Here is a 47,255-nt window from a genome sequence, read left to right as displayed (position 1 = left end):
CCTCGGCCGGGTCGGCGAGCTTCGCAGCGACCTGCGCTGCGATCTTGTCGGACACGCCAGCCTCGTCGAAGTTACGGAGGTTGCGGAGCAACCCCATGTACCCCATCGACGGAATCATGGCCTCCCAGCGGTCGGCATTCCATGCGCCGAAGCTGCCGAGCTGTTCCCAGGTGATGCCCGCCTTTGCGACGGCGTCGGCGAGGTCGCCGCGCGCAGCCGCTCCGTCGATCGCGGCAGAGGTGACCTGTTTGAATGCTGCGTTTGCGTGCAGCATGGTCAGCGACTCGGGGATTGCGTTGTCACGGTTGTGGCGGCGGTCGATCGCGTGCTGGAACAGGTCGCCCTGTTTCGGGGTGAACTTGGGCGGGTGGCACAGTTCGAGGACGTCAGCGAACCGGAACCCGTGCGAGGCGGTGTCGTACTTGAGCAGCGAACGCTCGTTGTACAGGCGCGTAGCCGCGTCGCCAACTCCGCGCATGACCGACATCGGGAGCTTGCGGCCGAACCGCGACATCCAGTAGGCGAGGAACTCGCCGGGCTCGTCGGCGCGCTGCAGGACCGAGTTGATGGCCTGTCGGTTGCCGCCGTGGATGCCGGCGTCGAGGCGGGCCTTGACGAACTCGGCGGCGCCGACCAGGGACGCGGAGCGCATGTTGCCTTCGGGGCCGCGCATCCAGGCGAGCAGTTCCGCGGTCCAGTCGCCGTCTTTGACGGCCCGGTTCGCGATCAGGTCGCGGAAGCGGGTGTCGCGGGTGTCAGCCGACTCGTAGAAGGTGTTCTCGCCGACGAAGTTCGCGACGGCGAGGAGGAACAGCTCCGAGCGCTTGTCGCGGATGTGCGCCTCTGCGCCCTCGTGGGTGACGGTGGTCTTGCGCGCTTTGGTCTTGATCGGACCGACAGCGGTTGCCGCAGCGCGGACTTTGGTCTGGTTGAATTTGGACACGACGAATGCCTCCCAACAGGATTACTGGATTGTGTTGGGAGGCATCACATTGAGGGTGCTGGCATCAGGGCGGTTCAGGTGTCTTTTTGACGGCTGCTCTACCAATTGAGCTACAGGCGCGGACGCCCGGCGGGACTCGAACCCGCAACCCGCTGTTTTGAGGAAGTAACCCGTACCTTCGGAACAGCACCCATGTGAAGTTTTCTCCCAACCCGAAACGTGCATCCGGGGAGGCAATCACGGAGGGTGCTGACATCAAATCGAGGTAGGAGAACGTAAGCGCTCTAGGCCGCTGAGCTACACAACCCTCGCGGGCTGTGGCGGGATTTGAACCCGCGTCTCTCCTTTAGCAGAGGAAGTAACCCACCTCTACGGAACAGCACCCCTGTGAAGTTGTCTCCCCGAGATCAAGGCGCTCACGGTGTCGTTTCAGCAGAAGAAGTAACCGTGAGCTTCGCAACGGGAAGTTGTTACGTCTCAACATAATGGCTGCGCTACGTCGTGTCAACCCGTTATTCGAGCACCCCTGGCGGGAGCGGTGCCCCGATCAATGCACCGAGGGCCCGGTACTGCTCCGGAGCCCAGTCCATGCCGCACGAAATACACTGTGCCGCACTGAGGTTCGCGCGCAACACGTACTGGCGGACGGTTTCGCCGGCACTGTCCTGGCTCGACATCGTGGTCTCTCCGCAGGACGGGCAGGGGGCGCGCAACTCCCATTCGTGCTCGGCGTTGAGGAGGTTGTGGGCGCGGACAACCCACCCGTTGATGTCGCGGGCGAGCTTGTGCACGTGCGCGACTTCCTCGGGCGCCCAGGTGGCGTCAGCGAGCGCGTACAGGCGTCGCACGGTGAGCGTGCGGCCGGGGACCGCGGCGGCACCGATCGACCACTCCCCCACTTTGCGGTCGATCAGCTCGACAAGCGACATCGCATCCGACCATCCAGGCGCCCGCGATCCAGGCTCTGGGCGGCGCGCGCCACCGGTGTCGGCCCGTTCGCCATATCGGGCTTCGCACAGTTGGTCGTAGAGCGAGTCGACCGGCACGGAGACCGGGTGCCCGTCGCGTTCGATGCGTTCGACCTGCATGCCGACGAGGTCGTGTACTGCGTCGGCGAGTGCGTTGCGGGCGCCGGCGACTAGCTCGTCATTCACGCTGTGCGTTGTCTCCTTCGATGTACGGCAGGATGCGGATCACCCCGTCGGCAGACAGCACGAGCGGATGGAATCCGGGCGTGGAGTAGTCGCCCGGGGTGGCGTCTTCGGTGGGCGCTTCGATCGGTTGGCCGTGGTCGGCTGGACTGGTCATTTCACGCTCCGTTGGTCGTGTTCGGTGTTCGCGGGGTCGGCGCCGCGGGTTCAGCATTCGCAGTCGGCCCAATGGAGCCCGCAGCGTATGCAGTCCTCGCCGTCGAGCCAGTCGAAGTCGTCACCGACCTCGTCACCGGTCATCAGCCGCGGTACCGCAGGTTGCTCCGCTGAGATTCGCGAAGGACGGCGGCGATTCGGTCGGTTGCGTTGCCGTTGATCGTGATCGTGTGGTTCACCGGCGGCGTTGCGGCACGGCCTGCCTCGTACTTCGCATGCAAATGCCTGGCCGCGGCCCTCCAGGACACGGCGATCAGGAACAGCCACATGAAGCCCAGTTGCCCGATCCCTTCGCCGATCTCCCCGGTCGCGAAATCGACGACAGCGATGACTCCGAGGAACACGAAGACCGCCTTCTCAAGCCAGTTGACTCCTGCCCAACCGCGGCGGTAGCTAAATTCGGGGGTGTTGCTCATTCGTTTTCTCCGGTGGTGTCGCCAAATAGATCGGCGGGCGTGATTGGACGGTTGTGGTGCTGCAGGGCGTGGGCCACGGACAGTGCGCGGGCTTCGTCATTGCTGAGGTATCGGCCCCGCCAGATTTCGCAGCCATGGGAAATGCAGAAGAGTTCGATCACGCCTTTGTCAATCGGTGTCATTGATACCTGCCGACGCCGCGATGATCGCTCCAAGAAATCGGGGCACCACGAACCACCAGGTCAACACCGTCAACACGGCTGTGACGAGGCTAATTGCAGTCCTGCTCATAATCGTCTTCGTCCTCGTATCCGAGCCACGGAAATTCAGCGTCGTCACCCACGGGTTCGGTGTATTCCGGGTCCATTCACGGCCTCCTGTTCGACCTATTCACAGGATAGGTACCGAGTCAAACCGTCTTACACACGAAAATGCCCGCCACAGAAAATGTGACGGGCATTCTTCGAATCGGTCAGGCAGCGTCGCGCAAAATCCGCTCCGCGACAAACCGCACCTGGTCCCACCCCTGCGGCGGCGGCCCATCGGGGTACAGGGCGTACAGGATGTGATCGGTGCGGACGAACGCGTTCACGATTCCCGCCCGACGCTGCTCCGCTTCACACAACGCACCAACCAGGTCAATCGTCTTGGCATCAGCAATCGCCCGCGCCTGCCAGAAACGACGCGACTTCCACACACGCCGCAGCAACGATGCAAGTTCGTTGGTCGCGTGCCGACGACCGTGCCGTTCCCCGAAGATGACCGCGTTGTACAGCCGCGCCTGATACGGGGAAATGACATCGTCCATATCAGACATGACGGCCACCGATCAGACCGTGCTGCTCCCACCAGGACACGTAGGTGTGAGTGAGCCAGCGGCCGATCTCGGCGCGGTCCGGCTGCGGCGGTAGGTCGGCGGATTCGCCGAGCCGGTTGAGCTGGTCGAGGAGGTCGGCGGCCAGATCCAGCGCCTCCTCCTTGGTGTGTTCGCCGCGGCGAAGCTCCTGCAACCATGCGCGCTGCAGCGGCGGCATCGGGAGCGTGACACGGCCGGTGGTCAGCAATTCCACGCCCTGCCATCCCAAACGCACCATGTGGTAGGCGAATTTGGTGTCGAAGCCGAACACGTCGACCAGTTCGGGCCGGTTCGTGTGCTTCTTTGCTTTGACGCCGAGGAGCTGATCACGCTGGCTGACCAGGTACCCGCTGAATCGTTTGGCGACCTCGCGCGACAGCCACCGTTCTGGGTGTGCCTGGATGTCGCGGCCGACGTCGGACTGGATGACGAGCTCCTGCTCAGGAATGAAGGCGAGCAGCAGCACGGTCGGATTGCCCTGCGCGGCAAGCGCGGACCACTTTCGCAGCGAATACACCAGCAAGTCGAGGTCGCCGGCGCCGGACCGGACGCCTTCGGGCTGGGTGCGGTAGATGTACTGTTCGAACAGCGCCTGGCCCTGGGTGGTGACCGGAACCGCGGCTGTCGGCGGCTCGATGCAGACGCCCATTTCGTCGCGGTCATCATCACCGGTGGTGACCCCGTGGAGGCCGGAGCCGACCTGGCCGAGGAGCACTGTGTTGCGCATGGCGATGTCGGCGTGGAGCTGGCGGCCGTGCGGGTTGGTGGTGACCGGGTTGATCGGCCACAGGTAGCTGGTGGTCATCGTGGTTGCCTCGTCTTGGTGCGTCGGTTGCGTTTTGGCTGGTTTCGGCCTCGGATCGGGCCGGAGATTCTGGCGATGTCGCCGTAGGTGTTGAACAGCGGGAAGCTGGGGCTTCCAGGAACGGAGAGTGTTTGGCCGGTGGCGGGCCAGCGGATTCTGTGGTGGTTGCGGCCGGTGACGCCGAGGTAGATCCATCCGGCGCGGCGGGCGTGCTGTAGTAGCTCTCGGACTTCTTTCTGGCTGGTCATCGCTCACCACCACACGTGGAGGCCGTACGAGCCAGCTTCGATCAGCCCGCGGGCGTGCAGGTCATCGATGACGGCTTCGAACGGTGGGTAGAAGTCGCGCTCCCAGTGCAGTTTGGCCCGCCACGGGTAGTCGTATTCGCCGATGGGTGTGTTCGCCCACTCTTCGAGGGTGGGAACGCCTTCGGCGAAGCAGGACCGGAATTCCTCGAGAGTCTCCCAGCCGCCTTCGGGGTGCGGCACGTCGAACAGGTGCACGGTGTCTTGCCCCCACCGGCAGTCCTGCTGCTGCTGGAATCGGTATGGGCGGCCGTAGGTTTCGGCGACGAGTTTGCTGAACTCGGATTCGTGGATCAGCGTGACGACCTGACCCACAAGCGGGGCGGTCATGCTGCTTCCTCCACGATTTCCCAGGCGCCGATGGTGACGTGCCGGCGGGCGACCGCAACCTGATATCCGGCATCGATCAGCTGTTTGCGCTGGTTCCATACCGAGACGGAGTCGGTGCCGATGGTGTGTTCTTCGCCGGTGTGCGGGTTGCGGTAGTGGATCTGGTACTCCGGTCTCGATGACGCGGCCTGCCGCACTTCGGGGAGGTACGGTTCGTACCCCAACTCGTCGTCCATGGGTCCTCCTAGCAGCCGTGCGAGTCGGCTGATGATCGTGGTCATGCTGCGGTTTCCTCTGTGTCGTAGGCGATTTCAGTCGGCGGGCTTGGCGCGGTCCGTCGTGCTTTGCTCGAGGCTGCGCGGCAAGTTCGGCACTCACGGGCGCCTCCGCTTGGGCGCCGGTAGACGTTCTCGGGCGTGAACTCGTGGCCGTGCTTGCAGTGAGTGAGGTTCTGGTCTTGGCATGTCCGTGAGCACCACGATGCGTCCGTCTTCACCCACGACTGCGGTCGGCGGAAGCTCGTTCCGCATCCCACACAGACCAGAAGTTTCGTCGTCGCGTCGGTCCTGCATTTGCGGGAGCATCGTGTGCTCTCGTCGCTGGGGTTCGCTTCGAAAGTTTCGCCGCAGTTAGTGCACGTCCGCACCCGGTTAGCTTTCCTGGCATCCGAACGGCATTGGGCTGAGCAGTACTTTTGTCGAGAGGTGCTGTTGTAGATCAGGAAGGGCTGTTTGCACTGAAGGCACGCCTTTTCGGGCCGTTGTATCTTGCCGATTCGGTAGATCAAGATGTCTGTGCGAGCGTTCCCGATGAGGTCGCGTCCACGCCTGCCTGCGATCTCCTCAACCTGGACGTCGTCGTGCCAGGCCACCCCGTTCAGGCCGTCGCAGATCAGCTTCAGCATGTTGTCGACATCGCGACGTTGGCGAGTGTCGCTGAAGAACACGGCCATGACGCCGTACGTGAATTCGTTGTCCGGTTCATGCCACGGGGCGACCTCACGGAAACTCCACGCAACTCGCTCCTCGGCGACACGCGTCTTCTCCGGGGTGTACACACGCGTTTTCGAACCACGGTTCGTGAAGCGCGCCCGCGCCTTCGAAACGGGCTCGCCATCTACGGTGAACCTCGCGATCACCTCGACGTCGATGTACTCGCGCTTGAGCGCGAACAGTGTCTGCTCATCACCGAAATGGATTCGCGGATCGAGAGATTCCACCCCATGGAAATCCGCAGCTGCGGTCACAGTTCCTCCCAGGTGAGGTAGTCGTCGACGGTGGCGAACGAGTCGCCGCATTCGGGGCATTTGATCGGTGAATGTTTCGCGAACCCTTCGCCGAGGAGGCCGAGGCAACCGGCGCACATGAACACGTCGCAGCAGTTGTGCACGTTCGCCCACAACGTCGATGTGGGCGCTGGGGCGAACGGCCCAAATGCGTGGATAGTGGACTCGCACGGGGGTTTCGGGAACAGGTCGGGCCATGGTGCGGCGGTCACAGCAGGCTCACAGTGGCGAGGCCGAGGAGCGAGTCCGATTCGCGTCCGCAGTAGTCGCACTTGATGGTCGGTAGCCCCGCCGCCCATTCAAGGTCGTTGTCGAGGCACTGCTTGCACAGCAGGGCGTTCGCGCAACCGTGCAGGTGGACAACGTATTTAGCGGGCCGTTGACATGTTCCCTTGGCGCCGTCGCAGGTGAGGGCGAAGTCGAGGTGCCGGATCGGGTCACGGTGGCGACGGGTGAGGATCCTCATGCTGCTACTCCGTGGTCGGGTCGCGCGGGCGATTTGGTGGTGTGCCATTTCCGGCACTGGCACAGGTAGATGCGGGTCGGGCGTGCGCCGGGCCGTTGACGACGCAGGAACCGTCCGAGGGCCGCTTCGGCTTCTTCGGCGGTGCCGTGACCCTTCTTGTGCGGGGTCGGGCACGACGTGTCGCGGGCGGCGTCGATGGTGTGCTTGTAAAGCATTGCGACGCAGGACGGTCGGTCGCGTCGCACCGTAGTGAACCCGCATCGGCAGTGGGCGACCCAGTCGGCACCGCGCCGGTAGTCGTCGCGGAGGACGTGTTCAGGTGCGGTCATTGTCAGCTCCTCTGCGGAGGGTGGCGACAAGGGTGTCGAGCGGCAGTTTCGCGCGGGCGGCCAGCAGGATCACGAGGTCGGCGAGCGACAAGACGATGCCGAGGGTGTCGCCGTAGTCGAGAACGGTCGCGATACCGTCGTCGTCACCGTTGTGGCGGGCCGCGACGACCGCGGCCGTGTCGTACATCGCTTCGACCATGTCCGTCATGCCGCCTCCGCCTCCGCCTCGAAAGGCAGGGTCGGGATAGAAGCGAGGTTGACCCGGTTGGGGCTGTCGACTTTGTCGCGGTAGATCTCTCCGGCCCACACGCCGGGGACGGTGTATCCGGTGTGGTCGACGAGTTCGGCGTGGAGGGCGGCGCAGTTCTTGCGCGCAGTCAGGGGGCACGACGTGCAGATCGCGGCGGATGCGGCGCGGCGGCGGTTGGCGGAGTGCTTGTCTTCGCCGGCGAGGAGCCAGTCCCAGCGTGATCCGCGGTGTTTGCGCATCCATTCGGTGTGTTCGTCGGTGGCGCAGGGGGCTCCAGCGAACTTGTTGGGGAGCTTTTCGGTCATTGCTTCACCACGGCGATCACTGGGGCGATGATGCATGCCGCGAGGACGAGGAGAATGGATGCGGCGGCCCCCACCAGCCGGAGCAGGATGTGTTTGCTCATTGGAACCTCCTGGTAGGGGGCCGACGGCCCGTTCAAGATCGTGTTACGTGGTAAATACTACGTCCCATTGTGTCGTGATTCAACAGGTGGAGGTGTGCCCGCGCGGATAGTTCGAGGGCGCCGATCGAGCCGGGATGGTTACCGGCCAGTAAACGCGTGGGTGGTTACGCAGCCTGGTCCATGCGGTCGGGTTCTTCCTCGACGCCATCTGCTTCGTCGGTCGCATCGTCGACTGCTTCGGGGCGCCAGTCTTCGAGGGTCCGCTGCGCGCAAATCGAGTGGAGCGCACGAACATAGTCGTCGACCGCGGCGTCATGCCGAGGCCCGCGCGGGGTGTAGTCGGCGATTTCGGCGAGGTCCTCGACGCGGCGGTAGAGCTTGCTGCTGTACCCGCTGTAGCTGGAGGTCGGGTCGACCTTCTTGGTGGTCATGTGAGGTGTCCGTTCGTGTCGATGGTGAGAGGGTTGGTCAGTTGGTCGAATATGCGGGCTTCGCGTGCGACGACTTGGTCTTCGAGCCACGCGCGGGCTGTCTTGTCGTCGGCGGCGCCGATGACGAAGATCGACTCGTCGGGTTCGAGGCCGAGGAGTTCGGTCGCGACCGTGTCGGCGAACCGGATTCGGCCGGTGGCGAGGTCCTCGACTTGGATCTGCCCGAACTGCGCGCAGTCGTTCCCGATCCACCGGTACCGGTGCGAGAGGGTGATAGCCCATCCTCCGATGCACTGTTCGATGTGGCCGGCGGCGTTGCGGTGCCGAAAGAACGACTGGTTGTGCGTGGTCCGGTGGCGGGTGATCTGGTCGAGGACCGCGCGCAGCAGGGGCAGGGTTTCCATGAGGCTCACCAGGTTTCGTGCGTGGTTAGAGGTGGGTGTAGAGCTGGGCGCAGCCACCGTCACGGGTGGCTTTCAGGAACGTGCCCGCGTGGCGTTCGCCTTCGCTGGCGACAGCGAGGGCTTCGTCGAACAAGGCGCGGGCGTCGTCTATGTCGACAGCGGCGATGTACACGCTGATACCGGTGTCGCTCATCGGCTGCGCTTCTCGGCGAGGGCGGCGAGTTCGGCCAGGTCCGAGATCGGAAACTTGATCCGCTGATGCTGATCGTTCGCAAAGAACTTCAGGAGAACGTGGCGCTGTTCGATCTCCACTTCGATCTCCCCGTCGAGCCACATGTCGTGGCCACCGGTGATTTCGTCGTCGGTGATCCAAACCTCGCCTGAGATCGTGATTTCGTTGATACGCATTTCGTTCCTGTCGGTAGGTGTTGGTAGGGGCGACGCCGGGGAGGCTCTGGGGTCGATCCCCGGCGCCGCGCTCCTCCTCCCCCATACGCGGCCGTCACGCGCTGGCGTCTGTGGGGCGCCGCGGTCGCGGGGGGAAGGTTCTCGGGGGCAGGTCAGTCTCTGACGGGTTGGGTGCCGATGCCGTGGACTACGCGGGCGAAGTCACCAGCGGACTGCTCCCCCGGCAACACCCCGGCCGAGGTCGCGATCATTGACGGCACCCAGCCCGCGTCGACGAGCCCTTCGGCTTCGTCCCGGGTCAACGGGTTTCGGTACGCGGACGAGGACAGGTGTTCGACGAGTCCTTCGCGTGTCGCGAAAACCGGGGTGACCGGGGAGCCTTCGGACACGGTCTCCCACAGCTGCCAACCGTCACCGGTCGGCGGTTCGGTCGGTTCCCACAGTTCCGCGCGGATGCGTTGGCACTTCCACTTTTCGAGGCTGCCGTGGCCGCCGCAGGTGCCGCACAGGAGTGGTTGGCCGTCGCGTTTGCAGCGTGCCTTGATCACGATGGACGCGTTGATCGAGTCGTGCCCAAAGCCGCTCAGCGACCACGCGTTGACTTCGGCGGCGGTCGGATGGACAGGCGGGTCCTTGGGCTGCCAGCGGTCTTCCTCTGCCCAGGTGCTGGTGAAGTCCCACAACCGGTCGCCGGCGACGAGGGCGTCCACATCGTCTTGGGTGAGGTGGTGGCACCACTGGCCGTTCCAGATGTTCGCGAGCCGCAACGCTTCACAGAAGATCGCGGTCTCGCCGGTGCCGTAGTAGTCCGGTGACCTGGTGACGTTCCGCTCTGCGAATGCCCAGACGCCAGGGGTACGGGGTTGGAGGGGTTCGGATCCGGTGTCGGCGGGTGTGAACGGCTCGTACCCGTACCAGAGGTTGAACAGGTGCTCGGCGTGGCGGGAGTACCCGTTTTTGCAGTCCGGGCAGGGGGTTTCGTCGAACCGGTCGGGCATCAGGTACCCGTCCCAGACCTTGTCGAGCGGCCAGTCGAAATTGACGGGGACGCGGCGTACTTCGCGGCTCACTGGTTCTCCTCGCAGGTGTGTCCGAAAACGATCTGGCGGGCAGCGTTTTCGCCGAATGGGCCACTCCCCAAGAGGTCGTAGGCCATGCCGGTGCGCATTCCGCACGGTTCGTGGATCAGGTGGTGGACCTCCCACCAGCCGGAGCTGCGTTCGGCGGTCCAGTCGTCAGGCAGCCGCATCGAACACTCCGTACTTGTTGGCGATGGCTTCGGCGCGGGCGGCTTCGGCGGTGTGGCCGAACCAGCGGAGGTCGTGGGCGAAGGCCAGCAGCTCTTCGCGCAACTGGGCAGCGACGACAGCGGGATCGGCGGTGCGCGCGCTCACGGGGTTCACTTCTGGCCGCCTTCGGGGAGCAGGTACACGGCCGCGATGCGCTCCCCGAAGTCGATGTGGCTCTCGATGTCGGCAAGGCCCTTGAGGGTCGGCGGATACTCGACTGCGTGCTGCGTGCGCGAGATTTTCCATTCCGGCGGGTTGAAGGGGCCCGGATGCAGGACCTGGTAGTGGATCAGCTCGCCGAGTTCGGGGTCGGTGGTGATGCGCAGGCCGTGAGCTGCGGCCATGGTCTCCAGCGTCGAGATGAGCTGTCCGACATCGGGAGTGACGCCACGCGAGATCCACCTCCGCAGTTCGATGCCGAACTGAATCAGCGGCGACGCCAGCTCTGGAACTCGGGACAGTCGGGTGTCGTCGGCGACGCCGGGCACCCGGCGCAGGGTGTCCAGGGCGGTAGTGATCTCGTCGGGCCTGGGCGCGCTCATGCGTTCGCCCCGACCGGTGCCGCAACGATGGTGTATCCCGCGCCAGCCAAAGCTTCGGCGTGGTTGCGGTTGTTGCCTGAGCCGTGGAGTTCGTCCCAGTCCGACACCATGCCTTCCTCGTCGGACACGAACAGGTTGGTGTCGTAGAGGCGTCGTTGCCCGTAGCTGGTCGGGATCCACTCGTCGATAGTCGACGCGACCACATAATCGGCGATGCCGTCACGGATCATCAGCGGCGGATCCAACCGGTACACGGCGGTGTCGGTGCGGAACGGTTCACCGAGCTCGTTGTGAGCAACTTCGTCGGCGAGCAGGGTTGCGGTCTTCATCAGAGGTTCTCCTGGTGGTCGTTGAGGAAGGCGTCGCACCGTGCGCGGAGGTCGCGGACTTGGTGCGGGAGGAGGTCGGCGCGCAACTTGACGCCGCCGGCGGGCTCGGTGGAGACCCGCAAATGCATGTGTTGGTCGCCGGGTTCGGCGATAACTTCGACCGCGTAACCGTCGCGATCAACGAGCGGGGCGTCGCCGTAAAGGGTTTCGCCCCGCTCGTCGTGCCGGGTGTTCACGCCGCGACCTGGGACGGCATGGCGTACCGCAGGTACCAGCCGTTGACCACGACCTTGATGAACACGTCGTTGTCGTGTGCGAACGGCGCGGTTTCGTTGAGGGCGTCGGCGATCTCGGCGCGGGCGTGGTCGATGCAGAACGCGAGCTCCTGCAAGTGCAGCGAGTTCGGGGCGTCGGTGTCTTCGTCGAAACCGGGCTTGGTCCAGTCGATGTGGACCGAGGCGGGGGTGCCGTCGCCGTGGCGGCACGCGCCCTCATGGCATTCGCTGCCGTTGAAGTCGCTGCCATCCCAGTCGGTTTCGTATTTGACGCGGTTGTCGGCCGGGATGCCGAGGAGGTCGCGAACCTGGGTTTCGTTGAGCATGAGTCGGTCCTTCCGGTCAGGCCGCGAGGGCGGTGGGGGCGACGGGTTCGGGGGCGTAGACGTCGATGGCGAATTCCTCGTCGCGGGCGTCCAATACCGCGATGAGTTCGACGGCGTGTTCGCGGCAGTAGTGGCCGTCTTCGGTGATCGAGCCGCGCAGGAGGGTGGCGGTGGCTTCGATGTAGACGGTGGCGGGCAGGTCGCAGTCCAGGCAGTTGGTGGCGATGACGCCGTGGTGTCCGGTGATGCCGAGGGGGCTGATGCCGAGGGTGGCGGCGATGGTGTGGGTGTTCATGCCGCCACCTCCAGGGGGCCCGCGGTGAACAGGCAGTAGGTGACGTAGGTGCCGTCGCCGGCGAGCCAGGCTTCGCAGTCTTCGTGTCCGCAGGTGGGGTGGGGGTCGGTGGTGTTCATCGGGGCCTTTCGTTGGGGTGGTACCGAGTGCCAGTCGGTGTGTTACCTCACAACGTACGCGTCACGTCGTGACGCGAGCAACGTGTCACGACGCAATGTTACCCATTCGTGACAATAGTTTTAGCGCAGCCGCCTGGGCTATTTCTGCTGGCGACGTGCACATTTGCGGACTGTCCTGTCGCGAAATGGTGACCCAGATTACGTTACGCTGGACTTGTTACGTCGTAACACGTATCGTGGTGACAGAAACCACACCCCCCTTGGAAGCGACACCGGAAGGCCCACCCCATGAACCTCACCGCCACCACCTACAGCAGGGCCCGCGCCGTCCGGCTCGCTACCGCCCGCATCATCCGCGAGCGCCTCGTCGCCGCCAAGACCGTCGCCCTGGTCCGCGCCCTCCGCTCCCTCAACGGGTTCTGGATGACCGGGCTGCTCAACAAGGGCGAGTTCGTCACCGTCACCCAGGCGATGACCGCCCTCGGCGCCGACGCCGACCTGATCCGCCGCTACGCCTCACAGGCGGGCAAGGCCATCAAGCGCGCCTACCGCGCCGCTTACGAAGGCCGTGAACCCGTGCAGGTCTGGAAGGTCGTCAACGGCCGCCCCCGCCAGGTCCTCGCCTACACCAACGACGAACCGGTCATCCGCGACGGCTTGGCCGCCTACGCCCGCACCGCCCACCTCGTCGCAGCCTGACCACACAAACCACGTTTCACCACTCGAAAGGTCCGATCATGACCACCGCCAACCTTCTGACCGAACTCGAAGCGCTCCTCGCCCTCGATGCACTCGACGCTCACAGCTGGCCGCGCTACCACGCCGTCATCGACGAGCTCTGCCAGAGCCATCCCGCGATCGAGACTGCCTGGGAAGCGTGGACGAACGCCAACCAGCACCTGGACGGCACGAAGCGGATGCTCGCAGGGGCGGCCATCCTCCCGGTGGTAAAGCGCATCGCAGCCGAAGAGCAGGCGATGCAGCGCGATCAGAACGAGCGACCGCTGGAAACCTTCCGGCAGCAGGTCAACCGGATCATGTTCGCGGCCTCCAACCGCCGCAGGGAGCCGGGTGCCGACGACAGCCAGATTCTCGGCGACGTCCTCACCGCCCTGGATCTGGCGCTGATCACCTGCACCAAAGACAGCACTTCCGCCCGCCTCGCCTTGGCCTGAACCGCCACAAAACTTCGAAAGGCCCACCGTGAGCACCGAATTCGCCCCCAAACTCCTCACCTGGACCCGCAGCCCTGTGCCGGGAACCGCTGATCGGGAGGTCTACTTCACCGACCTCTTCGCCGACGACCGACTCCTGATCGGGGTGGTGTTCTACCGGGATGGTGAGCAGTGGGCAACAGTCATCGGCTACAGCCCCACTGATGGCACCGAAACCAATGTCGCGCTCGCCCACGGGACCTTCGGCCGCGACGCCGCGAAGGACTGGGTGACCGACACGATCCTGCTGCTCAACCTCCCCTGAACCAGTTGGCGGGGTCACCGCACAACGGCGTGCGGCACGGGATCAACGACGCTCCCCCACCGACCCCGCCAACACCCCACCACCTGAAAGAGAGAGTCATCATGCGAATCAGGATCGAAACCAGTGCCGACGTTCGTCGCTACGACACCTACGAGCTCGAAGTGCCCGACGACTTCGACATCAACGGAGAAGGCGCCGCCGAGGAATACCTCCAGAAGCGTCTCGACGAGGACGACGCGGTCGACCATGTCCAGCGCAGATTCGAGGACGCCGGCGACAAGTACCCGGTCGACAACCAGAACATCGATTCCTGGCAGGGGGCCTGACATGCCTCGCACCGTTGACCGCATTGTTGCCACGCACCAGCTCGCGCAGGAACGAAGACGGACCGGCCGCCCGGTGTGGGCCGAGAAGATCGACCTCAGTGACGTCTTCCGCGACCCCGCCATGACGTTCATCGAGCGGCGGGACGCGATCGTGGCACGTCTCAAGCAGTCTCGCTGGTTCAAGGATGCTGACCCGCATGAGTTCGACGGTGTCCACGACATCGTCGACGAACACCTCGCCGAGGCCGAGAACACGGACGAGTGGGACGCCTGGTGGGACGAGCTGTACGACCTGGCCGACTACGCGCGCGTCTGGATCGGGACTCGGTGACCGACATGCCCCGCATCTACCGCGTACTCGGGACCGACAAACACGGCGTTCCTGTCGAGATCGCGAAGGCGAGCGAGGACAGCGCCCGCCGCTCGGTCAAGGAAGCCAACCGGAACGCTGCGGAATTCGGTCGCCCGCAGGATTGGCGGGCCGAGTTCGCCGATATCGAGCGGAAGGCGCTGCCGTGATCGTCTCGACGTGCACCGTGTGCGCTGCCGCGATCGCGTGGTGGGAGTGCCCGACCGGGGGTTGGTGGTCGCATGACGAGCATCCCGCCGACCACCATGACGCGACCAGCTCGTTCGACCCCGTGGAAGACATGGATGCCCAGGGTGTTTGGCACACCATCGACCCGAAAGCGCAGGCATGAAGCACATTTGGATCGTCTCAAAGGTCGCTACCCGTGATGGCGACTCCGATCTGCCTTTCCTGGCTGTGCCGACGAAGAAGGCGGCCGAGGAGTGGGTGAAGTTCGTTGCCCCGCAGGCCGTGTTCCATCGCGATCCTGGTGTCGCCGACTTCGTAGCGTGCAGCACTCGCGGATCGGACCCGCTCTGCCTGTACACGATCGCGAAGATCCCGTTCGGGAGCACGACGTGAGCTTCGACCTGACCGTCCTCAACGAGGACTCCGAGTTCCCCTGCCATGACGGTGACCACCACGACTACCGGCTGGACGACAACCGGGTCGTCTGCCGACGTGGGTGTGGCGCAGAGCTGTTGGCCGCTGAGCTCTTGGTCGACCTCGATGAGTGATCAGCCCGCCGAGCGCCCCGACCTCGCGGCATGGCGTCGCCGGCAAGAGCTTCGGAGGTCGAGTGCCGCGCAACCCATCCCGTCTGGCACCGAGTACAAACGCAAGCGAAACACCCCGAACAGCAAGAGAAACGAGATAACGCATGAGTCCCGTGTACGCCCGACCCTTTGACCCCGAGGCAAGCGCCCAGCAACTGCGGCAGGAACTGCGCGCCTTCGCCCGCGCCCTGCGTCGGGACGGGCACACCGATCACGCCGAACACGCCGAAGCCCTCGACCGCAAGTACGGACCGAAATACGACTTCAGCACCGCCGAGGAGGTCGACCGTGGCTGATCGTCTGACCGATGCCGAGTTGCGCGAGATCGTCGACACCGAGGACTGGACGCTGCCCGATCCCCGCGCACTCGTTGTCGAAGTGGTGGCTTCGCGAGCTCGTATCGCCGAGTTGGAGGCAGCGTCGACGCTGCAAGCCATATATGACACGTACCTGAAGCACGCGCACGGCATCGACGCTGACAGTGATTGGACCGATTTCCTGGCGTGGAAAGCCGAAATGGATGAGTCGGAGGGGGTCGAGCGTGGCGCATGAGATGAGCACACCGTCCCCGAATGGTTGCTGCTTTTGCGGTGTTGACCGTGACGAGCACCTGCAGCGGTGGGCGCCCGCCGTGAACTGGCACGTATGGACTGAACCGACCGACGCCCAACGGAAGGCGCGGATGCGCGCAAAGAGGGGTGCGTGATGTCGAAACCGTTGCTGTACCTCGATGTCGACGGGCCAATCCAGTGAGTGATCGAACGCCTGAACAAAAGGCTCGATATGCCGCTGCGGCGCGAGCACGTCGCGCCGCTGATCCGGAAAAGTACCGGCAGCGAGACCGGGATCGTCGTCTGAGTCCAGCGCGCAAGGCGCAGCGCGCAGCATCGGACGATCGCTGCCGCGCAGCCATCAACGCTCGCAACCGGGCAAACTACGAAGCCCAGCCCGAGAAGTTCCGGGCGCTGGTTGACGCTTGGCGGGAGGCCCACCCCGAGAGAGTGGCCGCCCATCGCATCGTGGAAAGCGCTGTCCGCAACGGGACGCTCGTGCGCCCTAGCGCCTGCTCCGAGTGCGGAAAGTCATGCAAGCCAGACGGCGCCCATGTCGACTACAGCAGGCCGCTGGACGTGATCTGGCTGTGTCGCAAGTGCCACATGATCATGGACAAGTCGAGGAGCGACGAGAATGTGTAGACCCCTGCTGTATCTGGATGTTGATGGGGTACTCAACCCGTTCGCGGCGAAGCCGGAGAAGCGGCCGGCCGGGTATGCCACCCATCGGCTGATGCCTGCGGCGTGGCTGGAACGGCACCCGAACACCCCGCCGTCACGGGTGAAGCCGCTACGGGTGTGGTTGAACCCGGCGCACGGTCCCGCGCTGCTCGCCTTGGCCGATGTGTTCGACCTGGTCTGGGCGACCACGTGGGAGCACGAAGCGAACACGATGATCGGGCCGCTGATCGGGTTGCCGGAACTACCCGTCGTCGAATGGAAGTCGCCTGGCAGGTTCGGGCCGGATGGCACGTTCTGGAAGACCGCCGAACTGATCCAGCACGCCGCGAGACGGTCGTTCGCGTGGGTCGACGACGACATCAGCACACGGGACCGCCGATTCACCGAGCACTACCACGACGGCGCCGCGCTCCTGCACTACGTGAACCCCGCGCGCGGCCTGGTCGACACGGACTTCGCTGTTCTCAGGGAATGGGCGATCTGTCAGACCGACGTGGCAGGCTCAGCAGCATGAGGTTCGAGGTTGGTGCGCGTGTTCGTGTGCACGCGAATGGTGAGACGGTGTTTCAGGTGTTAGAAGTCGACTACATGGGCGACCCGGAGCGAGTGTTGATCCAGGCGGTCGAGAACACGCCTGGCACGTACCCGTGGCCGGCGAGGACGACGTTCATGGCCCCTGCCGAGTGACCCTGGTACGACGGACGCCCCCGCTCCATGTTTGGAGTGGGGGCGTTCGCGATTTGGGTAATCGGCCGTTCGCAGGCTTGATACAAGCTTTTGGTTGGCGGATCTGATCTTACGGGGTGGGTGGGGTTTGGGTTTGGGTGAGGTGCCAGCGTTTGCGGAGGATGGCTAGCCCGCGGTCGACATCGGCGAGGCGTTGCAGCACTGAGGGATCGTCGGGGTCGTGGCCGGACTCGATGAGCGCGTCTCGCAGTTCGGGGTCCATGCCTGGTTGGACGCGCGCGAAGGCATTCCGGCTCCCGGCATATCGGACGACTTCACGCACAGTTTCCCCCGACCAAATCCGGGCAGCCCTCTAGACTCCGATCCGTGGACGACGTCGACCCGATCTCGCCCGAAGAGGCAGCCGTCATGGCTGTCGTGATCGACATGGTCGAGCCCGATACCGCGATCACGGCCGACAACCTGCACCGGCAGTTGGTGGCCGAGATGTCGGACCCGCCGAGCCTGCATGATGTGCGATCCGCGCTGGAAATCTTGCGGCTGCCTGATCTCAATTTCCGGCCTGGTGAGTCGTCGGCCGCGGTGCTGGATCGGATGCGTGCCATGCTCGAACGTGCAGAAAACCCGCCGCCGGTTGATTTGCAGCAGTACCTGGGCAACCAACCGTACTGAGCGGTACAATTTCGAACATGTGTTCGATCGTGTGGAGGTTGCGCGATGGCAGCGTGGTCGAACCCGGGCGCCTCTACCAGATACGGACCGGGTACTGGGTCGAACCCGAACCCTGGCTATGCCCCAACGGCCACAGGCTCGGACCCGGCCGAGTACTCGTCGGCAGCATGGCCTGCCCAGTCGCCGGCGGACACCACCGCACACACCGCTGCCGAACCTGCGACACAGTGATCATGTGGCCACCACCCACCACAGCCTGCGAACACACCGTGTTCGACGAACGCCGAGCCCTCTGAGTCAGTCCCGAACGCCGGCGAAGTTCGCCAGGCTCCGCAGACTGGTCGATGCCCTACGCTCCTGCGCCGCAGCCGTTTTGATCACGTTCTTTGCCTGTGAGCTCCGCTGGAAATGCTCCGGGGCAGCAATCCGCGACTCGTACAGCGCGTTGATCGCGTCGTCGACCTGACCAGCCGCCAAGTAGGCGCGCGCAGTATCCAACCAGAAGTACCCGCGGCGTTCCTTCGGGTAGTTGACTGGAAACTGGGTGCCTTTCGCGACCGCGATAGCTTTGCCCGGTTCACCGAGATCGACTTCCGCGCACACCTTGTACAGGTCGATCGCCGTCGGCCCGACAGGGGTGTCGTAGACGATCCGGTCGCCACCGAAGTGGCGTGCCAGGATCTCAGCTTCGCGCAGGTGCGAGCGGGAAGCGTCCGCGTCGCCGGTTGCCGCGGCGATGGTCCCGGCCCGCATGTGCAGGATCGAGTAGACGGCGGCGGCGGTGCCGTCCTCGTCAACCATGTATTCGATCTCCGACATGGCCCGGTTCAACAGTCGCAGAGCGTGTTTCGTCGCGCCCATACGAGACAGAGTGGCGGCTTTGACGTAGTAAACGGTTGCCAGGAGAAGGGGATCGCCGGCGCGGGTCGCAGCCCATTCCATTCGCTCGGTCGCCGTCATGCTGAGGTCGGTGAATCCCATCTTGTGGGAGACGGTATTGGCGGCCCTATATGCCTCGGTGAGGAGCGCGAAAGCAGGCTCTCCGTCCTCGCTTCCGCTGACCAGCAGACTGTCGACCAGGTCCGGGAGGACGGCGACGACCTTCGCGTACTGGGAGTCCTTGCGCCACCGTGCGACTTTCGCTATCTGGTCGGCAAGGTCGGCGATAGGCTGCGGTTCGAGGTTGGGGTCGATAAGGTCGGTCGCGGCGAGTGCGCGGCGCAGGATCGGCAGCATGTCGTGCGCTTGTTGGGGTTCGTTGTCGCCGTACAGGATTGATGCGTCGACCCCTAGGGCTTCGGCGATAGACCCGATCCACACGGTCGACGCTGCAGCCCCGTTCTCCACGGTTGACAGTTGTGATCGCCCGACGTTGGCTTTGCGGGCAAGGACACCTTGGGTCAGTCCTTGCTGCTTGCGGATTCGCGCGATGGTCGCGCCTACGGAGTCTCCCTCTTGCATGGCTCCTACGGTACTCGTGTTCGTTCCGAACATTTGTCGAACATTCAAGTCTCCATACGGTCTTAACGTCGTAGTCACTCCCAAAAGCGGGAACGACAGGGGATGCCATGACCACACTTGAATCCGATGTTCTGAATACGCTGAGACCGTACGGGCGACCGTTGAACACCATGACGATCGCCGCGATTCTGCGGCGCCCGCGGTCCGAGATCGATCAGGCAGTGAGGTCGCTTCGGGCGAAGCGGCTCGCGATGCGTAACGCTTCTGGCCAGTGGAGCGCGTACCGGACTCGGCAGGCGTCGTGAACAAGGTCGAAGCGCGCACCCTGGCCTCCCTCACCGTCGATGTTCTCGACTTCCTCAAGCCTGCCGGACTGCACACCGCGGCAGCGATCGCAGAGGAATTGGGTGCGCCGGTGGAGCAGGTCGATGAGGCGTTGCGGATGTTGGTGCGCAGCGGCTGCGTCAGCCGGTACGCCGGGGATGACTGGGATGTCGTGCCTGTTCTGCGTCGGAATCGGGGTGGGGACCAGTGAGCGTGTTGTTGCTGTTCTGCCAGCGGGATCCTGGTGTGCTGACCACGAAGAAGGCGCACAGCATGATGCAACTCCACTTGGAATGCAGTGTCGAGACTTGCCGGGTTCGGCGCCGGGCTCGCACTACGTTGGTTGAGGCGAAGCTGATGGTCCTCGACGAACGCGCGGAAAAGGCGCCGGTTCGGTGAGCGAGGATCGCCTGACACCGTGCCAGGACTGGGTGTTGACCAGTTTGTGCCGTTTCTCCCCGACATCACCGATTACCACGACCGATTTTGCCACCAGGTTAAGCCATTCCGTTCATCGCACCGAGGTCTACCTGGATCAGTTGGTGGCGATGGGTTTGGTTCGCGTACACCATGTTTCGGGTGAGCCCGCTTGGCGGCCCTCGTCCGATGGTCTCGCGATCGGCACCGTCGTATAAACCCTGGCCCGCCAGCGCGGGTCGACCAGCAGTAACCCCCGAACTCCCCCAGGTCTTCCGTCACAAGTCGCCTGGGGTGATGGTGACCCCCGGACCTGCGAGCAGCGGTTCCGGGGGTTGCCTGTTTCACCGAAGGAACACAGATATGCTGGCAACCTGCACGGATCGACACCACACCAACCTTGCCGGGAGGGCATCGTGGGCGAAGACCGACTGTATTCAGAGATCGAACTCCGCAGACTCGCGAAGCAGCAACGCAGCCCTGAGTTCCAGGCGTGGCAGGCCGCCGAGTCCGAAGACCTCGCCCGCCTCATCAGCATCACCCCCGGTCTCGCTGAACTCGACGATCCGTGGACCGTCGAGGGGTTGGCGGCCATCGAGCGCGCCGCGATGGAACGTATGCCCATCCCGTCCGCGACCGCCACAGACGACGAGATGGCATATCTGGCGCTGTGTGCTCGCGGCATCGGACACACCTACCTGCGCACCATCGGCGCCGGGAAGTGGGTGTGGGTGCAAATCCTGGAAGGCAACCCGGTCGGGCCCGCGCTGGAACTGCCCGGCCATATATTCTACATCGACCCGGCCGAGTCGATCCGTGACGTCATCTTCGATCGACGACCGGGATGGCTCGCCGAACAACTGCACCGCCTCGCCGAGTGGACCCGCACACACACCGTGCACGCGAGCTAACCGCTCTGACAGTGGGGGCCTGGGATGACCGGCCCTCAGCCCGACGACCACGACTACGTCCCGCGCACTGACCGAGGACTGACCGAAGCCGGAGACGACGGGCACCGTCTCTACGTCATGGCGAAGATCGCCGAGGCCGCTACTCAGCTCGACAAGATCAGGGCACCCCTGGACTGGCAACGCCAAGTCGACATGTTCGGCGACCAGAAACTGTTGCACGACATGCTCATGCACGGGCACCAGACGCTCCAGGGGCGCACACCCGAGACTGGTTGGCACAACGAGCACCAGCAGCAGACGACGGCCGGACTGCGACGCCACGACGCAGCGCTCGTTGTCGAGCGCTTCGGGCAGAAAGTCGTGCAGATAACCGCCGAGTTCAAGGCCGGTTCGGTCAGCGAGACCGATGGGCTCAAACAGCTCGAAAAGGAACGCCTGCTTCTGGAGTCCGGGCGAACGAAGGAGCGCAGCGAATACATCGTCCGGGCGGAACGGCCGCCGCATCCCGCGGTGATGCGTGAAGCCCAACAGCTCGCGAAGGATTACCCCGGCAAGTTCGTGGTTGTCGAGCTGTCAGAGCCGCAGTTCGAGCGCGCGGTCGAGGCCGGCCGACCGATCGTGCGGGCGAAGACGATCGAGAAGCTGGGTCACCTGATCGAGAAGGTGCGGGATGCCCCGGAGTTGCGCACCGCGCCGCGCGCGCTGGAGCTGTTCACGCGCGAGATCGAGCGCGCGAAGGAACAAGGTCGGCCCATGCGGCTGGAGGTGTTGGTCGGGGCGCGCGCGGATCTGGCCAATCTGATCACGGTGGACGCGGAGATCACCCAGCGCCAAGACAAGATTGCCCGCGACGCCGCCCGGTTGCGGTTGAAGGAAGCACAGATTGTCGAGCAGGTCCAGGCCCAGCAACGGGAGGTCCGCCACCAAGCCCTGGTGGCGCAGCTGGAGCGTGTGGATCGTGAGGTTGTGCTGTCTGCGGTGACTGCTGTGCGTGCGCAGGTGCCCGCCAAGACCGTGGTGAAGCAGTTGGAGTTGCCGGGTGTAGATCCGGAGATCGCTCGTGCGATGGCGGGAATGGTGCACTTGGGGCAGCACCGTGAGGGCAAGGCCCAGGCCGTGTTGGAGCGGGAGGTGTTGGCCGGGTTGGCACTACCGACGGCGATGCATCGCGAGGTCGCCGAACTCGTGCTTGCCCAGCAACGCGACGACCCAGGCGCAGCGGTCACGGTCGAGCATGTGCGGGCGGCCGAGCAGACCGTCCGCGAGCGCGAGGCCCGTGAGCAGGCCCAGACCCGCGAAGCTGAGGCGCGGGAGCGGGAGAACCGGGAGTTGATGGCGCGGATCGTCGACTCCCACAACAAGAGCCTGGAGCGGGCCGCGCTCGAACAGGGCAAGGAACGAGCGCCGGAACTGGCGAACATCTTGCGCCTGGACGCGCAGCAGCTGGCTGCGCGGGGTATCGACGCGCGCGTGGTCGATGCGATTGCACGCGGCGAGGCGCGGGCGGACGACAAGGCCCATGCCCTCGTGGTCGCGGTGGGTGATGGTGACCGGTGGGTGGACAAGCGCAGCCCGGAGGTCGCGCTTGCTGTGCAACTTCACCTGGTCGAGAAGGGTGTGAGCCTGGATTTGGTGTACGCGCGGCAGGCGATGGACCGGGGGTATGCGGCGCCGGCGGTGGCGTTGTCGCGTGAGGATCTGGAGCGGAAGCGGCAGGAGCTGATACAGCAGCGGGCGCTGGCGCAGGAGCGCAATCCTGACGGGCGGCGCACTCGTGGCCGGGAAGGTCCCGAGAAAGGCCGGGATCGCGGAATGGAACGCGGGAGATAGTCGACGCCCCCGGAGCCCGAGAGGTGGCTCCGGGGGTCGTCGCATCTTGACATGCGCGTTTGGGCGCAGCTAGTCGGCGATCTCGACCTGGAGTTGTTCCGTCGGCATGAATGTCCGTTCGGCGCGCCCGAACCCGTCGCCGAATGTCGCGACGACGATGTCTTCGCCGGGCGAGACGAGACCGCCGGACGCGAGTACACCGTGGCCGATGAAGTTCTGTCCGACGTAGTTGCCGAGTTCAGCTGCGGGGATGGTGATGATGTTGCTCACCGATGCCTCTTCCTTCTGAGCGGAAACGCTTGACCTCTCGATCGTACGGTCGACCAGTGACAAGTTTCTCGATGCCGGAAAATTGCTAGGAAACTCGCCCGCCGAGTCCCCATTCCCATACAGGGATTCCGGCGGCGCGGGCGTGCCGCATGCAGTGCTGGGTGCCGATCGACTTGCCGAGCGGGAACGCGAGGCAGAGGTCGGCGCCGGCGCGGATCATCTCGAGGTTGCGACGCGGGCCGGCGGCCGGGCAGTAGGGGGAGCCGTCGCGGCGGGTTCGCGACGCGTGCCGACAGGTCGGGTCGCAGTGATCCCAGTTGGCCGGGTGCGGGTCGATCGGCAACCCTGCGCTTCCCCAGATGTCGGCCGCGATGCTGTCGAGGCCCTCGGCCTCGCCCTCGACGAGGATGATCGGGCCGGGCTGCAGGTGCCGCCATGCCGCGGCGAGCGCGTCCCTGACGATCAGCCGGTCGACCCATTCACGACTACCGGTGACGAGCAGCCGCTTCACACGAGAATGCCGGCGGCGTTCGCGTCGTGGACCCAGGTGTGCCACTCGTCGACCATGGCGTCGGCGAAGGCGAGGTCGGTGATGCCCGCGGGGTCGAGGATCTGTTTGGCGTCGAGGTTGTCGATCAGGCCGGGCACCTCGAGGTCGTCCATCCGGTCCCAGTAGGGCGCGGGCACGAGCGTGAGGACCTTGACGAACACTGGGTAGCGCTTCAACTCCTGCAGGAGGTGTGTCACCTGGTCGCGGTCGGACGGGTCGTCGTCGGTGACGATCATCAGGTAGATCGGCGCGGTCGTGGTCTTCGCCATGTCGAGCACGACCTGCAGCGCGCGGGCGAGGTAGGTGCCGCCCATCTGCTGCGGGCGGAAGATGCTGCGGTTCACGACGTCCCGGAAGTTGTTCAGGTCGACCTCGACGGTCGGCCACACCTTCGAGTCGAACGGGATGACGGGGATCTTGCCGTCGACGTCGATCTGCAACGCGAACGCGAGCGCGCGGTCCACGAGGGTCTGGACCATGCCGCCGCGGTAACCGGGTCCCATCGAGCCGGAGTGGTCGAGAATCATGACGGCTTCGGCGCGGATGCCGTCGAGACCGGCCTTCGACAAGCTGATTCCGGCTTTGTCGAACTTCTTCGCCAGGTCGACACCGGCGGACTCGACGCGCGTGCGGGAGACGGCAGGCCCGCTGCCTTTGACGAGGGTGACGGTGCGCGCCGCGGCATTGATGTCGTTGGCGACCTGTGCGGTCGTCTGGCTGGGGGTACGGGTGAAGATTCCCATGGTCAGCTCCCTGGCTGGTTGTTGTTGTCGATGGCGCGAATTACGTCGCGCGAGGTCCTCATTCGGGCCGCCATTCGCTGTCGGTGCGCTGCCACAGGCGCCGAACCGTGTGGCCGGCCGGTTCGGCGTACGCGCGCACTGCGGACTCGTCGATGCCCTCGTACGCGATCAGGCCATGCTCGTCGAATGCCGCCCACCACTTGGTCGGCTGCCAATCAGTCATCGCAGTCACGCCGCCTCCCCAACGTTCTTGACGCCCAGGCGAACCATCAGCTTGTCGTGCCAGTCCTGGTCGGACGTGTAGCCCTCGGCCTCGACGGCATTCAGTGCGGCAATGATGCCGCTGGTGTAGGCGTTGATCGCGGCATCAGCCTGCGCTTTCGCTTCAGCGGCGCGGGCCTCGGCTTCGGCGCGGGCTTTCGCGCGACGTTGGGGCTCGGCGAGCCAGTCGACGTAGTCCGAGAGTTCGTAGCCGTCGTCGATGTCGATCGTGGACCGGTGTTCCCCGCATTCGATGACCCATTCGTGGGTGTATCCGCAGCATTCGCAGCCGTCCGATTCTTCGGACAGCCACACCGCGGCGTGCTTGTTGGCGCCGAACCGGGTACGGATCTCTTGGGCGAGCACACCGTACGCTTCGGCCCGCGGGTTGGCGCGCTTCTCGGCGTAGTCCACCCACTCGCTGAACAGCACCACCCGTGCCGTGTCGTCGACCATGGTTAGGGGCGGTCGATGTCGGGGATGATCGCCTCGGGCTTGAAGATCACCTTGTAGTGGTCGGCCGAGACGTTCGCCGATTCCAGCTGCTCGACGAAGTAGGTGACGTTGTCCGAGAGGCCGAGGAAGTGCTTCTTGTACTCGCCGCCCGAGGTCTTGCACACCACCTCGAGCTGGTTGCCGTCGTCGGCGATGTTGCAGCGGCCCTCGACGCTGAGGAGGTATTTGTCGGTGATGCCGTTGACGAACACGACCCGGCGCCCGATCTCGAACTGGTCGGCGGCCTTGCTGATGTTCTTCGACACAACGTCGGCGTCGGTCGCACAGCCGGTCAGGGCGAGGGCACCGGCCGCGGCGAGGATGGTGGCGAGGATCTTCTTGTTCATGCGAGGAGCTCCGTGATGTCGAGTTCGGTGATGTGGTTGCCCGTGTGTGCGCCGTCGTTGAGGCGGGTGACGCGGTAGTCGGTCGCGGGGTTGGCGCGCAGCCACGTCACGAGCTCGTGCTTGACGGTGAACGCGGCGGCTATTTCCTGCCAGCCGCCACCCACGATGGTGACGACGTAGATGTGCGTGGACCGGGCCATCAGCGGCGCTGTGCCTTACGGGCTTTGCGGGCGGCACGGTTGCGCGCGCGCCGGCGGGCCTTCTCGTCGTCGGGGACGGTGCCCTGGTAGACGTGCTTGCGCTGCAGGCCGAAGAGGATGGCGCGCGCGTACGGGGTATCGAACAGATCGGTGGCGATGGTGGTGCTCCTGGCTGGGAGGAATGTCGGAGGGATCAACTGGATGAGACCGCGGCTCTCGTACCCGTCGAGATAGGTGTCATCGTCTTCAGCGATGCTCACGCGGGGTCGACCTCGATCACGTTGGCGTTGAGGGTGTCGATGATGCTGTCGGGCTTCTCGTCGCACTGGATCTGGTCGCCGCCGACGATGACGAGCGACCGCGCCCCCGGGTTGCCAGGCTTCCATTCGGGATGTGCACCGACAGCGTCGATCTTGCTGGCCTTGACGTAGAACGGTTCGTCACCGCTGGTGAGGCGAATGAAGGTGTCGGTCATGCTGCTTGGTCTCCTGGGGTGAATCGGATTGCGGTCGCATCGGTGGTGCCGAGTTCCTGCCAGCCGTCCTCGCCCGCCCTTCGCACGTGAACGGTTGCGCGGGGTGCTGGTCGCCGCGGCCGGTAGACCCAGCGGCGGGTGACCGTGTCGTAGGCGGCGCGCTCGTAGGTGACGCGCATCAGGTCCACTGTTGGGCGGGGGTCTCGCCAGTCGACCAGCGAGAACATGGCCGGAGCCACGGTTTCCACGCGCTCGACGTTGGTCTCCACGGGGCGCCCGTGCGCGTGTCCGCCCTCCAGCACTCCCCCGACCGGCTGCGGTACCCACTGGGCGGTCACTGGGTACCGGTCGGCCATAGCTTCCGAGGGCGTTGGCGAACCGGAGCTGACGACCATTTCCGGAAGGTGGATTACGGTGCCGGGGAGGTGTTCTCGGGCGGCGCGCTGCAGCTCGGCTTGGAGTTGGCGGGCAACGATGTCGCTTCGAACCCAGATTCCTCCACCGACTTGCGTGGTGCATCGAAGGTTTTGCAGAGCAGTGATGTCCGCCAGGTCGACGACACCATGCACCGGCCGCCACACACCAGCGCTCGGAGGTGTGCTGGTGTAGATCTCCAACCATGGTCGGCCGCCGGGTGTCACGCCACGGTTCCACGGATTCGGGTTCTCCCGGTCCGCGTAGAGTTCGATCTCCTCGCGGTCGGTGACCAGAACCCAGCGGTGGTTCCAGAACCCGACACGATCAGGGGCGTGGAAGTCCTCGAAATCGTTGCGCATGAGGTCGACCACGTTGGCGCGCACACCGGTGGTGTCGTCGCACCGCCACCACCGGGGAGCGTCCGCCAGCCACGCGTCCGAATTCATGGGGTCGTCGGGCACATTCCAGACATCCGGCAGCCCGCCAATCATCGCCAGATCACCGAACATGGAGTAGGCGGCCATTAGCAGTTCGTTGATGGTCGGCATTTGCTGCGGCGGACCGGGTTTCGGGCGGTTGACTGGTGGCGTGAACTCGCCGACGAATCCCGACCCAGGGCATAGGACTTCGCTGTCGTCCTGGTCGTACCTGTAGTCGGGGTCGACTCGGCCGCGGCTTCGCATCGCGTGCATTCGGAGGGTGATCGCGAGCCCGTGCCAGTCGGCGTCGCACCACGTGTGCGGGCATGTGGCCTGGTTGACGTTGTGGTCGTAGCCAGACCGGTTTGCGTGGTTGGACATTTGCCAGTCGACGAGTTCGTCGATGGCGTCCACGATGTCGCGGTCAGGCATCGCTGTCACCGCTTTCGCTTGCGACTTGCGCCGCTGCGGCCCGCAGCCGCGAAACCACTTCTTCTTCGCTGCGCGAAGTCCACACCGCGGTGTCGGCGAACAGGTACATGGTCTCGCCGTACCGGTTACACCACCGGCACCCCTCACGCTGCGACTCGGTCAGGTGCTCAGGGCACTCACACTCGAACTGGGTCTCGTCGATCCCCAGGATCGGGAACATGACATCGACTGCGCGTTCCCACAGGTCGTACATGCCAGCGGGAGGGGACGCAAACGTCGCTTCGATCCACGCGCCATGCTGAGGGAAGATCCCGTCCCGGATGGCTTGCCACAGATCACGACCGCCGACGTCTGCCGCTGCGGCTAGTGCTTCGGCCAGGGTGATGGTGACCTTCGGGCGCGCTTCCCAGTCTTCGTGGTCGATTCGGTTGGCTTCGGCAAGCCAGTCGGGGTCGCCGTTGAACCATGCGCGCACCGCCGCGAAGTTGTTGCTGTGGCGCGGCAACGCGATTGTCAGGTCGGTGATGTGTCCCGTGGTGGCCACGTGGTCGATGCAGAGGACGCGTTCGAGGCGCGCGTGGTCAAATGCAAGGCTGATCCATACTCGACCATCTGGTGTGCCGTTCAGCCGTGCACGCGCCTGGTCAGCGAGTTCACCTGTGACGAACAGATGGTGGATGGAGTTCTCGCGGAGGTGGGTCTCCAAGTCGTCGAAGGTCGATACGGTGGCGAACCAATCAGGGTGCTCGACCCACGCCTTGTACAGCCAGAGCGACATCCCGAGGTATTCGTGCAATGGGCGCGGGTCGCCGAGGTCGTGCCATGCGCCGACGAGGTCGTCGATGTCGAGGTCAGACATGAGCGCTCAGCTCTGACCGGAGAAAGGTGTCGACGCGGCGGACACGGACGGCGATTTCGCGTCGTTCGACGCCGAATCGGCGGGCGAGGAGCCATATCACGGCACTGGCGACATCGAGTTCGGCAGCGACGTCGGCTCGCCAACCAGGAATGGCGGGAACCCGGACCGCGATTCCTTCGCCGGGTGCGCCGAGGGGCATGTATTCGACGTCGAATACGGCGCTGATGTCTACGTCTGGGGTCACACACTCATTCTCGAGGGCGTGTAAAACCCGGTTTTTGAGGTTCGGCCGCGCGGGTACCGGGGGCCGCGCGGCCGAACGCTACTCGCGGCGCGGTTTCACGCCACGCTTCGACGGTTCCACGCCTGCGTCGCGGGCGATCGTCCGAATATAGCCAGCGGAGAACGGTGACTCTGTCGCGACGTCGGCTGGTTCGTTGCCTTCTTGCAACGCTTTCAGTGACGCAGCGATTACCTCTTCGCGCGCTTCTTCGTATTTCTTCTTTAAGCGCCGATATTTTCGTGTCGCATTCTTCAGTTCGCCCATTGCTTCCGTCACGTCCGTGATCGTATCCGGGGCGGTACAGACCGTATTGCTTCCCGATACACTATTTCGCTACACTAATTCGATTTCCTAATTCGATTATTAGTGTCGAATTATAGTGAGGAGTAAACAGGCAGTGAGCAGTGACGATTGCAGCATCACGATCACCGAGAAGCCCTACATTGACGGGGCCACGGTGTTCTCCGGGGTGTGCGATTCCTGCGGTGTGCCGGTGTGGGCGGCGAGCCGTGAAGACGCCCAGGCCCGGTTCGAACACCATCGGGACATTCCGGAGCCGCCGGCGGAGGTGTTGGCGCGCCCGGTGACCGCGGCGGACGTCGACACCTACACGGCGTGGTTCCTGAACGGGCGCGGATACCCGATCGCGGCGGCAGCGAAGTGCCAGCACGGGTATGCACTGGTGGCGTTCTGCCCGGAGTGTGCGTGACCGCTTGACTTGTCCCCCAGAGCAGAGCGTTACTTGGTCCTACCAGGCAAGACGCGACGGAGGAGGACACCATGGCGCAGTACATTCTCGAAGAGGTCGACCCCCAGGGCCGCCCGTACCTCGATGAGGCCAATGGTGTCGAGTACTTCGATGATGTCGATTTCGGCGGGGACGCGGGCCCTGTTGCGCGTGAGGCGTGGGAGGCTGCGACGGCCCGGTATGGGACTTGGCGGTTGCTGCGGTTCGCGTGACGGGCGGGGTTCAGGCTGCCTGGTCGAGGATTCCTCGGTCCAGGCGGTTCGCGATGAGTTCGCAGTAGCGTTCGTCGAGCTCGACCCCGATCGCTTTCCTACCGAGGTTTTGGGCTGCTACCAGCGTCGATCCTGAGCCTGCGAAGGGGTCGGCGATCGTCGCGCCGGGGATAGACCGTTGGATGAGCAGTTCCATGAGCCCGATCGGTTTCGGGGTGGGGTGCCCGATCTTCCGCGACAGCGCCGAGGGTGACACGTTGGTGCGCAGGACGCTGCCGATGCGTTTGTGTGTGCCGCGGGGCCATTTGCCCCACAGGTAGATCTCTTCGTGGCTGCTGCCGAACGCGCAGGACAGGTCGCCCATTCCGGGGCCGGACCCGTCGGTTTTGTCCCAGACGAGGACGAGTTTGATGTTCGGGGGCCGCGGTACGCGCCAGGTGCCGAACATGAGCGCGGGTGCGTCGGGGTTGTGTTCTTGCCAGCGTTGGAATGCTTTGTCGCGGATTTCGGTGGTGTCGTCGCCGACGATCAATGTTTTGCCGCCGCCGCGCCCGGTGTAGGACATTCCGTAGGGCGGATCGGTAACAAGGACGTCGGCGCCTAACCATTCATCGTGGTCGAGGCATGAGCCGTAAAATAGGGTCACGTACTCGTCGGAGTAATACGGTGCTGGGGCCAATTACGCCCCCATTCGGTTCTTCACATTCCCGATTGTCGCTCCACGAGTCAAACCCGAACGACAAATTAGTCCGACACAAATTCGATGGCACCGCCACCACGCACCCTGTACATTTGGCGGTCGTGAACAAGGTCCAGATCGAGATCAGGGTCAACGAGATCGTCAACCACGTCATCGCCGGCGGCAAGGTCGAAGACGACCACGTCGAAGCCAAGGGCAGATGGCCGGACCCCAAGAACGCCGTCCAACTGGCAGGCATGGCCAACGCGGCGGGCGGGCATCCGATCCTATGGATCGTTGGCCTCGGCGAGAAGAAGAATGAGATCGTTCCTCTCGATGACACCGATCCGAACACCTGGTGGATGCAAACCCAGGCCGAGTTCGCCTTCGGTGTTGCACCCCAGCTCAGCGTGCTGCGGGTCGTCACCGACCACGGCTCAGTATTTGCGTTGCGGTTCGAGACCGATCAAGCGCCCTTCCTTGTGACGACAGAGAAGGGTGGATGGGTGACGGCCGCAGTTCCGTGGAGGCAAGGAACTGGCACGCGCACTGCGACGCGCGCTGAACTGCTTTCGATTTTGAGCGCCTCGGCTGCGGTGCCAGGGCTGGAGATGGTGGACGGCAGCATCGAGGTGTACGACGAGGCGGAAGCCACCGTATCGCCTCCCCCGTTGCGCCTGTCCATGGAGGGGACCCTCCTGATCGATACACGACCCGGCGTTCACATCCTCTTCGCGAAGCATCGTCAGCGAATGACCCTGACGACAAGCAACGGTGACGTGATCGACTGTCCCGACATAACCTTCTGGACGCCGTCGTTGGCGGCCCCCACGGCCGAAAACGGTTTCGGTTCAACGCAAAAGCCCATCAACCCGTATGGCGTTACTGCACGTCCCTCGGGACTTGTCGCGCTCGCGCCCGACATCGTCCATATGGACGTCCGTGTCGAGGTTCCTCACGAGCTTGGCCTCACCTTGCTCCCAGCAGAGTGGATTGACCTTCGGGTGACCCTGCCTATCGGGACATCAAATCAGGCTGCGACGTTGGTTCAACGGCTGCTCCCTGGCGACCAAAAACCTCGGTTCAAGGACCGCAAGACGCGGCTAGTGGGGCACTGGGCCACCCCTGATGCCCCCGGCGCCGGTGTATGAACGCGGCCACCGTCGGTGCGCTGCTTCACCGCCGGGTTGCGCGTTGTCGCTTTCGCTGAGCGCTTCGGCGACGCCCCAGCGCCTGATGCGCATCAGTGCTTGGCCTTTGACTTGTTCGGCTTCTTCTTGTGCTTCGGCTTGTCGTGGTCGGGTTCCCACTCGTACCCGGCGACGTTCTGTTCGCAGTACGAGTTCGCGACAAGGACATCGCCCTGGTCGAGCTCGCACCAACGCTGCTGCTTCGAGCAGGCAGTGGTGCCGAGGCCGGCGAACAAGGACAGGGTGAGAACCGCGGCGGCGGTACGGGTTCGGGTGTTCATGCTCGTTGCTCGGTCGTGAATCCGATGATGACGTTGTCGTCGTCGTGGGTGATGTGCGCCCAGTCGTCGTAGGTGGAGGCTCGGCCGTGGATCTCGGCGTACCGGTTGCGTGCGAACGTGACAGCTTCGAGGAAGTCGCCGGCCGCGGCGGGGACGGGCACCAACCATTCGTGGTGGGTGACTGTGCGGGTACGGGACGTGACGACGCTCATGCTGACTCCTTGGTGCGCAGGTAGTTGGCGGTGTCGAAGGCCAACAAGACCGCAACCCGCCAGGACCGGAAGTAGGCGATCTCGTAGCCGTGAATGCCGGAGGTCACGACCACCGCCCAGCCCTGTGCGCGCCGGTTCGCAGCACACACTGCTCTCACTTGGATCCGTGGATAGCGGCGATCGCCAGGGCTCAGGTCGACGATGCCGCGGCAGTGTCGTTCGAGGAACGCGTCGAGCCGTTCACCGTTCGTCATGTGCTGACCACCTTCTGTCCGGTCCAGGGCAGGTGCAGACCGTCACCGTGACGCCGCGGCACCACATGCACATGCAGGTGGAACACCGTTTGCGTGGCTTCGGCGCCGATACTCGTGATGATGTTCGCCGGGCTGACCGCGTCCGCGACTTCAGCGGCGTACTTCATCACGATGCCAGTGAGGATCGGATCCACTGTCGCGTCATCGACATGCTTTCGAGGGATGACGAGAATGTGCGCGTCGGTGACAGGGTTGAGTGGCGTGATCGCGATAGCTTCGCGCCACTCGGCAACGATGGTTGCGGGCGCACCGTGTTCGAGGATCTCGCAGAACGGGCACGGGTCAGCCATCGGTGGCCGCCTTCCGCCGCTTAGACAGCCCGTAGATGTTGGCTGCGCCGTACGTGAAGGCGGACAACAAAAACCACCATTGGCCGGTGGCGATGGCGTAGGCGGTCCAGAGAGCTTGGACAGCGAGTCCGATGATCGGGCCGATGAGCGAGTTCGGGCGCCCGAAGACGAGGAACAGCCCGGTCACACCGATCGTCGTGAGAGTGAACGACCACCAAAGGCTGATCAACGCAGTACTCCTGGCTCGAAGGTCTTGCCGTTGGCCGCTTCCCAACCCGCCTTGAACGCCTCGTGGACGTGCCGGAAGGTATTCGGATCGAGGCCGTCCGCGCAGTCCTTGCGGTAGTCCGACCACTCACACGCCATCCGGTCGGCCTCGGTCATCTGCGGATCAGTGCGCGCGATATGTTCGTATCGGCGAGCGAAGTCGTCTTCGCGGCACACGGTGTAGGTGCCGTCCGTGGCGCGGAGGATCCAGTCGCCGTCACGGACCTCTCCGTCACCGCGGCACGGGACGAAGAACCATCGAATGTCGGTGTCGTCGGTGTCTTCCCATGGTGAGCCGATGTTCGCTTTGGGGCAGAAGGCGAGCATGTCGGTCCGGGTCGACGCACCGTGGATGAACTGGACGGCTTCGACAGTCGCCGGCCGCGCCCGGTACTGCGGGTAGTCGGTCATGGTTCAGCCCTCGACGGGTTCGTAGGTGACGGCGAAGATGTCGCGGCGGCACGGGTAGAACTCGCCGGCGATGCCACGGATCACCCAGTCCCCTGGCGATGCCTGGATCCACCCTTCGAGGGTGCGGATGCCGATGGTGTGCCCTTTTGCTGTTCCGGGGCAGCCCATGTCGTGAGAACAGTGGTAGTTGGCCCGACCGTCGTTGTCGAGGATCCACTGGATGATCGGGGTCGCGCCTTCTGCGGTCCCGTCCCACTCCATGGCGCTGATGACGACGGGCTTCTTGCGGTACTGCTTGGCCTCAGCCATGGTTCTCCCTGCGTTGGCGGGCGCGCGCGATGGCTTCGAGGAGCTTCGGCGGCGGTTCGGTGTCTTCGTCGGCGAGCATCTTGGCGAGCGCACCCGGCGCGACGATCGTGTAGTCGACGCCGCTGTTGGTCGCAGTGGCCTTTTCGTCGCCACCGGTCACGACCATCAGAGCTTTGTGGTACTCGTGGACCAAGTTCTCCAGGTCACCGATCTGGGCTGCGTCGCGTTGCTGTTTGGTGTGGATCGCCGCGTACGCCTGTTGGGTTTCGGCGCGCAACGCCTCCAGCTGGCGGGTGCGGCGGATGGCGAGGTCGATCATGTTGACCAGCCCGCCGTCGGGGATGACGAGTGCAAGCAGGTGCGGCGGGAGCGTGTTGTACTGCTCGTTCCCGCCCTCGTACGTGCAGAGGGTCGCGTCGCGGATCTGCTCAAGCTCGGCGACGGTCAGGTCCGGGGTCTCGTCGGTCATGCGGTCACTGGCTTCCAGTCGGTGATGTACCGGCGAAGGCGAGGCGAATCGCCCCACAGCTTCTGGGCTACGTTCGGGTCAGCCGAGTACGAACACGGCTCGCTCGCATCGCATTCGCACCCAGCGCACGGAACGTCGCACCGCCCGCCTTCCTCGACGCCGGTTGGCAGCAGGTCACCGAGCGCGTCGACCAGACGCGCGGCGTCGGCCCGGTATCGCTGGCGAACCATCTCAGGCACCTTGGCCCATTCCCTGGCCGGTGCGCTTGGCGTCCCGAAGTCAAGTTCGTCGATGTCGAACTGGCCGATAGCCAGGCGTTCGATGACCTCGGCGCGGATCTCCTCGGCGGTCACTCGGTCACCGCTTTCGCCTGTTCGCGGCTGCGTGCCTTGCGGCCACGCTCGGCTGCGGCTTGGTCGCCAGCGCGATACCCCATGGCGTAGATCTCGGCGGCGAGTCGGTGCAGCGACCACACCCCGCTCTCGTCGAGAAGTGCCCGGTTGCTGAACTGTTTCACGTCGCGCAGCTCGTACTCCACGTACTGCTCGACATGGCACACGACCTCGATGGGCTCGATCTGATCGCTACTCACGCGGCAGCCTCCAGTGCGGGCGCGACGTAGCCGGTGATCTTGTCGTACAGGCGCATCGCCCAGCGAGCGTCACCCATCGCGGTGTGCCGCTCCGCTTCCGAAGGGGGTTCGACACCGAGCAGCCGAGACAGGTCGTCGGACTTCCAGGGCGGGTTCACCGCGGCGATCGAGCCGAGGCGACGGGCCTTGTCCTCCAACGCTTCCTCGCCATCGGGTTCGTCCAGCGCCCCGGCCGCACGCAGCCCAGCGAGGTATCCGACGGCGAGGTTTTCCACGTCGATGAGGTGGTAGTGCCAGTTCGGGGTGAAGTGTGCGGCGCGCAGCAGGTTGGCGAGGACTTCGGTGTCGAAGTTGGGGACGGCACCGACGACGTGCGCGCCGTGGGTCCAGCGGGCTACGCGGAGAGCAGCGGCCGAGGGCATGAGGCAGTCGTCGGCACCGAACGGGTCACCCCAGATCGGCGCACGGGTGGCGTGATCGTTCTTGGCGGCGGCGGACAGTTCACGGCCGAGGGGGTGGCGGTCGTAGAACCGGCCCACGTCGAGCCCGAACGGGTCGGCGGTTTCGAGGTCGATGTCGACGAAGAACTCGATTTCATGTTCGCCGGTGGCGTCGCGGCGAATCATCGCGATCTCCCAGGCTTTCCGGCCGGGGTGGATGCCATCGGTTTCGGTGTCGAGGAACACGATCGGGGTCATGCGGTGTGGTCTCCTTCGAGTTCGGCGGTCATTTCGCCGCCATGCCGGTAGTCCTTCTCGACGGCCTCTTCCCACGTCAACGCGAACTGTGCGTACGCTTTTCGTGTCTCACCATCAGCGACGAAACCGACGATCCGTTCGGCACGCTCGCGGGCTTCCGTTGCTGCCATCTCAACGAAGTACTCAACGACCTCCGAGCGGGTCGCGTCCCAAGCCGCGAATTCGTCGGTGTTGCTGCAGAAGATGCCGAACCGGTCCGTGCCGGGTTGCCGGATCACCTGGTAACCCATCAGCTCTGGTCTCCTTCGAGGGCTTCACGGAGTTCGGTGGTGTGTGCGCGGGAGACTTCGCCGAGGATGTCGTCGTACTGCTCGGCGGCGTCCCACCGGCGTAGCAGGGCGTGAACCCGGTCGAGGGCATCGAGCAGGTGAGGCGCGTTGGTCATCGCCCAACCGATCGCCGCAGCGTCGGGACCATCGTTCGGACCACTACTGGCCCAGCGTTCAGTCAAGCCGTCTGCGAGGGTGCCCAACGCCCAGTAGTCGGCTGGCCAAGTCCCGCTGGGCTTGGTGACCACCCATACGCCGAGTGTCGCTTCGGCGAGCAGCGAACGGCCCTCGGCGACAAGGTGACTGATCGGGCGGGCGGTCATTTCGGGCTCCGGTCCTGTGCTGGTTTCGGGTTGAAAGTGGGTCGAGAAGATGTCACATGCGATGATGCGCACATCGTGATCAGACCGTTCATGCCGCCACCTGCTCCTGATGGAAGCTGCGACGCATCCGACGCCCGATCCACTCCCCCACCTGCGGCGACACAGCATTGCCGTAGCCGTCGACCTGGTTACGCGCGCTGCCCCACACCTTGAATGTGCCCGGCCGCCCGGCGAAGTCGGGATTGAACCCGCAGCCGACACCGACCTCGGCCGCGCGGAGCATGCGGAAGTAGCACTCCTCGAGAGTGATGTTGGCAAGCAACGCAGCCCATTCAGCGGTCAGCAGACCAGGAATCTGCTCGCTGGTGATCGTCGGCATCGCTTCCGAGCCGAGCGCCGGCCGCGTGTTCTTCCGGAACGGGATGATCCCGGCCATCAGGCCGAGCGTTTCCGACGCGGCCTGCGTCGGCAACGGAACATCGACACCGCGGGTCGCGCCTTGATAGTTGGCGACCGCGGCGAACAGCAATGCCCGGTCCTCGGTCGCGGTGACGGTGTCCATCGGGCGCGTGAGGTGTTGCCCGTCGCCGTTGTGACGGTGCGCGAACATCGCCATCCCCGTCGACAGGATCCCGGTTTCCTGCTGACTGGTCTGCGTCGCCATCGGCTGACCGAGCAACCTCTCGACACCGTGAACAGCCTTCGCGGGCATCAGGATCGCGGGGTACTCGGCGAACCGCTTCCGGCACCGTTCCGCACGGGCCATCGTCGCCGGCGCGAGCGGGCTCAACACCTGCTGGTCGCCGACGGTGAACTTCTTCAGCGGCCGGTCGCCGATCTTCGAGCCCAGGTCGGTGAGGTCGAGCGCTTCGACGGACGGGGTCATCGGCGGAACGACTTCACGACGGCACCGCGGGCACCGGTAGTTGTACTGGATGCCGTACCGGACAGCACCGGTCGGCGGCACACCCGTCTTCCACGACCACACCGCTTCCACCGCGTCGTCGCACGCGTGGCACCACGACAGCGGGCAGTGATCCAGGTCCGGTGCGGGCATGTGGTTCTGCCAGAACACGATGTACAGACGATCGCGGGACTGCGGGACACCGAAGAACATGCTGTTGAGGCGCAGTTCGCGGTACTGGTAGTCGAGGTTGCCGAACTGCTTGAGCCACCACCGGTAAGTCGTGCCGTCACCGACCTTCTGACGGCCCGGAATCGCAGGACCCCACGACACCAACTCGGTCGTGCACTCCACCAGGATCATGCGCGGCCGATGCCGGTCCGCGTAGTGCAGCACACAGTTCGCGGTCGCCCGGTCACGCTCCGAACGAGTAACGCGCGCATCGAAATCGGGGTCATCCAAGTCGAACAGCGACGCACCCTGCTCGTACGCCTTCTTCGTGTTCGCCTGGCTGTGGTTGACGCACGAGACGCCGGCGACGAGAAGATCACCCGCGGGCAGGTCACGCGCCGAGTGGTAGTCCGCCGACTCCGGATTGACCAAGTCGGCGATCCAGTGCTGCGCGTCGGGGTGATTGGCTTCGTGGACCTCGACCTTGTAGGCGTTGTGGTTCGCGGCCATGATCGTCGTGAACCCCGCGGCCTCGATGCCTTGGGTGATCCCGCCGAACCCGGAGAACAAGTCCACCGCGATCAGCTCATCGTGCTTGAACCGACGCTGACGGGTCGCGGGACGGTGCGATGCGGTGCGCGCGGGCGCCAACGTGGTCACTGGTCACCGCCGACCGGATCGGCTCCCTGAAGCCCCGCAGCGCTGTCACCCACACCCGAGGTCCATCGAACACCCGTTCGACTGCCAGCGTTGCCGCTAGCCGGGCGCACGGCCATCCCGAAGCCCGGCAGCGCACCGCAGCGAAACAACAAACCGAATTCGGGGAACTGCGTCCCACGTATGCAGTTTCGTCGGCTAATGATATTTTTCATGCTGCGACCGTCTTCCCTGTGAGCCTTTGGAGGCATGGGATGCGGGCTTCGAGTCCGGTGACGGCGGTGCAGGTGTGGCCTGGTTCGGCTCCGCATCGGGGGCACGGGTCGTTGATGGCGCCCGTCAGCGTGTAAGCCGTCATGACTGCGTGCCTCCTGACTGGTTCGGGTGCCGGGTTGTTGCGGGCGTGGATGTTGGTGGCGATGTCGAGGATTTCGCGGGCTGCGGGCAGGAAGGTGTTGGCGCGGTAGTGGATTTGGATGGCTTCGCGGACGGTTCCGGGGTCGAGGTGGCCGATGGTGTCGGTCCAGTGGGTGATCGCGATGTCGGTGGCGCTGATTCCGATTTCCTCGAGTATCGCCACGATGTAAAGCCGGTTCATGAGGCTGCCTTTTCGATGGAGAAGGTGTCGGTGACGCGGAACATTTCGGCGAGTTCGCGTCGCCGGTCGCGGTGGGTGACCGCGGCCTTTTTGGCTTTGGTGACGAGGGCTTTGAACTCGTCCATCTCGGTGTCGGTGAGGTCGTGAACCGCGGTGCGGCCGAGGGCGAGCGACAGGGCGATGTCGCGGGAGAGCCGGTGTGCGCGTTGCGGTGTCAGGCCCATTTCCTGGAGAAGGTGGTTCGCCATGTCCATTTCGGCGATCCGTTCGGCGGGGAGTTGGGCGAGGACAGCTCGGCGGGCTTTGTGGGCGTGCGCGACGATCAGGTCCGGGGTCGGCCGGAACGGTTCGGCGGGTTCTGACCGGTTGTCGGCACGGGCTTGGGAGACCTGGGTGTGGTGGGTGCGGGCGTGGTCGACGCCGGCGAGGAGGTCTTCGACGGGAAGCCCGGACTCGGCGAACCGTCGCGCCCACGCTTCGACGGCTCCGGCGCCGACGCGGGGGAACCACAGGTCGTGGTTCTGGAGGTTGTCGACGACCGCCTGGGCGACCTCGATGGGGTTGGCGGTCATGCGGTGGCGCTCCAATCGGGTGCGGCGGGCAGGGCTTTGGGTTCGCCGTCGACGATCTGCAGGATCGGCGACTGGTTGGGGGTTGCGTGTTTGCGTCGGACTTCGTCGAAGATCGCGGCTTGGTCGCGGGCTTTGCGGTCGGAGGCGGCGAGCGGGGCAGCGACGGCGAGGGGGGCTCGGCGGGCTTTGACGGCGTCGTCGACGAGGTGCCGGAACAGGCCCATGCGGGCGTCGGGGCGACCCATCCACGTTTCGAGGCCGGCGGCGATGTCGTCGGCGTTGACTCCGGCGTGGAGCATGGTCGCGGCTTGGATGGCCAGCTCGGTACGGGTGGGCTGCGAGAGGCCCTGAGTGGCGTGGCGGACGATGACCCAACCGTCGGGCGGCACCTTGGGGCCGGTTGCCTCGGGGGCGGTTTCGGCGCGCTGTTCGTCGTGCTCGCCCGCGTTACTTACGTAAGCAGCACTAGGTACGTAAGTAGTGTTCTCTTCTTCTACCTCTACCTCTGCTACGTTTTCGCTTAGCTGATCGCTAGCAGGTGCTAGCCCGCCGCTAGAGGGTTCCTGGCTGTCTTGCTTGGCGTTGGCCGCCTTCCGCAAACCACCCTTTCGACCGGCTGACCTGGCCTTTTCCCTGGCTGCATCGACCTCGGCGCGTGTCTGGTTGTGCTCCGCGTAGTCGTGGAAGATGACGCAATTTTGTTCTGCGTCTTCAGAACAGACACCGGTGGCGAGAACCGCTTTTCTGTTCCGATCTGTTTCCATCTTCCGCCAGACGGCCATGCTGATCCGGCCGTCGGTGAGGTACTCGCGGCAGTGCATGATGGCCTTGGCGATGAGCCACTTCTGGGCACCGTTGAGCGTCGCGAATTTCGGGTGACGGTCCATGTCGACGGTCAGCGTGATGTAGGTCCGGTTGTCCTTTGGCATGGCTAGACGCGTGCTCCCTTCCGGCTGTTGCACGGGCGGCACAGCACCCGGAGGTTGTCGACCGTGTCCTCGCCGCCGCGGCTCCACGGGTAGATGTGGTCGAGGGAGAGGTCCTCGGTGGCGCCGCAGTGGACGCATTGGTGCCCGTCGCGGGCGAAGACCGCACGGCGGGTGGCGATCGGGATGTGGTCGCGCTCAAGTGGCCGCTGGTCGCGGAATTCCCAGCCGGTGTCGCGTTCGATCCAGAGCCCGTAGGCGACGAGTTCGCGAGCGCGAGACTTCGCCCGCTTGATTCCGGTGAGAGGCAACAGCACGAACGGCAGGAAGCCTTCGTGGCCAGCGGTCCCGGCAAGGGCATAGCCGCGCGTCAGAAGCCGTTCAGCGTCGGTAGTCAGCGACATCACGGCGGGGTCGAGGTAGTAGTTCGACGACAGCCAGACGGCTTTCACAGTGGGTGTCCGTCCTCTCGCTTGGAAGGGTGGTTAGGTGGCGGCGCGGGCGCGTCTGGCGGCTTGGGCGCGGGCGTAGTTGGCGCGTTGGCAGGTCAGGCAGATGCGGTGCCCGTTGGGTTCGCGTTTGGTGTTCTTGGGTGTGTAGGCGTGGCCGCGGGCGCATTCGGAGCGCTCGGCGAGCTTGATGCCGGCGGCGGCCCAGTCGGGTTGTGCGCGGGCGTGGTCGATGTCGATGCCTTCCCACGCGAGTGGGGGCGCGTACTTCAGGCGCCGTGCAACGCGCAGTGCTTCGGCGTTGCCGCCCGGTGTGCCTGACAGTTGCTCGTATAGGTCACGGATCGCCGCCCACCGCACGTAGGTGACGGTCGGGCGGCCAATGGTGTCGTTGAGGCCGTCGTTGGTGGTGATATTGAGTCGGGTTGCGAGTTCGTGTGTGGACCAACCGATCGCGTTGAGCGCTCGGATTCGGCGGCGGGCACCGACCGCGGGCACGTGGGTTTGGCGGGGGTCGGGGTGGTGGGTGACTTTGAAGATCCGGGCGGCGAGCTCGATGCGGACGTAGTGGGTGTTGTGGCGCATGATGTGCAGCACCCCGGCGACGCTCATGTTGGCGGCGGACGCGATCATTTGGGGTTTGAGGCCGAGGTCGTAGAGTTCCTGGATCCGTGTCCGGACGAGCGCGACGGGCATGGTCGCTGGTTCGCCGCGGGCCTTGCGGGTTCGGTACGCCTTTGAGGCGCGCGCGTCGTCGGTCATGCCGCCTGCTTGCGGAGTTCGCGGCGTCGGCGGACGAATGCCATGTCGGCGCCGGCGATGCTGATGTTCAGGCTCTGGGAGAGCCGTTCACGGTTCCATCCGCGCTCGATGGCGTGATCGATGACAGCTTTGCGTTCGGGGCCACGGACCTCCCCATCGTGGCGGCCGTCGATGATGCGCTGCAGGAGCACTTCGTCGACCTCTCCACTTGGGGCGGCATCGAAGACCGGCTTGCTGTCGGGGTGGTCGATGTCGAGGTCCGCCCATGCCATCGGTGAGGGGAAGTTGTTGCGGGCACCGAACTCGCGGGCCTTCTTCGACGGGCCAGGCACTGACGACAGCTGCTCGTACAAATCCGCCACCCTCAACCAGGTCGCGCCTTTGACATGCGTACGCGTGGGCAACTGCGCGACGAGTTGGTGTGTCACACCGAGGTGTTCGCCGAGGTGTCGATTGGAGTAGCCGATACGCTGCAGCGCCTGCAGTCGTCGACGGACGCCGAGAACAGGAACGCTCAGTGTGTTCTGCGCCTCGACAGGTACATGGGTCACCGACATGATCCGGCTGGCCTGCTCGATCAGCATCGTGTCGTAGTTCTGCATGCGGGTGTTCCAGATGGTGCGTTGGCTCACTCCGGCCGCAATGGCGATGGCGTCGTCTCGGAATCCGATCGAGCGAAGCCAGAGGACGTGGGCGAGCACGCCATCGAGATTCACCTTGGACGGGATCCCTTTGTGTGTGCGCGCGACCCAGAGCTTGTGGCGTTTGTAGTCACCGAGAACTGGGACTTGAGATCGGATCCGCCTGGAGGCGCTTCGCTGTTCGGTGGTGGTCATGCTGCTTCGCTTTCGGGGGCGGTCTGGATCGGCCATTCGGTTCGGACCGTGGATGGGTCGCGGTCGTTGCGGCGGAGCCAGTCGGCGTATCGATGGCCTTCTTCGCGGTACCAGTGGGTTTGGCGTTCCATCAGCTGGTCGGGGGCGAACTCGGCGAGGGTCGGGTAGACGCGGGGCAGTTTCCAGGCGAGGCGTGCCGCGGCGAGGGCGTCAGCTTCGGCGTCATGTGCGTCGTCGAGGCGCATGCCGTAATGGATCATCACGGCCGACAACTTCCGTTGGCCTGCGCCTTTGCGGTACCGGTCGTACTGCTTGTCGAGGACGAACGGGTCGACCACCAGGCCCCCGACCGTGAAAGTCGGGTCCTGGGTGGCGATCAGCGACAGGTCGTAGTTGGCGTTGTAGACGGTGAGCCCGCGACCTTCGGCCCACACTGCACGGAGTTCGGCGACGACCTCGGCCACCACTTGGTCGTGGGGGTGGCCGTGCTTCTGGACGTATTCGTCGCTGAACCCGTGGATCTCGGTTGCCTCGGCGGGGATGGGGATGCCGGGGTTGGCGATCCAGTGGCGGCGGGCCACTTGGCCGCCGTCGATGCGGAGGACGCACGCTGACACAATCCGCGCGGTGTGCGGGTCGGGAGAGGTGGTCTCCAGATCGAAGGCGGCCAAGGGCATTTCGGTCCAACTAGTCACGGTCGGCCTCCTCCATCGCCTCGACGGCTTGGATGAGCGTCTGGCCGGGCTTGATGAGCACGGCCCGGTATCCGTCGTGCCGGTTGGCGTAGCGGAGGGCCTGGTTCTCGTTGTCGCCGAAGGAGCGGATCTCGTAGCAGTCGCCGCCTTCGCCGTCCCGTGATCCCACGACTGGGTAGACCAACCACACGCCGTCGACGTCGAGCGGCGCGACTGTCAGGTGATCGCGCCGCATCACTGCTCCGGCGGGGCGTCGTAGTACTCGGCGGGCGCGTCCTGGACGTCGTCCTCGGGCGGTGTCTCCCCCGCGGCGCTGATCGTGTTGGCCTGGTCCTTCCACAGCTGCACCAGTCGGGTCCGGTGCTGTCCCAGGTCGAACGTCTTCAGTTGGGCGCCGATCGAGTCGAGTGCCGCACGGTCAGCGGCGGTTTCGATATTTGTTGCCATCTCCTGCGCCTGGGCGTCTGTGATCGGTGGCGGCCCGGCAGGCAGCGGCTCGACGACGTACGGAGCTCTCTTGCCGCGAGTCACAGTCAGCGCGAGCGTGAGTCGTTTGTCGATGTGGGAAAGATGGCTGATTCGGATGCCGCCAACTTCCTGCCCGCCGAACTTCACGGCGGGGTCGCGGTAGATGGTCATCCGTCGGCCGACGTACGCCGCCGCTTCGGCACCCCATGCGGCTACGAGGATGCGGCGGACAGTTTTCGATGGCCGGAATGGGCGGCCGGGGAACTCGACGAGGTGGATGTTTACCGGCTGCTCGGCGGAACCCTCGTTGACGCGTTCGACGGTCACTGTGCGCGGTCCGGAGAGGACGTCTTCCGCGTTGAGTTGGTCTGATTTCGGGATGATGGTTTCTGCCAGGTTGAAGGATGTTGTCATCGTGATGCCTTTCTGAGAGTTCAAGGTGTCGAGTTGTGTTGGGGTGCGCCGTCTTTCAGAAGACGATTTCCATTTCGCTGAGGACTCGTTCGGTGGTGGGGAGTCCGGCGGTGGCCTCGTTGTAGAGGCGGATCATCTCGGCGGCGTTTTCCTCGAGGGCGTGGACGGCGTCGAGGATGGCTTTGAACCAGCGGGGGTCGGGGTGGACGCGTGTGACTGCCATCGGCATGCCGCCGCAGTAGCTGACGTAGTCCAGCCACTTGCGGCCGGAGACGAGGAGGCCGCATTGGAGTTGTGCCATGTTGTCGGCGGGGATGGTCCCGCTGAGGAAGTGTTGGAGCTGGATTTTCGAGCGTCGGGACTTGATTTCGATGAGCCCGTCTGAGCCGACGAGTCCGTCTGGGGAGTAGCCGATGCAGATGCCGTTGTGTTCGCGGATCATGAACCCGGTCTCGTGGACGGGTGCGTAGTGTTCGCTGTAGTGGTCGCGGGCACGGGGTTCTTCTTCGATGCCGCGCATCATGTCGTCGGACAGGAACGTTTCGTCGGTCCATCCCGTGATGCGTTCAGCGACCAGCAGGGCGGTGAGGCCGCGGGAGGTTTCGTTGCTCGCGGTTTTGAACACCACGGAGGTGTTGCGGCGCGCCAGCTCTGTGCGGTCGGCGTGCAAGGTCTTGATCAGCGCGCCTGCGCGGGTTTTGCTTCGGCATGGCTCGTTCGCGGGGGCGCCACAGTCGGGGCAGTCGTAGTCGATCGCGGCGAGGCGGCGGACGGTGATGAGGTTGCCGACGACGGAGGCGGTGACCATGCCGCGGCGTTGGTTGTGCCATTCGTCGGTGCCTTGGACGATGTCGGGGAGGACGATGAGGCGGGGGCCGAGGTTGGCGGGGGCTGGTGCGGTCACAGGACACTCCAGTCCATAAGCCAGGCGAGGACGCCGATGAACCCGCCGAGGGAGACGGTGCAGATCAGGACCGCGGCGCGATCACCGAGCGTTGGAGATGTCGCCGCCGGGTGTCGGGTGCGGGAGGTAAGTTCGGGATTGGTCATGCTGCGGTTTCCTTTTCGTTGACGTGGTGTGGCCCGCCCGCCTCCCCAGTGCCAGTGGGGGGCGGGCACCCGAAACGCGATTCGCGTTGCGTTGCGACACCTACGTTACGTCGTAACGTAATCACAGGCAAGGCCCGTGTCCGGTTCGTGTCGTTTCGAGGTGGCACACCATGCACGCCACTACGCTCAGGGGTGCGAGCGGCCCAGACACGATGCCTATCGGGGCGTAGACACGCCGTACGTCACATTGCAATGTCTTTTGTTGCGACACAATGCGCGATAGGATCGCCTCGACAGCACTCATCTCCGAGAGGCCCCCATGACTGACACTGTGGACATCCCGCCCACTGAAAGCCGATGGTGGGATTACGTCGAGGACCTGCAGGTCGCGAACGGCATGAAGACGGTCACCGCGGTCGCAGAAAAGATCGGGATTCCCCCGTCCACGGTGTACGCGTGGAAGAGCGGCGCCGGATCCGGCAAGAAGGCCAACACCAAGGTCGACGCCGAAACCGCGAGGTTGGTGGCCTACAAGTTCGACCGACCGGTTCTCGAGGTGTTCTTCAACGCCGGCCTCTTGGCCCGTGAGGACGTCGCCGAAGACAGAGATGTCATCGGGTTGACCACCGAAGACTTGACCGACGAAGCGCTGCTACAAGATCTGGCCAGACGGTTCCAGCGGCTCAAGACCGAAAACGAGTTACTGCGCAACGAGCGACCCCAGGCCGAGGAGCCCGAGGCGCCGGCGAAGGCCCCGTCCACTCTCAAACGGAAGTCGACACGTGTTGCGCGTCGACCCGAAGGTCGCGCGTAGGCTGTAGACGCAAAAGGAAGCCCCTCACCTACTGGGTGAGGGGCTTTCGCGTTCTCTGTGCTCAGCGTTGATCAGGCTGCGGGGGTGCGCCGCTTGTGCGCGACCCGCATGATGTTCGCGTGCGCCGCGGCGATGCGTGCTGCGGCGGTGTCGTTTTCGTCGACAGGGATGGAGACCGAGGAGTGCCAGGCTCCGTCGACTCCCCGCGCCCATCCCGACTCGACGGTGGGCTTGTGGATGAAGGCGTCGACGGCGTATTCGCGGAGGATGTCGGCTTCGTCTTCGGTGAGGCCGGTGTTGTGCGGCCAGACTTCGATGGCGCCGCCGGTTTCGACGGAGTGGAAGCCGAGTTCTTTCCACATCTGGTCGGCCGAGTCGATCCAGTACTTCACGGGTCCGTCGCCGGCGTGGACGGTGATGCCGAGGCTGTTGAGGTCCGGCGATAGGTCGGTGTTGATCGGGATCGGCTGATAGTTCTGGATGAACGGGTCGTCGGGGCTGAGCGTCATTGATCATCCTTGGTGGTGTGGCTCGGCGTTCCGTTGCCGAGGGTTAGCCGTTATCTGTGCGCGCTGGGCGCGTGCTGGGCGCTGAGTTCGCGCGAGACGGTCTATGCGTGCACCAGATTCCCACCCTCATTTGGTCGCAACACCTCCCGAGCTGGGCTTTCCCCGACGAAAGTACCCATCTCGCTGGAAGTGGTTTTACCGGAATGTTGTCCTCGTTAAGCTTGTTTGAGACCCTACTACCAAGAATCTTAGTACCGCAAGCGCTGTTATCGGTTCGTTTGCTAGTTAGGAGTTTGGGTTCGTGTCGACTTGGGTACAACCCCGGGTTCGGGGACCGTTTGCGGCTACGGTGTCGTGGTGACGGAAGGCCCCAACAATCTTGACGAAGCGGTCGGGCGTACCATCGCCCGCCGCCGAAACGCGCACCCTTTAACGCAGGAGGAGATGGCCTACACGCTGAGCACCAGCGCTGGAAGAGTGCGGAACTTCGAGCAGGGTCGCCAACGGATACCCCTTTCGTACGTTTGGGAGTGCGCAGGTGTGTTCAACTGCGAAGTGACCGACATTTTCGCCGAAGCGGCGCAGTTGCTAAGAGCCCGAGGCATTGTCCCCACTCCCCCGAAACCGAATCCGACGCTCGGCGACATCGGCCGGTCGCTGGGCTTCTGAAGCTAGTCGCGATTTCGCATCCGTGTTGCGAAATCAATGCTATCCGACGTGCGCGTATCTACACTCCGGCTTGTGTGGAGTGTCGGGTGGTTTCTGATAGTTGTCGGTGTGGCGCGTATGTCCATCTGGAAGTTCCGGAAGAGTTCGCGTCGTTTCACTCTGGCGTTGCTGCTGACAGGGATCGGATTCCTGTTGCCGCCAACGACATTGGAGGAAGGCACAACCAATTTCGGGTTACGTCTGCTAACGACGTCGTTTGCCGCCGCGGCGTGTGCACTGTGGGGGTGGGTTCTGATAAGCGCGACAGCCGCTTTGCCGGACGGTAGTCACAAGCCGTGGTTCGGGCCAGCTCTGTGGTGGTGGCGCGGACTGGTGGCGGCCATGGCTGTCGGGATGCTGTTCCCCGGGCTGGGCGCGTTCGGGCCGATTGTGCTGACGCTTGTCGCGGTTGTGTTCGGCACCCTGGGATTGATGACGTTGATACGCCTGTTGCGCGACGCGAGGTTGTCGGTCATGTTGACGACGGCAATCCTGGTCGTCGGGTGTGGGCTGATCCAGATCGGGTTCGCGTCGGTCGCGATCTCACAGATTCCGAGTAATCCGCACTGGATGGCCGATAACGCGGATCTGGTGACGTTGTGGGTGACCGCGCCTGTGGGCGTGGCGGTCGGGCTGGCCGGGCTCATCGGTTTGTATGCCGCGGGCAAGGACTGGCGGGGCGAGCGTCGCGCGCCTGCCGAGGAGGTGTGAGCGACGGTGTGGTTACCGGTCTGTCGTCAGGTTTCAACCGCTCACCTGAGGCGCTGGAGCCGGTAGGGTTGAGGTGTCCCCGCGGCGTCGCCAGAGCGGCGGATTTTGGCTCTCGGGAGCGGTTCTCAGGCCGTGCACAGGCCGTCCGGGATCAACTATCAACACCCACCAACACCGATCAATACCCACAATCCGCAGGTCAGCCAGCATTTAGGCTGAAATGCCGTGAGCTGGGGTTATGTTGGCGGAATCAACCATGTGATGATTATGCACGACTATGCAAGCTCATTCAT

General features: G+C 64.6%; 90 protein-coding genes and 1 tRNA gene (1 of these 91 running past the window's edge). 22 read left to right on the top strand and 69 right to left on the bottom strand.

Translation table 11 applies throughout. From position 1 onward, the window contains the following. The 28 genes from ACFWFP_RS29160 to ACFWFP_RS29025 all read right to left on the bottom strand — a co-directional run. Positions 1-943, bottom strand: the 5' portion of a protein-coding gene (locus tag ACFWFP_RS29160) for a TROVE domain-containing protein (RefSeq protein ID WP_379300301.1). It extends 650 nt beyond the left edge of the window; 943 of the gene's 1,593 nt are visible here — the first part of the coding sequence; the start codon lies at positions 941-943; its stop codon lies beyond the left edge, outside the window. Positions 944-1,254: 311 nt separating this feature from the next. Next, a tRNA-Leu gene (locus tag ACFWFP_RS29155) sits at positions 1,255-1,326 on the bottom strand. Positions 1,327-1,455: 129 nt separating this feature from the next. After that, a complete protein-coding gene (locus ACFWFP_RS29150) occupies positions 1,456-2,097 on the bottom strand; it encodes a hypothetical protein (protein WP_379300299.1) in 642 nt (213 codons plus the stop codon). Further along, positions 2,090-2,251 (bottom strand): hypothetical protein, encoded by a 162-nt coding sequence (locus ACFWFP_RS29145; protein ID WP_379300297.1) that lies wholly within the window; start codon positions 2,249-2,251, stop codon positions 2,090-2,092. Before ACFWFP_RS29145 ends, ACFWFP_RS29150 begins: the two co-directional genes overlap by 8 nt. A gap of 142 nt (positions 2,252-2,393) precedes the next feature. After that, the gene (locus tag ACFWFP_RS29140) at positions 2,394-2,726 is read right to left on the bottom strand and encodes a hypothetical protein (protein WP_379300295.1); all 333 of its coding nucleotides are present in this window, start codon (positions 2,724-2,726) and stop codon (positions 2,394-2,396) included. Beyond that, positions 2,723-2,908, bottom strand: coding sequence for a hypothetical protein (locus ACFWFP_RS29135; protein WP_379300294.1), 186 nt, complete (start codon positions 2,906-2,908; stop codon positions 2,723-2,725). The genes ACFWFP_RS29140 and ACFWFP_RS29135 overlap by 4 nt, the downstream gene beginning before the upstream one ends. A 290-nt stretch (positions 2,909-3,198) precedes the next feature. After that, a complete protein-coding gene (locus ACFWFP_RS29130) occupies positions 3,199-3,543 on the bottom strand; it encodes a hypothetical protein (protein ID WP_379300292.1) in 345 nt (114 codons plus the stop codon). Continuing rightward, positions 3,536-4,387, bottom strand: coding sequence for a DNA polymerase beta superfamily protein (locus tag ACFWFP_RS29125; protein WP_379300290.1), 852 nt, complete (start codon positions 4,385-4,387; stop codon positions 3,536-3,538). The genes ACFWFP_RS29130 and ACFWFP_RS29125 overlap by 8 nt, the downstream gene beginning before the upstream one ends. A gap of 251 nt (positions 4,388-4,638) precedes the next feature. Further along, the gene (locus ACFWFP_RS29120) at positions 4,639-5,022 is read right to left on the bottom strand and encodes a hypothetical protein (protein WP_379300288.1); all 384 of its coding nucleotides are present in this window, start codon (positions 5,020-5,022) and stop codon (positions 4,639-4,641) included. Next, positions 5,019-5,258, bottom strand: coding sequence for a hypothetical protein (locus ACFWFP_RS29115; protein ID WP_379300286.1), 240 nt, complete (start codon positions 5,256-5,258; stop codon positions 5,019-5,021). The genes ACFWFP_RS29120 and ACFWFP_RS29115 overlap by 4 nt, the downstream gene beginning before the upstream one ends. A gap of 41 nt (positions 5,259-5,299) precedes the next feature. Then, complete coding sequence (locus ACFWFP_RS29110; RefSeq protein ID WP_379300284.1) at positions 5,300-6,268, bottom strand: RusA family crossover junction endodeoxyribonuclease; 969 nt, start codon at positions 6,266-6,268, stop codon at positions 5,300-5,302. 247 nt (positions 6,269-6,515) lie between these two features. After that, positions 6,516-6,773, bottom strand: a complete 258-nt coding sequence (locus tag ACFWFP_RS29105) for a hypothetical protein (RefSeq protein WP_379300282.1) — start codon at positions 6,771-6,773, stop codon at positions 6,516-6,518. After that, on the bottom strand, positions 6,770-7,102 hold the full coding sequence (locus ACFWFP_RS29100) for a hypothetical protein (RefSeq protein WP_379300280.1): 333 nt from the start codon (positions 7,100-7,102) through the stop codon (positions 6,770-6,772). The genes ACFWFP_RS29105 and ACFWFP_RS29100 overlap by 4 nt, the downstream gene beginning before the upstream one ends. Next, complete coding sequence (locus tag ACFWFP_RS29095; protein ID WP_379300278.1) at positions 7,089-7,310, bottom strand: hypothetical protein; 222 nt, start codon at positions 7,308-7,310, stop codon at positions 7,089-7,091. Before ACFWFP_RS29095 ends, ACFWFP_RS29100 begins: the two co-directional genes overlap by 14 nt. Continuing rightward, positions 7,307-7,657, bottom strand: a complete 351-nt coding sequence (locus ACFWFP_RS29090) for a hypothetical protein (RefSeq protein ID WP_379300276.1) — start codon at positions 7,655-7,657, stop codon at positions 7,307-7,309. Before ACFWFP_RS29090 ends, ACFWFP_RS29095 begins: the two co-directional genes overlap by 4 nt. Before the next feature lie 265 nt (positions 7,658-7,922). Further along, entirely contained in the window at positions 7,923-8,189 is a 267-nt protein-coding gene (locus tag ACFWFP_RS29085) for a hypothetical protein (protein ID WP_379300274.1), read from the bottom strand. Next, entirely contained in the window at positions 8,186-8,593 is a 408-nt protein-coding gene (locus ACFWFP_RS29080; RefSeq protein WP_379300272.1) for a hypothetical protein, read from the bottom strand. The genes ACFWFP_RS29085 and ACFWFP_RS29080 overlap by 4 nt, the downstream gene beginning before the upstream one ends. Before the next feature lie 25 nt (positions 8,594-8,618). Further along, on the bottom strand, positions 8,619-8,786 hold the full coding sequence (locus tag ACFWFP_RS29075; protein ID WP_379300270.1) for a hypothetical protein: 168 nt from the start codon (positions 8,784-8,786) through the stop codon (positions 8,619-8,621). Further along, entirely contained in the window at positions 8,783-9,001 is a 219-nt protein-coding gene (locus tag ACFWFP_RS29070; RefSeq protein ID WP_379300268.1) for a hypothetical protein, read from the bottom strand. The genes ACFWFP_RS29075 and ACFWFP_RS29070 overlap by 4 nt, the downstream gene beginning before the upstream one ends. 152 nt (positions 9,002-9,153) lie before the next feature. After that, on the bottom strand, positions 9,154-10,071 hold the full coding sequence (locus tag ACFWFP_RS29065; RefSeq protein WP_379300266.1) for a hypothetical protein: 918 nt from the start codon (positions 10,069-10,071) through the stop codon (positions 9,154-9,156). Further along, positions 10,068-10,250 carry a hypothetical protein gene (locus ACFWFP_RS29060; RefSeq protein ID WP_379300264.1) on the bottom strand — a complete coding sequence of 61 codons (183 nt, stop codon included), beginning with the start codon at positions 10,248-10,250 and terminating at the stop codon, positions 10,068-10,070. Before ACFWFP_RS29060 ends, ACFWFP_RS29065 begins: the two co-directional genes overlap by 4 nt. After that, positions 10,237-10,404, bottom strand: a complete 168-nt coding sequence (locus ACFWFP_RS29055; protein ID WP_379300262.1) for a hypothetical protein — start codon at positions 10,402-10,404, stop codon at positions 10,237-10,239. Before ACFWFP_RS29055 ends, ACFWFP_RS29060 begins: the two co-directional genes overlap by 14 nt. Next, positions 10,401-10,832, bottom strand: coding sequence for a hypothetical protein (locus ACFWFP_RS29050; RefSeq protein ID WP_379300260.1), 432 nt, complete (start codon positions 10,830-10,832; stop codon positions 10,401-10,403). The genes ACFWFP_RS29055 and ACFWFP_RS29050 overlap by 4 nt, the downstream gene beginning before the upstream one ends. Next, positions 10,829-11,161: a hypothetical protein gene (locus ACFWFP_RS29045; protein WP_379300258.1), complete on the bottom strand. Its 333-nt coding sequence runs from the start codon at positions 11,159-11,161 to the stop codon at positions 10,829-10,831. The genes ACFWFP_RS29050 and ACFWFP_RS29045 overlap by 4 nt, the downstream gene beginning before the upstream one ends. Further along, positions 11,161-11,397 (bottom strand): hypothetical protein, encoded by a 237-nt coding sequence (locus tag ACFWFP_RS29040; protein WP_379300256.1) that lies wholly within the window; start codon positions 11,395-11,397, stop codon positions 11,161-11,163. Before ACFWFP_RS29040 ends, ACFWFP_RS29045 begins: the two co-directional genes overlap by 1 nt. After that, positions 11,394-11,762, bottom strand: a complete 369-nt coding sequence (locus tag ACFWFP_RS29035) for a hypothetical protein (RefSeq protein ID WP_379300254.1) — start codon at positions 11,760-11,762, stop codon at positions 11,394-11,396. The genes ACFWFP_RS29040 and ACFWFP_RS29035 overlap by 4 nt, the downstream gene beginning before the upstream one ends. Positions 11,763-11,778: 16 nt before the next feature. Then, positions 11,779-12,057: a hypothetical protein gene (locus ACFWFP_RS29030; RefSeq protein ID WP_379300252.1), complete on the bottom strand. Its 279-nt coding sequence runs from the start codon at positions 12,055-12,057 to the stop codon at positions 11,779-11,781. Continuing rightward, positions 12,054-12,176: a hypothetical protein gene (locus tag ACFWFP_RS29025; RefSeq protein WP_379300250.1), complete on the bottom strand. Its 123-nt coding sequence runs from the start codon at positions 12,174-12,176 to the stop codon at positions 12,054-12,056. The genes ACFWFP_RS29030 and ACFWFP_RS29025 overlap by 4 nt, the downstream gene beginning before the upstream one ends. Positions 12,177-12,464: 288 nt before the next feature. Here ACFWFP_RS29025 and ACFWFP_RS29020 point away from each other — a divergent pair, with 288 nt between their 5' ends. The 12 genes from ACFWFP_RS29020 to ACFWFP_RS28965 all read left to right on the top strand — a co-directional run bounded on the left by ACFWFP_RS29020 (position 12,465) and on the right by ACFWFP_RS28965 (position 16,855). Beyond that, positions 12,465-12,875, top strand: a complete 411-nt coding sequence (locus ACFWFP_RS29020) for a hypothetical protein (RefSeq protein WP_379300248.1) — start codon at positions 12,465-12,467, stop codon at positions 12,873-12,875. Between the two features lie 38 nt (positions 12,876-12,913). Beyond that, the gene (locus ACFWFP_RS29015) at positions 12,914-13,351 is read left to right on the top strand and encodes a hypothetical protein (RefSeq protein WP_379300246.1); all 438 of its coding nucleotides are present in this window, start codon (positions 12,914-12,916) and stop codon (positions 13,349-13,351) included. 28 nt (positions 13,352-13,379) lie between these two features. After that, positions 13,380-13,655: a hypothetical protein gene (locus ACFWFP_RS29010; protein ID WP_379300244.1), complete on the top strand. Its 276-nt coding sequence runs from the start codon at positions 13,380-13,382 to the stop codon at positions 13,653-13,655. A gap of 101 nt (positions 13,656-13,756) precedes the next feature. After that, positions 13,757-13,981 carry a hypothetical protein gene (locus ACFWFP_RS29005; protein ID WP_379300242.1) on the top strand — a complete coding sequence of 75 codons (225 nt, stop codon included), beginning with the start codon at positions 13,757-13,759 and terminating at the stop codon, positions 13,979-13,981. 1 nt (position 13,982) lies between these two features. Continuing rightward, the gene (locus ACFWFP_RS29000; protein WP_379300241.1) at positions 13,983-14,312 is read left to right on the top strand and encodes a hypothetical protein; all 330 of its coding nucleotides are present in this window, start codon (positions 13,983-13,985) and stop codon (positions 14,310-14,312) included. Further along, positions 14,309-14,500, top strand: coding sequence for a hypothetical protein (locus ACFWFP_RS28995; protein ID WP_379300239.1), 192 nt, complete (start codon positions 14,309-14,311; stop codon positions 14,498-14,500). The genes ACFWFP_RS29000 and ACFWFP_RS28995 overlap by 4 nt, the downstream gene beginning before the upstream one ends. Beyond that, a complete protein-coding gene (locus ACFWFP_RS28990) occupies positions 14,497-14,682 on the top strand; it encodes a hypothetical protein (protein WP_379300237.1) in 186 nt (61 codons plus the stop codon). The genes ACFWFP_RS28995 and ACFWFP_RS28990 overlap by 4 nt, the downstream gene beginning before the upstream one ends. After that, the gene (locus tag ACFWFP_RS28985; protein ID WP_379300235.1) at positions 14,679-14,912 is read left to right on the top strand and encodes a hypothetical protein; all 234 of its coding nucleotides are present in this window, start codon (positions 14,679-14,681) and stop codon (positions 14,910-14,912) included. Before ACFWFP_RS28990 ends, ACFWFP_RS28985 begins: the two co-directional genes overlap by 4 nt. Continuing rightward, entirely contained in the window at positions 14,909-15,067 is a 159-nt protein-coding gene (locus ACFWFP_RS28980) for a hypothetical protein (RefSeq protein WP_379300233.1), read from the top strand. The genes ACFWFP_RS28985 and ACFWFP_RS28980 overlap by 4 nt, the downstream gene beginning before the upstream one ends. A 143-nt stretch (positions 15,068-15,210) precedes the next feature. After that, complete coding sequence (locus ACFWFP_RS28975; protein ID WP_379300231.1) at positions 15,211-15,402, top strand: hypothetical protein; 192 nt, start codon at positions 15,211-15,213, stop codon at positions 15,400-15,402. Continuing rightward, positions 15,395-15,658, top strand: a complete 264-nt coding sequence (locus tag ACFWFP_RS28970; RefSeq protein WP_379300229.1) for a hypothetical protein — start codon at positions 15,395-15,397, stop codon at positions 15,656-15,658. Before ACFWFP_RS28975 ends, ACFWFP_RS28970 begins: the two co-directional genes overlap by 8 nt. A 636-nt stretch (positions 15,659-16,294) precedes the next feature. Continuing rightward, positions 16,295-16,855 carry an HAD domain-containing protein gene (locus tag ACFWFP_RS28965; protein WP_379300227.1) on the top strand — a complete coding sequence of 187 codons (561 nt, stop codon included), beginning with the start codon at positions 16,295-16,297 and terminating at the stop codon, positions 16,853-16,855. 282 nt (positions 16,856-17,137) lie between these two features. Here the strand turns inward: ACFWFP_RS28965 and ACFWFP_RS28960 are convergent, their stop codons facing one another. After that, positions 17,138-17,350 (bottom strand): hypothetical protein, encoded by a 213-nt coding sequence (locus ACFWFP_RS28960; protein WP_379300225.1) that lies wholly within the window; start codon positions 17,348-17,350, stop codon positions 17,138-17,140. A gap of 44 nt (positions 17,351-17,394) precedes the next feature. On the opposite strand from ACFWFP_RS28960, the gene ACFWFP_RS28955 reads away from it, so the two are divergent. Further along, a complete protein-coding gene (locus ACFWFP_RS28955; RefSeq protein WP_379300223.1) occupies positions 17,395-17,700 on the top strand; it encodes a hypothetical protein in 306 nt (101 codons plus the stop codon). Between the two features lie 297 nt (positions 17,701-17,997). Here ACFWFP_RS28955 and ACFWFP_RS28950 read toward each other — a convergent pair whose 3' ends face one another. After that, positions 17,998-19,161, bottom strand: coding sequence for a helix-turn-helix domain-containing protein (locus ACFWFP_RS28950; protein WP_379300221.1), 1,164 nt, complete (start codon positions 19,159-19,161; stop codon positions 17,998-18,000). A 271-nt stretch (positions 19,162-19,432) separates the two neighbouring features. Between ACFWFP_RS28950 and ACFWFP_RS28945 the strand changes: the two genes are divergently transcribed. From ACFWFP_RS28945 to ACFWFP_RS28935, 3 genes are all read left to right on the top strand, one after another. Beyond that, a complete protein-coding gene (locus ACFWFP_RS28945) occupies positions 19,433-19,696 on the top strand; it encodes a hypothetical protein (RefSeq protein ID WP_379300219.1) in 264 nt (87 codons plus the stop codon). Positions 19,697-20,318: 622 nt separating this feature from the next. Then, a complete protein-coding gene (locus tag ACFWFP_RS28940; RefSeq protein WP_379300218.1) occupies positions 20,319-20,813 on the top strand; it encodes a hypothetical protein in 495 nt (164 codons plus the stop codon). 24 nt (positions 20,814-20,837) lie between these two features. Then, positions 20,838-22,643: a hypothetical protein gene (locus ACFWFP_RS28935; RefSeq protein ID WP_379300216.1), complete on the top strand. Its 1,806-nt coding sequence runs from the start codon at positions 20,838-20,840 to the stop codon at positions 22,641-22,643. 69 nt (positions 22,644-22,712) lie between these two features. Here the strand turns inward: ACFWFP_RS28935 and ACFWFP_RS28930 are convergent, their stop codons facing one another. From ACFWFP_RS28930 to ACFWFP_RS28875, 12 genes are all read right to left on the bottom strand, one after another. Then, the gene (locus ACFWFP_RS28930) at positions 22,713-22,913 is read right to left on the bottom strand and encodes a hypothetical protein (RefSeq protein WP_379300214.1); all 201 of its coding nucleotides are present in this window, start codon (positions 22,911-22,913) and stop codon (positions 22,713-22,715) included. Positions 22,914-22,998: 85 nt separating this feature from the next. After that, positions 22,999-23,424, bottom strand: coding sequence for an SLOG family protein (locus tag ACFWFP_RS28925; protein WP_379300212.1), 426 nt, complete (start codon positions 23,422-23,424; stop codon positions 22,999-23,001). Continuing rightward, on the bottom strand, positions 23,421-24,206 hold the full coding sequence (locus ACFWFP_RS28920) for a VWA domain-containing protein (protein WP_379300210.1): 786 nt from the start codon (positions 24,204-24,206) through the stop codon (positions 23,421-23,423). Before ACFWFP_RS28920 ends, ACFWFP_RS28925 begins: the two co-directional genes overlap by 4 nt. A 58-nt stretch (positions 24,207-24,264) precedes the next feature. Further along, the gene (locus ACFWFP_RS28915; protein ID WP_379300208.1) at positions 24,265-24,438 is read right to left on the bottom strand and encodes a hypothetical protein; all 174 of its coding nucleotides are present in this window, start codon (positions 24,436-24,438) and stop codon (positions 24,265-24,267) included. Beyond that, positions 24,435-24,923: a hypothetical protein gene (locus tag ACFWFP_RS28910; RefSeq protein WP_379300206.1), complete on the bottom strand. Its 489-nt coding sequence runs from the start codon at positions 24,921-24,923 to the stop codon at positions 24,435-24,437. Before ACFWFP_RS28910 ends, ACFWFP_RS28915 begins: the two co-directional genes overlap by 4 nt. Before the next feature lie 2 nt (positions 24,924-24,925). Beyond that, positions 24,926-25,309: a hypothetical protein gene (locus ACFWFP_RS28905; RefSeq protein ID WP_379300204.1), complete on the bottom strand. Its 384-nt coding sequence runs from the start codon at positions 25,307-25,309 to the stop codon at positions 24,926-24,928. Then, positions 25,306-25,509 carry a hypothetical protein gene (locus tag ACFWFP_RS28900; RefSeq protein ID WP_379300202.1) on the bottom strand — a complete coding sequence of 68 codons (204 nt, stop codon included), beginning with the start codon at positions 25,507-25,509 and terminating at the stop codon, positions 25,306-25,308. The genes ACFWFP_RS28905 and ACFWFP_RS28900 overlap by 4 nt, the downstream gene beginning before the upstream one ends. Continuing rightward, positions 25,509-25,769 (bottom strand): hypothetical protein, encoded by a 261-nt coding sequence (locus ACFWFP_RS28895; protein ID WP_379300200.1) that lies wholly within the window; start codon positions 25,767-25,769, stop codon positions 25,509-25,511. Before ACFWFP_RS28895 ends, ACFWFP_RS28900 begins: the two co-directional genes overlap by 1 nt. Beyond that, the gene (locus ACFWFP_RS28890; protein ID WP_379300198.1) at positions 25,766-25,984 is read right to left on the bottom strand and encodes a hypothetical protein; all 219 of its coding nucleotides are present in this window, start codon (positions 25,982-25,984) and stop codon (positions 25,766-25,768) included. Before ACFWFP_RS28890 ends, ACFWFP_RS28895 begins: the two co-directional genes overlap by 4 nt. Then, on the bottom strand, positions 25,981-27,399 hold the full coding sequence (locus ACFWFP_RS28885; protein WP_379300196.1) for a hypothetical protein: 1,419 nt from the start codon (positions 27,397-27,399) through the stop codon (positions 25,981-25,983). Before ACFWFP_RS28885 ends, ACFWFP_RS28890 begins: the two co-directional genes overlap by 4 nt. Before the next feature lie 704 nt (positions 27,400-28,103). Continuing rightward, a complete protein-coding gene (locus tag ACFWFP_RS28880) occupies positions 28,104-28,355 on the bottom strand; it encodes a hypothetical protein (RefSeq protein ID WP_379300194.1) in 252 nt (83 codons plus the stop codon). A 78-nt stretch (positions 28,356-28,433) separates the two neighbouring features. Further along, complete coding sequence (locus ACFWFP_RS28875) at positions 28,434-28,670, bottom strand: hypothetical protein (protein ID WP_379300192.1); 237 nt, start codon at positions 28,668-28,670, stop codon at positions 28,434-28,436. A 121-nt stretch (positions 28,671-28,791) separates the two neighbouring features. Here ACFWFP_RS28875 and ACFWFP_RS28870 point away from each other — a divergent pair, with 121 nt between their 5' ends. Together ACFWFP_RS28870 and ACFWFP_RS28865 are read left to right on the top strand one after the other, a co-directional pair. Then, a complete protein-coding gene (locus ACFWFP_RS28870; RefSeq protein ID WP_379300190.1) occupies positions 28,792-29,103 on the top strand; it encodes a hypothetical protein in 312 nt (103 codons plus the stop codon). A 71-nt stretch (positions 29,104-29,174) separates the two neighbouring features. Then, positions 29,175-29,354, top strand: coding sequence for a hypothetical protein (locus ACFWFP_RS28865; protein ID WP_379300188.1), 180 nt, complete (start codon positions 29,175-29,177; stop codon positions 29,352-29,354). 10 nt (positions 29,355-29,364) lie between these two features. Here ACFWFP_RS28865 and ACFWFP_RS28860 read toward each other — a convergent pair whose 3' ends face one another. Next, entirely contained in the window at positions 29,365-30,033 is a 669-nt protein-coding gene (locus tag ACFWFP_RS28860; RefSeq protein ID WP_379300186.1) for a DNA-methyltransferase, read from the bottom strand. A 122-nt stretch (positions 30,034-30,155) separates the two neighbouring features. On the opposite strand from ACFWFP_RS28860, the gene ACFWFP_RS28855 reads away from it, so the two are divergent. Then, complete coding sequence (locus ACFWFP_RS28855) at positions 30,156-31,184, top strand: helix-turn-helix domain-containing protein (RefSeq protein ID WP_379300184.1); 1,029 nt, start codon at positions 30,156-30,158, stop codon at positions 31,182-31,184. Between the two features lie 92 nt (positions 31,185-31,276). Here ACFWFP_RS28855 and ACFWFP_RS28850 read toward each other — a convergent pair whose 3' ends face one another. From ACFWFP_RS28850 to ACFWFP_RS28730, 25 genes are all read right to left on the bottom strand, one after another. Further along, positions 31,277-31,504, bottom strand: coding sequence for a hypothetical protein (locus ACFWFP_RS28850; RefSeq protein WP_379300182.1), 228 nt, complete (start codon positions 31,502-31,504; stop codon positions 31,277-31,279). After that, positions 31,501-31,716, bottom strand: a complete 216-nt coding sequence (locus ACFWFP_RS28845; protein WP_379300180.1) for a hypothetical protein — start codon at positions 31,714-31,716, stop codon at positions 31,501-31,503. Before ACFWFP_RS28845 ends, ACFWFP_RS28850 begins: the two co-directional genes overlap by 4 nt. Beyond that, on the bottom strand, positions 31,713-31,970 hold the full coding sequence (locus ACFWFP_RS28840; RefSeq protein WP_379300178.1) for a hypothetical protein: 258 nt from the start codon (positions 31,968-31,970) through the stop codon (positions 31,713-31,715). Before ACFWFP_RS28840 ends, ACFWFP_RS28845 begins: the two co-directional genes overlap by 4 nt. Further along, positions 31,967-32,320, bottom strand: a complete 354-nt coding sequence (locus ACFWFP_RS28835; RefSeq protein ID WP_379300176.1) for an HIT family protein — start codon at positions 32,318-32,320, stop codon at positions 31,967-31,969. Before ACFWFP_RS28835 ends, ACFWFP_RS28840 begins: the two co-directional genes overlap by 4 nt. Then, on the bottom strand, positions 32,313-32,549 hold the full coding sequence (locus ACFWFP_RS28830) for a hypothetical protein (protein ID WP_379300174.1): 237 nt from the start codon (positions 32,547-32,549) through the stop codon (positions 32,313-32,315). The genes ACFWFP_RS28835 and ACFWFP_RS28830 overlap by 8 nt, the downstream gene beginning before the upstream one ends. Then, complete coding sequence (locus ACFWFP_RS28825) at positions 32,546-32,998, bottom strand: hypothetical protein (protein ID WP_379300172.1); 453 nt, start codon at positions 32,996-32,998, stop codon at positions 32,546-32,548. The genes ACFWFP_RS28830 and ACFWFP_RS28825 overlap by 4 nt, the downstream gene beginning before the upstream one ends. 3 nt (positions 32,999-33,001) lie before the next feature. After that, positions 33,002-33,307 (bottom strand): hypothetical protein, encoded by a 306-nt coding sequence (locus ACFWFP_RS28820; protein ID WP_379300170.1) that lies wholly within the window; start codon positions 33,305-33,307, stop codon positions 33,002-33,004. Next, positions 33,300-33,776 (bottom strand): hypothetical protein, encoded by a 477-nt coding sequence (locus ACFWFP_RS28815; protein ID WP_379300168.1) that lies wholly within the window; start codon positions 33,774-33,776, stop codon positions 33,300-33,302. The genes ACFWFP_RS28820 and ACFWFP_RS28815 overlap by 8 nt, the downstream gene beginning before the upstream one ends. After that, positions 33,773-34,129: a hypothetical protein gene (locus ACFWFP_RS28810; protein ID WP_379300166.1), complete on the bottom strand. Its 357-nt coding sequence runs from the start codon at positions 34,127-34,129 to the stop codon at positions 33,773-33,775. Before ACFWFP_RS28810 ends, ACFWFP_RS28815 begins: the two co-directional genes overlap by 4 nt. Next, positions 34,126-34,368 carry a hypothetical protein gene (locus ACFWFP_RS28805; RefSeq protein WP_379300165.1) on the bottom strand — a complete coding sequence of 81 codons (243 nt, stop codon included), beginning with the start codon at positions 34,366-34,368 and terminating at the stop codon, positions 34,126-34,128. The genes ACFWFP_RS28810 and ACFWFP_RS28805 overlap by 4 nt, the downstream gene beginning before the upstream one ends. Continuing rightward, on the bottom strand, positions 34,365-35,066 hold the full coding sequence (locus tag ACFWFP_RS28800) for a hypothetical protein (RefSeq protein WP_379300164.1): 702 nt from the start codon (positions 35,064-35,066) through the stop codon (positions 34,365-34,367). The genes ACFWFP_RS28805 and ACFWFP_RS28800 overlap by 4 nt, the downstream gene beginning before the upstream one ends. Continuing rightward, positions 35,063-35,356, bottom strand: coding sequence for a hypothetical protein (locus ACFWFP_RS28795; RefSeq protein WP_379300162.1), 294 nt, complete (start codon positions 35,354-35,356; stop codon positions 35,063-35,065). Before ACFWFP_RS28795 ends, ACFWFP_RS28800 begins: the two co-directional genes overlap by 4 nt. Further along, entirely contained in the window at positions 35,356-35,718 is a 363-nt protein-coding gene (locus ACFWFP_RS28790) for a hypothetical protein (RefSeq protein WP_379300160.1), read from the bottom strand. Before ACFWFP_RS28790 ends, ACFWFP_RS28795 begins: the two co-directional genes overlap by 1 nt. Positions 35,719-35,806: 88 nt before the next feature. Further along, positions 35,807-37,453, bottom strand: coding sequence for a DNA cytosine methyltransferase (locus ACFWFP_RS28785; RefSeq protein ID WP_379300158.1), 1,647 nt, complete (start codon positions 37,451-37,453; stop codon positions 35,807-35,809). A 208-nt stretch (positions 37,454-37,661) separates the two neighbouring features. Continuing rightward, positions 37,662-38,048, bottom strand: a complete 387-nt coding sequence (locus ACFWFP_RS28780; protein ID WP_379300156.1) for a hypothetical protein — start codon at positions 38,046-38,048, stop codon at positions 37,662-37,664. Continuing rightward, positions 38,045-38,620, bottom strand: a complete 576-nt coding sequence (locus tag ACFWFP_RS28775; protein WP_379300154.1) for a hypothetical protein — start codon at positions 38,618-38,620, stop codon at positions 38,045-38,047. Before ACFWFP_RS28775 ends, ACFWFP_RS28780 begins: the two co-directional genes overlap by 4 nt. Continuing rightward, positions 38,617-39,549: a hypothetical protein gene (locus tag ACFWFP_RS28770; RefSeq protein WP_379300152.1), complete on the bottom strand. Its 933-nt coding sequence runs from the start codon at positions 39,547-39,549 to the stop codon at positions 38,617-38,619. Before ACFWFP_RS28770 ends, ACFWFP_RS28775 begins: the two co-directional genes overlap by 4 nt. A gap of 2 nt (positions 39,550-39,551) precedes the next feature. Continuing rightward, positions 39,552-39,998 (bottom strand): HNH endonuclease, encoded by a 447-nt coding sequence (locus ACFWFP_RS28765; protein ID WP_379300150.1) that lies wholly within the window; start codon positions 39,996-39,998, stop codon positions 39,552-39,554. Positions 39,999-40,031: 33 nt separating this feature from the next. Next, on the bottom strand, positions 40,032-40,757 hold the full coding sequence (locus ACFWFP_RS28760; RefSeq protein WP_379300148.1) for a hypothetical protein: 726 nt from the start codon (positions 40,755-40,757) through the stop codon (positions 40,032-40,034). Then, positions 40,754-41,593, bottom strand: coding sequence for a hypothetical protein (locus ACFWFP_RS28755; RefSeq protein ID WP_379300146.1), 840 nt, complete (start codon positions 41,591-41,593; stop codon positions 40,754-40,756). Before ACFWFP_RS28755 ends, ACFWFP_RS28760 begins: the two co-directional genes overlap by 4 nt. Beyond that, positions 41,590-42,288, bottom strand: a complete 699-nt coding sequence (locus tag ACFWFP_RS28750; RefSeq protein ID WP_379300144.1) for an exonuclease domain-containing protein — start codon at positions 42,286-42,288, stop codon at positions 41,590-41,592. Before ACFWFP_RS28750 ends, ACFWFP_RS28755 begins: the two co-directional genes overlap by 4 nt. Then, on the bottom strand, positions 42,281-42,523 hold the full coding sequence (locus ACFWFP_RS28745; protein ID WP_379300142.1) for a hypothetical protein: 243 nt from the start codon (positions 42,521-42,523) through the stop codon (positions 42,281-42,283). Before ACFWFP_RS28745 ends, ACFWFP_RS28750 begins: the two co-directional genes overlap by 8 nt. Beyond that, positions 42,523-43,170, bottom strand: coding sequence for a hypothetical protein (locus ACFWFP_RS28740; RefSeq protein WP_379300140.1), 648 nt, complete (start codon positions 43,168-43,170; stop codon positions 42,523-42,525). The genes ACFWFP_RS28745 and ACFWFP_RS28740 overlap by 1 nt, the downstream gene beginning before the upstream one ends. A 55-nt stretch (positions 43,171-43,225) precedes the next feature. Next, on the bottom strand, positions 43,226-44,074 hold the full coding sequence (locus ACFWFP_RS28735; protein ID WP_379300138.1) for a lambda exonuclease family protein: 849 nt from the start codon (positions 44,072-44,074) through the stop codon (positions 43,226-43,228). After that, positions 44,071-44,220 (bottom strand): hypothetical protein, encoded by a 150-nt coding sequence (locus tag ACFWFP_RS28730; protein ID WP_379300136.1) that lies wholly within the window; start codon positions 44,218-44,220, stop codon positions 44,071-44,073. The genes ACFWFP_RS28735 and ACFWFP_RS28730 overlap by 4 nt, the downstream gene beginning before the upstream one ends. A 319-nt stretch (positions 44,221-44,539) precedes the next feature. Between ACFWFP_RS28730 and ACFWFP_RS28725 the strand changes: the two genes are divergently transcribed. Further along, positions 44,540-45,034 carry a hypothetical protein gene (locus ACFWFP_RS28725; RefSeq protein ID WP_379300134.1) on the top strand — a complete coding sequence of 165 codons (495 nt, stop codon included), beginning with the start codon at positions 44,540-44,542 and terminating at the stop codon, positions 45,032-45,034. 71 nt (positions 45,035-45,105) lie between these two features. Here the strand turns inward: ACFWFP_RS28725 and ACFWFP_RS28720 are convergent, their stop codons facing one another. After that, on the bottom strand, positions 45,106-45,543 hold the full coding sequence (locus ACFWFP_RS28720; protein WP_379300132.1) for a hypothetical protein: 438 nt from the start codon (positions 45,541-45,543) through the stop codon (positions 45,106-45,108). Positions 45,544-45,900: 357 nt separating this feature from the next. Between ACFWFP_RS28720 and ACFWFP_RS28715 the strand changes: the two genes are divergently transcribed. Both ACFWFP_RS28715 and ACFWFP_RS28710 read left to right on the top strand, forming a co-directional pair. Beyond that, positions 45,901-46,212: a helix-turn-helix domain-containing protein gene (locus ACFWFP_RS28715; RefSeq protein ID WP_379300130.1), complete on the top strand. Its 312-nt coding sequence runs from the start codon at positions 45,901-45,903 to the stop codon at positions 46,210-46,212. Between the two features lie 117 nt (positions 46,213-46,329). Continuing rightward, positions 46,330-46,962, top strand: coding sequence for a hypothetical protein (locus tag ACFWFP_RS28710; protein WP_379300128.1), 633 nt, complete (start codon positions 46,330-46,332; stop codon positions 46,960-46,962). The last annotated feature ends 293 nt before the right edge of the window (positions 46,963-47,255 follow it).

The sequence above is a fragment of the Nocardia sp. NPDC060249 genome, from assembly GCF_042728755.1.
Taxonomy (GTDB): Bacteria; Actinomycetota; Actinomycetes; order Mycobacteriales; family Mycobacteriaceae; genus Nocardia.
This window is presented reverse-complemented; position numbering and strand designations above follow the sequence as displayed.

What these genes read in the sequence shown, in the direction of transcription:
- ACFWFP_RS29145 (WP_379300297.1), bottom strand. Translation starts at nt 2,251, where the DNA reads ATGACCAGTCCAGCCGACCACGGCCAACCGATCGAAGCGCCCACCGAA.
- ACFWFP_RS29140 (WP_379300295.1), bottom strand. Translation starts at nt 2,726, where the DNA reads ATGAGCAACACCCCCGAATTTAGCTACCGCCGCGGTTGGGCAGGAGTC.
- ACFWFP_RS29135 (WP_379300294.1), bottom strand. Translation starts at nt 2,908, where the DNA reads ATGACACCGATTGACAAAGGCGTGATCGAACTCTTCTGCATTTCCCAT.
- ACFWFP_RS29130 (WP_379300292.1), bottom strand. Translation starts at nt 3,543, where the DNA reads ATGTCTGATATGGACGATGTCATTTCCCCGTATCAGGCGCGGCTGTAC.
- ACFWFP_RS29125 (WP_379300290.1), bottom strand. Translation starts at nt 4,387, where the DNA reads ATGACCACCAGCTACCTGTGGCCGATCAACCCGGTCACCACCAACCCG.
- ACFWFP_RS29120 (WP_379300288.1), bottom strand. Translation starts at nt 5,022, where the DNA reads ATGACCGCCCCGCTTGTGGGTCAGGTCGTCACGCTGATCCACGAATCC.
- ACFWFP_RS29115 (WP_379300286.1), bottom strand. Translation starts at nt 5,258, where the DNA reads ATGGACGACGAGTTGGGGTACGAACCGTACCTCCCCGAAGTGCGGCAG.
- ACFWFP_RS29105 (WP_379300282.1), bottom strand. Translation starts at nt 6,773, where the DNA reads ATGAGGATCCTCACCCGTCGCCACCGTGACCCGATCCGGCACCTCGAC.
- ACFWFP_RS29100 (WP_379300280.1), bottom strand. Translation starts at nt 7,102, where the DNA reads ATGACCGCACCTGAACACGTCCTCCGCGACGACTACCGGCGCGGTGCC.
- ACFWFP_RS29095 (WP_379300278.1), bottom strand. Translation starts at nt 7,310, where the DNA reads ATGACGGACATGGTCGAAGCGATGTACGACACGGCCGCGGTCGTCGCG.
- ACFWFP_RS29090 (WP_379300276.1), bottom strand. Translation starts at nt 7,657, where the DNA reads ATGACCGAAAAGCTCCCCAACAAGTTCGCTGGAGCCCCCTGCGCCACC.
- ACFWFP_RS29085 (WP_379300274.1), bottom strand. Translation starts at nt 8,189, where the DNA reads ATGACCACCAAGAAGGTCGACCCGACCTCCAGCTACAGCGGGTACAGC.
- ACFWFP_RS29080 (WP_379300272.1), bottom strand. Translation starts at nt 8,593, where the DNA reads ATGGAAACCCTGCCCCTGCTGCGCGCGGTCCTCGACCAGATCACCCGC.
- ACFWFP_RS29075 (WP_379300270.1), bottom strand. Translation starts at nt 8,786, where the DNA reads ATGAGCGACACCGGTATCAGCGTGTACATCGCCGCTGTCGACATAGAC.
- ACFWFP_RS29070 (WP_379300268.1), bottom strand. Translation starts at nt 9,001, where the DNA reads ATGCGTATCAACGAAATCACGATCTCAGGCGAGGTTTGGATCACCGAC.
- ACFWFP_RS29060 (WP_379300264.1), bottom strand. Translation starts at nt 10,250, where the DNA reads ATGCGGCTGCCTGACGACTGGACCGCCGAACGCAGCTCCGGCTGGTGG.
- ACFWFP_RS29050 (WP_379300260.1), bottom strand. Translation starts at nt 10,832, where the DNA reads ATGAGCGCGCCCAGGCCCGACGAGATCACTACCGCCCTGGACACCCTG.
- ACFWFP_RS29045 (WP_379300258.1), bottom strand. Translation starts at nt 11,161, where the DNA reads ATGAAGACCGCAACCCTGCTCGCCGACGAAGTTGCTCACAACGAGCTC.
- ACFWFP_RS29035 (WP_379300254.1), bottom strand. Translation starts at nt 11,762, where the DNA reads ATGCTCAACGAAACCCAGGTTCGCGACCTCCTCGGCATCCCGGCCGAC.
- ACFWFP_RS29030 (WP_379300252.1), bottom strand. Translation starts at nt 12,057, where the DNA reads ATGAACACCCACACCATCGCCGCCACCCTCGGCATCAGCCCCCTCGGC.
- ACFWFP_RS29025 (WP_379300250.1), bottom strand. Translation starts at nt 12,176, where the DNA reads ATGAACACCACCGACCCCCACCCCACCTGCGGACACGAAGACTGCGAA.
- ACFWFP_RS29020 (WP_379300248.1), top strand. Translation starts at nt 12,465, where the DNA reads ATGAACCTCACCGCCACCACCTACAGCAGGGCCCGCGCCGTCCGGCTC.
- ACFWFP_RS29015 (WP_379300246.1), top strand. Translation starts at nt 12,914, where the DNA reads ATGACCACCGCCAACCTTCTGACCGAACTCGAAGCGCTCCTCGCCCTC.
- ACFWFP_RS29005 (WP_379300242.1), top strand. Translation starts at nt 13,757, where the DNA reads ATGCGAATCAGGATCGAAACCAGTGCCGACGTTCGTCGCTACGACACC.
- ACFWFP_RS29000 (WP_379300241.1), top strand. Translation starts at nt 13,983, where the DNA reads ATGCCTCGCACCGTTGACCGCATTGTTGCCACGCACCAGCTCGCGCAG.
- ACFWFP_RS28985 (WP_379300235.1), top strand. Translation starts at nt 14,679, where the DNA reads ATGAAGCACATTTGGATCGTCTCAAAGGTCGCTACCCGTGATGGCGAC.
- ACFWFP_RS28975 (WP_379300231.1), top strand. Translation starts at nt 15,211, where the DNA reads ATGAGTCCCGTGTACGCCCGACCCTTTGACCCCGAGGCAAGCGCCCAG.
- ACFWFP_RS28965 (WP_379300227.1), top strand. Translation starts at nt 16,295, where the DNA reads ATGTGTAGACCCCTGCTGTATCTGGATGTTGATGGGGTACTCAACCCG.
- ACFWFP_RS28950 (WP_379300221.1), bottom strand. Translation starts at nt 19,161, where the DNA reads ATGCAAGAGGGAGACTCCGTAGGCGCGACCATCGCGCGAATCCGCAAG.
- ACFWFP_RS28935 (WP_379300216.1), top strand. Translation starts at nt 20,838, where the DNA reads ATGACCGGCCCTCAGCCCGACGACCACGACTACGTCCCGCGCACTGAC.
- ACFWFP_RS28920 (WP_379300210.1), bottom strand. Translation starts at nt 24,206, where the DNA reads ATGGGAATCTTCACCCGTACCCCCAGCCAGACGACCGCACAGGTCGCC.
- ACFWFP_RS28910 (WP_379300206.1), bottom strand. Translation starts at nt 24,923, where the DNA reads ATGGTCGACGACACGGCACGGGTGGTGCTGTTCAGCGAGTGGGTGGAC.
- ACFWFP_RS28905 (WP_379300204.1), bottom strand. Translation starts at nt 25,309, where the DNA reads ATGAACAAGAAGATCCTCGCCACCATCCTCGCCGCGGCCGGTGCCCTC.
- ACFWFP_RS28900 (WP_379300202.1), bottom strand. Translation starts at nt 25,509, where the DNA reads ATGGCCCGGTCCACGCACATCTACGTCGTCACCATCGTGGGTGGCGGC.
- ACFWFP_RS28890 (WP_379300198.1), bottom strand. Translation starts at nt 25,984, where the DNA reads ATGACCGACACCTTCATTCGCCTCACCAGCGGTGACGAACCGTTCTAC.
- ACFWFP_RS28865 (WP_379300188.1), top strand. Translation starts at nt 29,175, where the DNA reads ATGGCGCAGTACATTCTCGAAGAGGTCGACCCCCAGGGCCGCCCGTAC.
- ACFWFP_RS28850 (WP_379300182.1), bottom strand. Translation starts at nt 31,504, where the DNA reads ATGAACACCCGAACCCGTACCGCCGCCGCGGTTCTCACCCTGTCCTTG.
- ACFWFP_RS28845 (WP_379300180.1), bottom strand. Translation starts at nt 31,716, where the DNA reads ATGAGCGTCGTCACGTCCCGTACCCGCACAGTCACCCACCACGAATGG.
- ACFWFP_RS28840 (WP_379300178.1), bottom strand. Translation starts at nt 31,970, where the DNA reads ATGACGAACGGTGAACGGCTCGACGCGTTCCTCGAACGACACTGCCGC.
- ACFWFP_RS28835 (WP_379300176.1), bottom strand. Translation starts at nt 32,320, where the DNA reads ATGGCTGACCCGTGCCCGTTCTGCGAGATCCTCGAACACGGTGCGCCC.
- ACFWFP_RS28825 (WP_379300172.1), bottom strand. Translation starts at nt 32,998, where the DNA reads ATGACCGACTACCCGCAGTACCGGGCGCGGCCGGCGACTGTCGAAGCC.
- ACFWFP_RS28820 (WP_379300170.1), bottom strand. Translation starts at nt 33,307, where the DNA reads ATGGCTGAGGCCAAGCAGTACCGCAAGAAGCCCGTCGTCATCAGCGCC.
- ACFWFP_RS28815 (WP_379300168.1), bottom strand. Translation starts at nt 33,776, where the DNA reads ATGACCGACGAGACCCCGGACCTGACCGTCGCCGAGCTTGAGCAGATC.
- ACFWFP_RS28800 (WP_379300164.1), bottom strand. Translation starts at nt 35,066, where the DNA reads ATGACCCCGATCGTGTTCCTCGACACCGAAACCGATGGCATCCACCCC.
- ACFWFP_RS28795 (WP_379300162.1), bottom strand. Translation starts at nt 35,356, where the DNA reads ATGGGTTACCAGGTGATCCGGCAACCCGGCACGGACCGGTTCGGCATC.
- ACFWFP_RS28790 (WP_379300160.1), bottom strand. Translation starts at nt 35,718, where the DNA reads ATGACCGCCCGCCCGATCAGTCACCTTGTCGCCGAGGGCCGTTCGCTG.
- ACFWFP_RS28780 (WP_379300156.1), bottom strand. Translation starts at nt 38,048, where the DNA reads ATGAACCGGCTTTACATCGTGGCGATACTCGAGGAAATCGGAATCAGC.
- ACFWFP_RS28775 (WP_379300154.1), bottom strand. Translation starts at nt 38,620, where the DNA reads ATGACCGCCAACCCCATCGAGGTCGCCCAGGCGGTCGTCGACAACCTC.
- ACFWFP_RS28770 (WP_379300152.1), bottom strand. Translation starts at nt 39,549, where the DNA reads ATGCCAAAGGACAACCGGACCTACATCACGCTGACCGTCGACATGGAC.
- ACFWFP_RS28760 (WP_379300148.1), bottom strand. Translation starts at nt 40,757, where the DNA reads ATGACCGACGACGCGCGCGCCTCAAAGGCGTACCGAACCCGCAAGGCC.
- ACFWFP_RS28755 (WP_379300146.1), bottom strand. Translation starts at nt 41,593, where the DNA reads ATGACCACCACCGAACAGCGAAGCGCCTCCAGGCGGATCCGATCTCAA.
- ACFWFP_RS28745 (WP_379300142.1), bottom strand. Translation starts at nt 42,523, where the DNA reads ATGCGGCGCGATCACCTGACAGTCGCGCCGCTCGACGTCGACGGCGTG.
- ACFWFP_RS28740 (WP_379300140.1), bottom strand. Translation starts at nt 43,170, where the DNA reads ATGACAACATCCTTCAACCTGGCAGAAACCATCATCCCGAAATCAGAC.
- ACFWFP_RS28730 (WP_379300136.1), bottom strand. Translation starts at nt 44,220, where the DNA reads ATGACCAATCCCGAACTTACCTCCCGCACCCGACACCCGGCGGCGACA.
- ACFWFP_RS28725 (WP_379300134.1), top strand. Translation starts at nt 44,540, where the DNA reads ATGACTGACACTGTGGACATCCCGCCCACTGAAAGCCGATGGTGGGAT.
- ACFWFP_RS28720 (WP_379300132.1), bottom strand. Translation starts at nt 45,543, where the DNA reads ATGACGCTCAGCCCCGACGACCCGTTCATCCAGAACTATCAGCCGATC.
- ACFWFP_RS28710 (WP_379300128.1), top strand. Translation starts at nt 46,330, where the DNA reads ATGTCCATCTGGAAGTTCCGGAAGAGTTCGCGTCGTTTCACTCTGGCG.